Origin of the sequence: Lichenibacterium minor (assembly GCF_004137685.1) — a bacterium.
In the GTDB taxonomy this organism is placed as follows: Bacteria; Pseudomonadota; Alphaproteobacteria; order Rhizobiales; family Beijerinckiaceae; genus Lichenihabitans; species Lichenihabitans minor.
The window spans coordinates 1-55,684 of sequence record NZ_QYBB01000002.1; the positions used below are offsets into that span (position 1 = coordinate 1).

At 72.5% G+C, this 55,684-nt stretch carries 56 protein-coding genes and 2 pseudogenes (1 of these 58 cut by a window edge); 32 read left to right on the forward strand and 26 right to left on the reverse strand.

Translation table 11 applies throughout. From position 1 onward, the window contains the following. The 5 genes from D3273_RS28705 to D3273_RS02140 all read right to left on the reverse strand — a co-directional run. Positions 1–324, reverse strand: a 324-nt coding sequence (locus D3273_RS28705; RefSeq protein ID WP_207210637.1) for a hypothetical protein, incomplete at its 3' end; no start/stop codon positions are given. 262 nt (positions 325–586) lie between these two features. Further along, on the reverse strand, positions 587–718 hold the full coding sequence (locus tag D3273_RS29545; RefSeq protein WP_281011163.1) for a hypothetical protein: 132 nt from the start codon (positions 716–718) through the stop codon (positions 587–589). 119 nt (positions 719–837) lie between these two features. Continuing rightward, positions 838–1,791 carry a LysR substrate-binding domain-containing protein gene (locus D3273_RS02135; protein ID WP_165359341.1) on the reverse strand — a complete coding sequence of 318 codons (954 nt, stop codon included), beginning with the start codon at positions 1,789–1,791 and terminating at the stop codon, positions 838–840. Between the two features lie 74 nt (positions 1,792–1,865). Continuing rightward, entirely contained in the window at positions 1,866–2,009 is a 144-nt protein-coding gene (locus tag D3273_RS28050) for a hypothetical protein (protein ID WP_165359342.1), read from the reverse strand. A 141-nt stretch (positions 2,010–2,150) separates the two neighbouring features. Next, on the reverse strand, positions 2,151–3,791 hold the full coding sequence (locus D3273_RS02140) for an ABC1 kinase family protein (protein WP_129223046.1): 1,641 nt from the start codon (positions 3,789–3,791) through the stop codon (positions 2,151–2,153). A gap of 193 nt (positions 3,792–3,984) precedes the next feature. Between D3273_RS02140 and D3273_RS02145 the strand changes: the two genes are divergently transcribed. Further along, positions 3,985–4,782: an endonuclease/exonuclease/phosphatase family protein gene (locus D3273_RS02145; RefSeq protein WP_129223048.1), complete on the forward strand. Its 798-nt coding sequence runs from the start codon at positions 3,985–3,987 to the stop codon at positions 4,780–4,782. Here D3273_RS02145 and cls read toward each other — a convergent pair. Together cls and D3273_RS02155 are read right to left on the reverse strand one after the other, a co-directional pair. Beyond that, entirely contained in the window at positions 4,673–6,073 is a 1,401-nt protein-coding gene (cls, locus tag D3273_RS02150) for a cardiolipin synthase (RefSeq protein ID WP_245500946.1), read from the reverse strand. The genes D3273_RS02145 and cls overlap by 110 nt on opposite strands. A 231-nt stretch (positions 6,074–6,304) precedes the next feature. Further along, positions 6,305–6,646 (reverse strand): hypothetical protein, encoded by a 342-nt coding sequence (locus D3273_RS02155; RefSeq protein ID WP_129223052.1) that lies wholly within the window; start codon positions 6,644–6,646, stop codon positions 6,305–6,307. Positions 6,647–6,786: 140 nt separating this feature from the next. Here D3273_RS02155 and D3273_RS02160 point away from each other — a divergent pair, with 140 nt between their 5' ends. Both D3273_RS02160 and D3273_RS28055 read left to right on the forward strand, forming a co-directional pair. Next, entirely contained in the window at positions 6,787–7,020 is a 234-nt protein-coding gene (locus D3273_RS02160; RefSeq protein ID WP_129223054.1) for a hypothetical protein, read from the forward strand. 205 nt (positions 7,021–7,225) lie between these two features. After that, complete coding sequence (locus D3273_RS28055) at positions 7,226–7,375, forward strand: hypothetical protein (protein WP_165359343.1); 150 nt, start codon at positions 7,226–7,228, stop codon at positions 7,373–7,375. A 183-nt stretch (positions 7,376–7,558) separates the two neighbouring features. On the opposite strand, the gene D3273_RS02165 is transcribed toward D3273_RS28055, so the two are convergent. Continuing rightward, positions 7,559–8,884: a LysR family transcriptional regulator gene (locus tag D3273_RS02165; RefSeq protein WP_428977749.1), complete on the reverse strand. Its 1,326-nt coding sequence runs from the start codon at positions 8,882–8,884 to the stop codon at positions 7,559–7,561. Between D3273_RS02165 and D3273_RS29900 the strand changes: the two genes are divergently transcribed. The 13 genes from D3273_RS29900 (at position 8,768) to D3273_RS02225 (ending at position 21,407) form a co-directional block, all read left to right on the forward strand. After that, positions 8,768–9,031: a 2OG-Fe dioxygenase family protein gene (locus D3273_RS29900; RefSeq protein ID WP_428977750.1), complete on the forward strand. Its 264-nt coding sequence runs from the start codon at positions 8,768–8,770 to the stop codon at positions 9,029–9,031. The two genes, D3273_RS02165 and D3273_RS29900, sit on opposite strands and share 117 nt — an antisense overlap. Positions 9,032–9,042: 11 nt before the next feature. Further along, on the forward strand, positions 9,043–9,657 hold the full coding sequence (locus D3273_RS02175; RefSeq protein WP_245500948.1) for a LysE family translocator: 615 nt from the start codon (positions 9,043–9,045) through the stop codon (positions 9,655–9,657). Further along, complete coding sequence (gene thrH, locus D3273_RS02180; RefSeq protein WP_129223061.1) at positions 9,654–10,274, forward strand: bifunctional phosphoserine phosphatase/homoserine phosphotransferase ThrH; 621 nt, start codon at positions 9,654–9,656, stop codon at positions 10,272–10,274. The genes D3273_RS02175 and thrH overlap by 4 nt, the downstream gene beginning before the upstream one ends. Positions 10,275–10,534: 260 nt before the next feature. Continuing rightward, positions 10,535–13,177, forward strand: coding sequence for a leucine--tRNA ligase (leuS, locus tag D3273_RS02185; RefSeq protein WP_129223733.1), 2,643 nt, complete (start codon positions 10,535–10,537; stop codon positions 13,175–13,177). Then, positions 13,164–13,694 (forward strand): LPS assembly lipoprotein LptE, encoded by a 531-nt coding sequence (locus tag D3273_RS02190; protein WP_129223063.1) that lies wholly within the window; start codon positions 13,164–13,166, stop codon positions 13,692–13,694. Before leuS ends, D3273_RS02190 begins: the two co-directional genes overlap by 14 nt. Before the next feature lie 80 nt (positions 13,695–13,774). Then, positions 13,775–14,281 (forward strand): DUF5872 domain-containing protein, encoded by a 507-nt coding sequence (locus D3273_RS02195; protein WP_129223065.1) that lies wholly within the window; start codon positions 13,775–13,777, stop codon positions 14,279–14,281. 241 nt (positions 14,282–14,522) lie between these two features. Next, complete coding sequence (gene ytfQ / locus D3273_RS02200; protein ID WP_129223067.1) at positions 14,523–15,488, forward strand: galactofuranose ABC transporter, galactofuranose-binding protein YtfQ; 966 nt, start codon at positions 14,523–14,525, stop codon at positions 15,486–15,488. A 195-nt stretch (positions 15,489–15,683) separates the two neighbouring features. Next, positions 15,684–17,216 carry a sugar ABC transporter ATP-binding protein gene (locus D3273_RS02205; RefSeq protein WP_129223069.1) on the forward strand — a complete coding sequence of 511 codons (1,533 nt, stop codon included), beginning with the start codon at positions 15,684–15,686 and terminating at the stop codon, positions 17,214–17,216. Beyond that, positions 17,213–18,277 (forward strand): ABC transporter permease, encoded by a 1,065-nt coding sequence (locus D3273_RS02210; RefSeq protein WP_129223071.1) that lies wholly within the window; start codon positions 17,213–17,215, stop codon positions 18,275–18,277. The genes D3273_RS02205 and D3273_RS02210 overlap by 4 nt, the downstream gene beginning before the upstream one ends. Next, positions 18,274–19,248 carry a galactofuranose ABC transporter, permease protein YjfF gene (yjfF, locus tag D3273_RS02215; RefSeq protein WP_129223073.1) on the forward strand — a complete coding sequence of 325 codons (975 nt, stop codon included), beginning with the start codon at positions 18,274–18,276 and terminating at the stop codon, positions 19,246–19,248. The genes D3273_RS02210 and yjfF overlap by 4 nt, the downstream gene beginning before the upstream one ends. A gap of 143 nt (positions 19,249–19,391) precedes the next feature. Further along, the gene (locus tag D3273_RS02220) at positions 19,392–20,135 is read left to right on the forward strand and encodes a FadR/GntR family transcriptional regulator (protein ID WP_165359344.1); all 744 of its coding nucleotides are present in this window, start codon (positions 19,392–19,394) and stop codon (positions 20,133–20,135) included. Positions 20,136–20,256: 121 nt separating this feature from the next. Then, positions 20,257–20,424 (forward strand): hypothetical protein, encoded by a 168-nt coding sequence (locus D3273_RS28060; protein ID WP_165359345.1) that lies wholly within the window; start codon positions 20,257–20,259, stop codon positions 20,422–20,424. Between the two features lie 59 nt (positions 20,425–20,483). Continuing rightward, positions 20,484–21,407 (forward strand): tyrosine recombinase, encoded by a 924-nt coding sequence (locus D3273_RS02225; protein WP_129223735.1) that lies wholly within the window; start codon positions 20,484–20,486, stop codon positions 21,405–21,407. Between the two features lie 12 nt (positions 21,408–21,419). Here D3273_RS02225 and D3273_RS02230 read toward each other — a convergent pair whose 3' ends face one another. From D3273_RS02230 to ubiE, 4 genes are all read right to left on the reverse strand, one after another. Beyond that, on the reverse strand, positions 21,420–21,944 hold the full coding sequence (locus D3273_RS02230; RefSeq protein WP_129223077.1) for a PAS domain-containing protein: 525 nt from the start codon (positions 21,942–21,944) through the stop codon (positions 21,420–21,422). A 74-nt stretch (positions 21,945–22,018) separates the two neighbouring features. Next, entirely contained in the window at positions 22,019–22,456 is a 438-nt protein-coding gene (locus D3273_RS02235; RefSeq protein ID WP_129223079.1) for a helix-turn-helix domain-containing protein, read from the reverse strand. 170 nt (positions 22,457–22,626) lie between these two features. Then, positions 22,627–24,195 (reverse strand): 2-polyprenylphenol 6-hydroxylase, encoded by a 1,569-nt coding sequence (gene ubiB, locus D3273_RS02240; protein ID WP_129223081.1) that lies wholly within the window; start codon positions 24,193–24,195, stop codon positions 22,627–22,629. Between the two features lie 5 nt (positions 24,196–24,200). Further along, entirely contained in the window at positions 24,201–24,977 is a 777-nt protein-coding gene (ubiE, locus tag D3273_RS02245; protein ID WP_129223083.1) for a bifunctional demethylmenaquinone methyltransferase/2-methoxy-6-polyprenyl-1,4-benzoquinol methylase UbiE, read from the reverse strand. Between the two features lie 91 nt (positions 24,978–25,068). Here ubiE and mutM point away from each other — a divergent pair, with 91 nt between their 5' ends. After that, positions 25,069–25,983, forward strand: a complete 915-nt coding sequence (gene mutM / locus D3273_RS02250) for a bifunctional DNA-formamidopyrimidine glycosylase/DNA-(apurinic or apyrimidinic site) lyase (protein WP_129223085.1) — start codon at positions 25,069–25,071, stop codon at positions 25,981–25,983. Positions 25,984–26,153: 170 nt separating this feature from the next. Here mutM and D3273_RS29905 read toward each other — a convergent pair. After that, positions 26,154–26,903, reverse strand: a pseudogene (locus tag D3273_RS29905) (sensor histidine kinase); the annotation flags it as partial. A gap of 15 nt (positions 26,904–26,918) precedes the next feature. Continuing rightward, positions 26,919–28,181 (reverse strand): annotated as a pseudogene (locus D3273_RS29910) (PAS domain S-box protein); the annotation flags it as partial. A 112-nt stretch (positions 28,182–28,293) separates the two neighbouring features. Between D3273_RS29910 and D3273_RS02260 the strand changes: the two are divergent. The 4 genes from D3273_RS02260 to D3273_RS02275 all read left to right on the forward strand — a co-directional run bounded on the left by D3273_RS02260 (position 28,294) and on the right by D3273_RS02275 (position 33,557). Beyond that, on the forward strand, positions 28,294–29,043 hold the full coding sequence (locus D3273_RS02260; protein WP_129223089.1) for a dienelactone hydrolase family protein: 750 nt from the start codon (positions 28,294–28,296) through the stop codon (positions 29,041–29,043). Between the two features lie 81 nt (positions 29,044–29,124). Further along, complete coding sequence (argS, locus tag D3273_RS02265) at positions 29,125–30,852, forward strand: arginine--tRNA ligase (protein ID WP_129223091.1); 1,728 nt, start codon at positions 29,125–29,127, stop codon at positions 30,850–30,852. 12 nt (positions 30,853–30,864) lie between these two features. Further along, positions 30,865–32,277, forward strand: a complete 1,413-nt coding sequence (locus tag D3273_RS02270; protein WP_129223093.1) for a phosphohexomutase domain-containing protein — start codon at positions 30,865–30,867, stop codon at positions 32,275–32,277. Positions 32,278–32,558: 281 nt separating this feature from the next. After that, complete coding sequence (locus D3273_RS02275; RefSeq protein ID WP_129223095.1) at positions 32,559–33,557, forward strand: LacI family DNA-binding transcriptional regulator; 999 nt, start codon at positions 32,559–32,561, stop codon at positions 33,555–33,557. 48 nt (positions 33,558–33,605) lie between these two features. Here D3273_RS02275 and D3273_RS02280 read toward each other — a convergent pair whose 3' ends face one another. The 6 genes from D3273_RS02280 to D3273_RS02305 form a co-directional block, all read right to left on the reverse strand. After that, positions 33,606–34,655 carry an ornithine cyclodeaminase gene (locus D3273_RS02280; RefSeq protein WP_129223097.1) on the reverse strand — a complete coding sequence of 350 codons (1,050 nt, stop codon included), beginning with the start codon at positions 34,653–34,655 and terminating at the stop codon, positions 33,606–33,608. Positions 34,656–34,657: 2 nt separating this feature from the next. Continuing rightward, positions 34,658–35,587 (reverse strand): arginase, encoded by a 930-nt coding sequence (gene rocF / locus D3273_RS02285; RefSeq protein WP_129223099.1) that lies wholly within the window; start codon positions 35,585–35,587, stop codon positions 34,658–34,660. A gap of 156 nt (positions 35,588–35,743) precedes the next feature. Further along, positions 35,744–36,049 (reverse strand): hypothetical protein, encoded by a 306-nt coding sequence (locus tag D3273_RS02290; RefSeq protein ID WP_129223101.1) that lies wholly within the window; start codon positions 36,047–36,049, stop codon positions 35,744–35,746. Positions 36,050–36,115: 66 nt separating this feature from the next. Beyond that, on the reverse strand, positions 36,116–36,895 hold the full coding sequence (locus tag D3273_RS02295) for an ABC transporter ATP-binding protein (RefSeq protein WP_129223103.1): 780 nt from the start codon (positions 36,893–36,895) through the stop codon (positions 36,116–36,118). Continuing rightward, positions 36,892–37,896 (reverse strand): FecCD family ABC transporter permease, encoded by a 1,005-nt coding sequence (locus D3273_RS02300; protein ID WP_129223105.1) that lies wholly within the window; start codon positions 37,894–37,896, stop codon positions 36,892–36,894. The genes D3273_RS02295 and D3273_RS02300 overlap by 4 nt, the downstream gene beginning before the upstream one ends. A 58-nt stretch (positions 37,897–37,954) precedes the next feature. Beyond that, positions 37,955–38,998, reverse strand: coding sequence for an iron ABC transporter substrate-binding protein (locus D3273_RS02305; protein ID WP_129223107.1), 1,044 nt, complete (start codon positions 38,996–38,998; stop codon positions 37,955–37,957). Between the two features lie 195 nt (positions 38,999–39,193). Between D3273_RS02305 and D3273_RS02310 the strand changes: the two genes are divergently transcribed. Continuing rightward, positions 39,194–43,333, forward strand: coding sequence for a bifunctional nitrate reductase/sulfite reductase flavoprotein subunit alpha (locus D3273_RS02310; RefSeq protein WP_129223109.1), 4,140 nt, complete (start codon positions 39,194–39,196; stop codon positions 43,331–43,333). 139 nt (positions 43,334–43,472) lie between these two features. Next, positions 43,473–44,711 (forward strand): sensor domain-containing diguanylate cyclase, encoded by a 1,239-nt coding sequence (locus D3273_RS02315; protein ID WP_129223111.1) that lies wholly within the window; start codon positions 43,473–43,475, stop codon positions 44,709–44,711. A gap of 21 nt (positions 44,712–44,732) precedes the next feature. Here D3273_RS02315 and D3273_RS02320 read toward each other — a convergent pair whose 3' ends face one another. Then, on the reverse strand, positions 44,733–45,452 hold the full coding sequence (locus D3273_RS02320) for a cytochrome c biogenesis CcdA family protein (protein WP_129223113.1): 720 nt from the start codon (positions 45,450–45,452) through the stop codon (positions 44,733–44,735). Next, entirely contained in the window at positions 45,449–45,856 is a 408-nt protein-coding gene (locus tag D3273_RS02325) for a thioredoxin family protein (protein WP_129223115.1), read from the reverse strand. The genes D3273_RS02320 and D3273_RS02325 overlap by 4 nt, the downstream gene beginning before the upstream one ends. 80 nt (positions 45,857–45,936) lie before the next feature. Here D3273_RS02325 and D3273_RS02330 point away from each other — a divergent pair, with 80 nt between their 5' ends. Further along, the gene (locus tag D3273_RS02330; protein ID WP_129223117.1) at positions 45,937–46,824 is read left to right on the forward strand and encodes an alpha/beta fold hydrolase; all 888 of its coding nucleotides are present in this window, start codon (positions 45,937–45,939) and stop codon (positions 46,822–46,824) included. 104 nt (positions 46,825–46,928) lie between these two features. Here D3273_RS02330 and D3273_RS02335 read toward each other — a convergent pair whose 3' ends face one another. Continuing rightward, entirely contained in the window at positions 46,929–48,134 is a 1,206-nt protein-coding gene (locus D3273_RS02335; protein WP_129223119.1) for an ABC transporter substrate-binding protein, read from the reverse strand. Positions 48,135–48,305: 171 nt separating this feature from the next. Here D3273_RS02335 and minC point away from each other — a divergent pair, with 171 nt between their 5' ends. The 3 genes from minC to minE are packed head-to-tail and all read left to right on the forward strand — an operon-like array spanning position 48,306 to position 50,149. Continuing rightward, complete coding sequence (minC, locus tag D3273_RS02340; RefSeq protein ID WP_129223121.1) at positions 48,306–49,037, forward strand: septum site-determining protein MinC; 732 nt, start codon at positions 48,306–48,308, stop codon at positions 49,035–49,037. A 27-nt stretch (positions 49,038–49,064) separates the two neighbouring features. Beyond that, complete coding sequence (minD, locus tag D3273_RS02345; protein ID WP_129223123.1) at positions 49,065–49,880, forward strand: septum site-determining protein MinD; 816 nt, start codon at positions 49,065–49,067, stop codon at positions 49,878–49,880. Continuing rightward, positions 49,877–50,149 (forward strand): cell division topological specificity factor MinE, encoded by a 273-nt coding sequence (minE, locus tag D3273_RS02350; protein ID WP_129223125.1) that lies wholly within the window; start codon positions 49,877–49,879, stop codon positions 50,147–50,149. Before minD ends, minE begins: the two co-directional genes overlap by 4 nt. 204 nt (positions 50,150–50,353) lie before the next feature. Here the strand turns inward: minE and D3273_RS28065 are convergent, their stop codons facing one another. Both D3273_RS28065 and D3273_RS02355 read right to left on the reverse strand, forming a co-directional pair. After that, positions 50,354–50,491: a hypothetical protein gene (locus D3273_RS28065; RefSeq protein ID WP_165359347.1), complete on the reverse strand. Its 138-nt coding sequence runs from the start codon at positions 50,489–50,491 to the stop codon at positions 50,354–50,356. Between the two features lie 90 nt (positions 50,492–50,581). After that, positions 50,582–51,670 (reverse strand): acyltransferase family protein, encoded by a 1,089-nt coding sequence (locus tag D3273_RS02355; RefSeq protein WP_165359348.1) that lies wholly within the window; start codon positions 51,668–51,670, stop codon positions 50,582–50,584. 228 nt (positions 51,671–51,898) lie between these two features. Between D3273_RS02355 and D3273_RS29560 the strand changes: the two genes are divergently transcribed. From D3273_RS29560 to D3273_RS02360, 3 genes are all read left to right on the forward strand, one after another. Continuing rightward, a complete protein-coding gene (locus tag D3273_RS29560; protein ID WP_281011167.1) occupies positions 51,899–52,033 on the forward strand; it encodes a hypothetical protein in 135 nt (44 codons plus the stop codon). A gap of 72 nt (positions 52,034–52,105) precedes the next feature. Then, positions 52,106–52,240 (forward strand): hypothetical protein, encoded by a 135-nt coding sequence (locus D3273_RS29565; RefSeq protein ID WP_281011168.1) that lies wholly within the window; start codon positions 52,106–52,108, stop codon positions 52,238–52,240. Between the two features lie 71 nt (positions 52,241–52,311). Further along, entirely contained in the window at positions 52,312–52,743 is a 432-nt protein-coding gene (locus D3273_RS02360; protein WP_129223129.1) for a hypothetical protein, read from the forward strand. Positions 52,744–52,915: 172 nt separating this feature from the next. Here D3273_RS02360 and D3273_RS02365 read toward each other — a convergent pair whose 3' ends face one another. Beyond that, positions 52,916–53,506, reverse strand: a complete 591-nt coding sequence (locus D3273_RS02365) for a TetR/AcrR family transcriptional regulator (protein ID WP_165359349.1) — start codon at positions 53,504–53,506, stop codon at positions 52,916–52,918. A 304-nt stretch (positions 53,507–53,810) separates the two neighbouring features. On the opposite strand from D3273_RS02365, the gene D3273_RS02370 reads away from it, so the two are divergent. Together D3273_RS02370 and D3273_RS02375 are read left to right on the forward strand one after the other, a co-directional pair. Beyond that, positions 53,811–55,274: an HlyD family secretion protein gene (locus D3273_RS02370; protein ID WP_129223133.1), complete on the forward strand. Its 1,464-nt coding sequence runs from the start codon at positions 53,811–53,813 to the stop codon at positions 55,272–55,274. Beyond that, positions 55,271–55,684, forward strand: the 5' portion of a protein-coding gene (locus D3273_RS02375; protein WP_129223135.1) for a DHA2 family efflux MFS transporter permease subunit. Its footprint extends 1,170 nt past the window's final position; the window shows 414 of its 1,584 coding nt (coding positions 1–414); the start codon lies at positions 55,271–55,273; its stop codon lies beyond the right edge, outside the window. The genes D3273_RS02370 and D3273_RS02375 overlap by 4 nt, the downstream gene beginning before the upstream one ends.

The following is a 55,684-nucleotide window of genomic DNA, read 5'->3' on the forward strand; positions in this document are numbered from 1 at the left end:
AAGGACCAGAACGCGATGAATTTGGAAACGTGACCGTCGGAGCAGTTCTCTCGCAGCGCCGAAGCGCCGTGCCCGGCCAAAGCCGGACCGCAAGGACCCCGCCGTCCACGTTTCTCTTTCTTCCGATGAAATTGTCAAACAGCGGCGGGCACGCCCGAAGGCCACCCCAAACGTCAAGGCCAGCGCATAACGCCGGACGAGGGAGACGACGACACGCCCGGCAAACCCTGCCGGGACATGAACTCCTGAGACAAACTCGGAAGCGTCGAAACCCGCGGGCCGCTCATCAGCAGCGCCGCCGTCGATGAACGCTGTATAGGGCACCCCACGGAGACCCGTCAACGCCGAAATTCACAAAACTGCAAAAATCGAAAGCACCCCAGCCGATGCCCGCCCAGGGCCTCCGCAGCCCCCGGCAGACAGCAGGGAATCGGCCCACCTCCCCTGCCCCGACCCGATCGCCCTGCCCCGCGACCCACCGGGGCGACGCCCGCCGGCCCGGAACGAGAAAAGGTGCCGCTCGTCGAGCGACGCCTTCATGGTCGTCCGGCCGGTCGCGGCCCGGCTGCGCCGGATCGGGAAGCGATCAGCCGTTCAGGAAGCAGCGATGGCCGTAGGGGCCGGGGTGGGTGCCGGGGGGGCACAGGCGCGGCGTCGCGCAGCCGCCGAGCGACAGGCAGGTCATGAAAAGGGCGAGCAAGGCGACACAAAGCTTCATGGTGGTCTCGCGAACAGTCGGTCGAGGGCGTCCCGGTCCGTCGATGCCAGGGAAACCATAACGAAAGCGGAATCGAGGTCTCCCCTCCCCCGCAGCCGCGGCGGGACGACGCGCGCCCGTCACGGAGCCGCCCCTCCCCTGCCCTGCCCACCGGCAGCGAAACGGCGGATCAGCCAGGAGCGGAACAGCACGACGGCCTCGTCGAGGTCCTCGGGCGCGGTCACGAGGTAGTAGCCGTAACCCGACGCCAGCCGCGCGCCGAAGGGCGCCACCAGCCGCCCCGCCGACAGGTCGTCGCGGAACAGCATGGGATCGGCCAGCGCCAGGCCTTCGCCCGACAGCGCGTATTGGACGGCGAGCTGCGCCGTGTCGAAGACGAGCCCGCGGTCGACGGCGAGGTCGGGGCGACCGGCGGCGCGCGCCATCAGCTCCCACATGTGCCCGTGCGCCCGGCCGCCGAGGCGCACGTGCAGCGGGTCCTGCCGGGCGACCAACGACGGCAGGTCGACCGGCCCTTCACCCAACGCCGCCGGCGAGCACAGCACCGTCAAGCGCTCCATCCACAGGAGGTCGTTGATGGCGTCCGTGACGCGGGGCTCGGAATACACGATCGACAGCCCGGCCTCGGCGTCGCCGCCGGCGACCGAGCGGGACGCGACCTCGATCGACAGCGCCGGGTGCTCGGCCCTGAAGTCGCGCAGGATGGGGATGGCGAGCTGCGCCGCGAAGGTGGGCGGCATGGCCACGCGCAGCATGCGGCGGGGGGCGCCGCGCTCCTCGATGATGTCGCCGAGCGCGCCGTCGAGCCGGTCGAAGCTGCGCGTGACGACGGGGAGGAGATGGCGGCCGGCCTCGGTCAGCACGAGCTGCTGGTGGCGACGCTCGAACAGCGGCAGGCCGACGAACTTTTCGAGCACGCTGACGTGCCGGCTGACCGCGCTCTGCGCGACGGTGAGCTTCGCCGCCGCGGCGGTGAAGCTGCCGAGCTGGCCGGCGGCCTCGAAGGCGCGGAGCGCGTTCAAAGGCAGCCATTGGCGGTCCATGGTGCGCGGGCTGCCGGGACGCGACTTCAAGGAGGCCTCCGATCCGGGCCTCGGCGGAACGGAACCTGCGGCGGTTCCCGGCCCGGATGCCCGGGACGATTTGATCAGATCGGCGCCACGATGGCGATCATCACGGTCGCGGCCAGGACGACGGCGGTCGCCGCGATGCCGATCCGGTTGCTGGCGAGGGCGAGGTCCCGGGCCGCCGTCCTCAGCGGGGAAGCGCCGGTGTCGTGGATGTTGCGCATCAGGTGGGCTCGGCTGGCGGGATCGGAAGGGCCGCCGACGGCGGGGCTCCTGCACCGAACCGCCATTCCGACGCTTTTGTGCCATGAAACTTAATTTACAAACCAACCGGGCGGCGGCGGCCCGCCGCTCGGCCGCCGTCCTCAGCCGACGCGCTTGCGGCGGCGCAACAGCAGCATCCAGCCGATGCCCACCAGCGCCAGGATCACCGTGGCGGTGATGAACACACCCTGGTCGGCGAGCAGGCGCGGCGCGATGGTGAGGGTGAAGGCCGCCACGACGAGCGCGATGGCGAGGCGGGTCGCCGCCACCTCGATGCCGTGGATCAGCTGGTCCATGCCCTTGATCTCGATCTCCACCGTCATCTTGCCCTGCTTCAGGCGCACCAGCATCAGGTGCACCAGGGCGGGCAGGTCGGACAGGGTGGAGAACAGGCCGGCCCCCATGCCGGCGACCTTCTTCTTGAGGCCCTCGATGGAGAACCGCGCCTTCATGTTCTGCTGCACGGTGGGGCCGGCGGCGGTGAACAGGTCGAACTCGGGGTCGAGCTGGCGCATCACGCCGTCGGCCGACACGAGGCTCTTGAACAGGATGGCGAGGTCGGTCGGCATCGAGAGGTCGTTCTCCCGCGCCATCGTCATGAAGTCGGTCAGCACCTGGGCGAGGTTGAGGCTCGCGCCCGAATGGCGCTGCACGAAGCCGTGGGCGGCGCCGTCGAGCTTGGCGAGGTCGGGTGCGCTGTTGCCGCTCCAGTCGATCAGCACCGCCATCAGCCCGTCGGCGTTCTGCCCCAGCATGGCGCCGATCATCATCAGCAGCTGGTCGCGCCGCTTCTGCGACAGGCGGCCGATCATGCCGAAATCGATGAAGCCGATGCGGTTGCCCGACAGCGCCAGCAGGTTGCCGGGGTGCGGGTCGGCGTGGAACATGCCCTCGATCAGCGCCATCTGCAGGAAGGCGTCGGTGCCCTTCTGGGCGAGGAGCGGCTTGTCGTAATGGCCGGCGTCGAGCCGGGCGTGGTCGGTCAGCGGGATGCCGTGCAGGAATTCCTGCACCAGCACGCGCTCGGTGGTGTGTTCCCAATGAATCTTGGGGAACACGATGTCCTCGCGGTCGGCGAACATGGCCGCCAGCATCTCGCAGTTGCGAGCCTCGTTGACGAGGTCGAGCTCGCCGTTGATGCCGGACGCGAGGTGGCGCATCTGTTCCTGCGGCTTGTAGCGCGCGATCTCGGGCCATTCGCGCTCGACGATGCGGGCGCCGTTGCTCATCAGGCGCAGGTCGGCCTCGATGATCTGGCGCAGGCCCGGGCGCAGCACCTTGACGATGACCTCCTCGCCGGTCTTCAGCCGCGCCCAGTAGACCTGGGCGATGGAGGCCGAGGCGATCGGGGTGTGGTTGAACTCCGCGAAGACGAGGTCGGGCGGGCCGCCGAGGTCCTCCTCGAGCTGCGGGCGGATCTTCTCCCACGGCACGGGCGACACCTGGCTGTGCAGGCGGCCGAGCTCGTCCGTCCATTCGGGTCCGAGGAGGTCCGAGCGGGACGCCAGGATCTGGCCGAGCTTGATGAAGGTGGGGCCCAGCGCCTCGATGGCGCGGCGGGCGCGCTGGGGCGGCGACAGCCGCGCCACGTTGGGGAAGGACGCGTTGCGGGCCGCCATGCGGGCGATGGCCTGCAGCCCCAGCCGGTCCACGACCTTGTTGAAGCCGAAGCCGATGAGCACGCCGGCGATGACGAAGAGGCGGCGGCGATCGCGCGCGGCCACGAATGCGGTCTTGAACATGCGCTCGGACTAGGCCTCGACTGCGGTGAGGGTGTGACGGGTCGGGTGCGGTGCAACACCCCCGCCCGCCGTCGTTACGCGAAGTCGCGGGCGGGGACGATGTTCCATCCCGGCCGCCGTCCCGCGCGCCCGTCGCTTGCCGCCGCGCCGCGCCCGGTGCATGAGCAGCGCTCGGGATCGACCGGGAGCCTCCATGACGCCGCCGCGCAGTTCGGGCCACCACGGCCATCCGGCCGAGGGGGCGCCCCGCGACCCCGGCCTCAAGATCGTGAGCTGGAACCTGCTGCGCACCGTGGGCGCCTCGCTCGACGACGTCGTGGCGCTGATCGGGCGCGAGAAGCCCGACCTCATGCTGATGCAGGAGGCGACGAGCCGCTTCAACGACCTGCCGGAGCGCATCGGCGGCCATTACGCCTGGGCGCCGCTGCCCGGCCGCATCCACGGCCTGGGCATGTGGAGTCCCCTGCCCTGGCACGCCGTGCCGTCAGTCACGCCGCTGCCGCCGGGCTCGCTGGTCCAGCGCGTGTGCCAGATCGTCGAGATCGGCGGGTTCGGCATCGCCAACGTCCACCTGTCGCACGGGCAGCGGCTGAACCGCCGGCAGCTGCGCGCCATCGCGCTGCACCTGCCCGAGCGGGCCGCCGTGCTGGGCGACTTCAACCTGGTGGGGCCCTGCCTGATCCGCGGGTTCCGGGACGTCGGCCCCCGCCGGCCGACCCACATGATGGGCGAGATCGTCCCCGTGCGGCTCGACCGCTGCCTCGCGCGCGGCCTCGCCTGCGCGGAAGCCCGCGTGCTGCCGCGCACGACCTCCGACCACCGCCCCATCGCGGTCCGGCTCGTCCCGGCGGAGGCGGGCGCGGAAGCGCCGCGCCACGTCGTCAGATATAAGGCAGCAGCAGACGGAGTGCGGCGTCGCGCAGCTTCACTGGCAGGCTTCGCGCGGAAAGGTCGCGGTGCTTCAGCTTCGTCTTCTGGTGCGCCGTCATGAAGCCGTCGAGCTCGAGCGCCAGCGCCTCGTCGTAGATCTCGACGTTCATCTCGAAGTTCAGGCGCAGGCTGCGCATGTCCCAGTTGGAGCTGCCCACGAGGCTCCACTGCTTGTCGACCACCATCAGCTTGGAATGGTTGAACGGCGCCGGACCGAGCCAGAAGCGCACCCCGGCCTCGATCAGCGGCGCGATGTGGGCCCGCATGGCGAGGTCGATGAAGCGGTGGTCCGAGCGCTGCGGCACGATGATGTCGACCCGCACGCCCCGCAGCGCCGCCAGCGTCAGGGCCGACACCGTTTCGGCCCCGGGCAGGAAATAGGGCGTCATCACCTTGACCGAGTGCTGCGCGCAGGCGCAGGCCTCCATCAGCACGGAGCGGATCTTTTCCAGGTCCTGGTCGGGGCCCGACGTGATGACGCGGGCGAGGATCTCGCCGGCTTCCGTCTCGTCGGGGTCGGGGAACCAGCGCTCGCCCTCGATGTCCTCGTCCGTCGCGAAGTGCCAGTCGTGCGCGAACACGTCGAGGAGCTGCGTCACCACCGGGCCTTCGAAGCGGAAATGGGTGTCCGCCACGGGGTGCTTCGGGCGCTGGGCGACGAGGTTCTGGTCCGAAATGTTCATGCCGCCGGTGAAGCCGACGGTGCCGTCCACGACCAGCAGCTTCTTGTGGCTGCGCAGGTTGAGGAAGGGCATGCGCCACGGCAGCACCGAATGCATGAACTGGGCGGCGGGCACGCCCATGCGGTCGAGCCGGCGCTTGATGGGCGAAAAATAGCCCGAGCCGATGCCGTCGACCAGCACCCGCACCGCGACGCCGCGGTTCTGCGCGTCGAGGAGCGCGCGCGCGAAGCGGTCGCCGATGCCGTCGTCCCGCATGATGTAGCTCGACAGCGCGATGCTGCTGCGGGCCCCCGCGATGGCGTCCAGCATGGCCGGGTAGCACGCGTCGCCGTCGTGGAAGACCGCCACGGCGTTGCGGCGCTCGGCCTTGCGGTTGGTGATGCGCCGCACGGCGCGCTCCAGCGCCGCGAAGGGGTCGGGGAGCTCGTGGACGGGGTGTTGGTCGGCGGGGGGGCGGCGGGGCGCCCGGGCGGTGCGGGCCTTCTGGGCGCGGCGCACCACGCGGTTGATGCCGAACATGAAGTAGAAGAGCGCCCCCCACACCGGCGCGATGAAGGCGAAGCCGATCCAGGCCGTGGCGGCCGCGACCTCGCGCTTGTGCAGCAGCACGTGGACCGTCACCCCCACGGCGAGGATCAGCCCGACGGGGGTCGCCGCGGGCCCGAGCACGCGGTCGACGTCGGCCAGCAGCCATTCGGCGTCGTCGGGGATCAGCAGCGGCGGAGGTCCTGATGCGATTCGGCGCGGGGACCACCCCCGCGCGCGACGCCTTCTAAGCAGACATTCGTGTGTCGGCCCAAGAATGTCTGCTTCTCCTCACAGGGAAAGATGGCAGGATCGCGTGGGCGAGCCCGCGCGATCCTGCTTGGCACCGCCCGGATGCCGGCGCCGTGGCGGCGCTCAGCCATCGAACGCCTCGTCGCCGTGATCCGGCCCGCGCGACACGTGGGCGTCGTGGAAGCGGTCGCCGCAGTGCTGCAGCAGGGCCTGGAGCATGGCGCCGTGCAGCTCGGCGAAGCAGAATCGCCGATCGCAGCGCTTGTCGATGAAATGCAGGTTCAGCCGCAGCCCGTCCCCCAGCGCGACCGGGTTGAAGAAGGCGGCATAGTGCCAGTGCGGCACGTCGTGGAAATAGTTGCCGAAGCGGTCGACCGTCCAGGAGGCGACCTCCCGGGCGGCGATCAGGCCGTTGAAGCGCGCCGCGAGCGCGTGGGGATCGTCGGTGCGCAGGAAGATCGACATGGGAGCTCCGGGACGGCGGGGATCGCCGCAGCCGTGACGCCCCGCCCCCGCACAAGGTTGCAGGGCGCGCCACGGCACCGGAACCCGCCGCGGGCGTTGGAGGCCGGAGGCCGCCCGGGCGGCGGACAGGAGCGATCACCATGGCACTCGACATCAAGCGCGTCGGCGGGACCAGCCTCCAGGTCGAGAACGCGACGGGCCACTGGATCATCTTCACGCTCGACGAGCTGCGCTCGCATTCCACCCTGCTCCGCGCCGACAGCGTCGAGGGCGAACCCGCCCTGCCCGGCCAGGACGCGGAGCTCTTCGTCTGGGCGGCCTTCGCGGCGGCGCGCGGCTACGCGGTCGAGCACGGCCTCATCGCAGCAAGCTGAACAAGAACTGAACAGTACCGACGGACCGCCTCGAAGCAGATCCGGATATTTGTGACGGAGAGACCGCGCTCTGCCGAACTAAACCACCGCGGCGGAGGTTGCATGTGCAGAGCTTTCACGACAGGATGCGTTCGGCCCCGACGACCGACCGGCGTCCTGCGCCGTCGCACCTCCCCCGCGGCGCTGACCCGGACGCCTCGACGCCATGACCCTCGCAGCCCCCCTCGGTCTCCTCCTGTCCCTCGCGCTGACCTCGGCGGCCCTGGCGGGTGCGAACGACGTCAGCCCGGAGCTGCGCCAGCGCGCCCTCGACACCTGTTCGGGGGATGCGATGCGGCTGTGCCCCTGTCGATGAGCGACGAGGCTTCGGCGGTGTCCTGCCTGGCGAGCAAGCGCCCGCAGCTCACCCCGTCCTGTCGTGTCGTCTACGACCAGGTGGCGCGCGTCCTCAAGCGGTGAGGCTCGTCCCGCGGCACCGGAAACCCGCCTCGCCGAGCGGCTCCCCTCGCCGCGGCACGACGGGCCTGGTCCATGCCGCTCAGTCGACGAGATGGTCGGACAGGTGGACCTCCATCCTGGCGGCCAGCCAATCCAGAAAGCGGGACTTCCTCGGATCTTCCTGAAAGGGCCGCCTCGACAGCCCCACATACCGGGTCCCGTCCCGCCTGAAGGGGCGGACGACGGCCAGCCGCCCCGACGCGAGATCGGCCTCCAGCATGTGGATCGACGCGACCGCGATGCCCTGACCGGCCGCGGCTGCCTCCAGGGCCAGATAGAAGTGTTCGTAGACGACATCGGTCGATCCGGACACTTCGGGCACCTCCGGCTTCCAACGGTCCCAGGCATCCGGGCGCGATGCCGTGTGGAGGGCCGAGACGCAGGCATCGAGCCGGAGGCGGGGTGAGCAGACGAGGCCCACGGCTTCCTCTGCGAGGAGCCTGGAATGGATCCCCGGCGCCAGCTGGAAATCGTCGCGCCGCACCGCGAGGTCGACGTGGTGCCGGCGGAAGTCGATCCTGCCACCCGCCGCCAGGAGGCAGATGTCGAGGCCGGTCTCCCGCTTCAGTTCGGCGATGTTCGGGATGAGGAGCTTGAGGCAGAGCGTCGGCTCGCAGGACACGACGAGGGGCGGCGCGATCTCGCTTCTCCTGAAATCCAAGATCGCGTCCTCGATCTCCGCGAAGATCGACGATAGCCGCCCGGCGAGCCATCGCCCTTTCTGGGTCAGCACCACGGTCCTGTTGCGCCGATGGAACAGCTGCTCTCGGAGATCCGCTTCCAGGTTTTTGATCTGCTTGCTCACGGCTCCCTGGGTGACGTTGAGTTCCTGTGCGGCTCGGATGAAGCTTTCGTGACGAGCCGCGGCCTCGAAGACCCGCAAAGTGCTCAATTGCGGCAAGCGCGCGGTTGTCCTTTCCGGTCGGCTCATCGTTGAGTTCCCCTCATCCCTATCGATGAGTTTTTTTGACTTATGATGTCGGCATTTCTCATCCGCTGATAGCACGCCGCCTATGGGCGGCAATGAGAGATTTCGAGAGCAGCGAACATGACGATCAACGATCTCACCGACGTGGGCGCTCCTTCGTCGTCCAATGACGCCATGAAGACTGGACGACACCTGGCGAATCAGTATTTCGCCTTCATCGGCCCATCGGAGTTTTTCGACCTGATCGACGATGGCGGAGCCGATGACAAGGCCATCGAACACTTCATAGGATCTCGGAACGACCTGAAGCCGGACACCGACATGGCCGATGGAGGAACCGGCCGCCTTCGTCGCCGTGCTATCCTCACCGCGGAAGCGAGCGGCGGCGCGGTCCGTCTGGAGCCGCACGGGCCTCATCACCAGACGGCGACCTGTCATCGCCTGAACGGCGGCATCGAGCGTCACGTCGCCCCGATCGCGGGCGGGCCATCGCGACATCCTCGTCGTGACCTTTCGCTGCAACTGACCCCGAGGCCGGTCCCCCGGCCGACCGCTACACCCCTCCGGAAGGCCGCGACGCCGTGAACCAGATCGCCATGATCGCCGCCGTGACGTGGCTGGCGGTGCTCAGTCCCGGCGCCGATTTCGCCGTCGTCTCCAGGAACAGCTGCCTGTATGGCCGCCGCGCGGGCCTGGCATCGTCGGTCTGCATCTCGATCGCCTGCTGGTTCCACGTCGCCTACGCGGTGTTCGGCATCGCGGTCCTGCAACGCATCGCCCCTGACGCGCTCGGGATGATCCGCTTCGCCGGCGCGGGCTACCTCGCCTATGTCGGCGTCTCGACCGCGCTTCGCCCGGCGCAGGCCTTCGACGCGGGAAGCGGCGTCGCGTCGCGTTCGATCGGGCGCGACCTGGCGAACGGCATCCTGACCAACGGGCTCAATCCCAAGACCTCGATCTTCGTGGTCAGCCTCTACAGTCAGTTCATCGGCCGCGACAGTTCGCTCGCGTATCAGCTGGCTTGGGGCCTGTTCATCTCGCTGTCCCATCTCGGGTGGTTCAGCGTCGTCGCGGTGTTCCTGTCCCGGCCGGGCGTCCGCCGAGCGGTGATGCGGCGCCAGGGCCTGTTCAACGGCATCATCGGTGTCATCCTGGTCGCGCTCGGCCTGTCCCTCCTCGTCCTGGACCTCGGTGGGAGACACGGCTCGTGACGGGCAAGCCCCATGCCTGCGTGGACCTCGAAGGGGTTCCGGCCCCCGGGATATGGCCGTTCCTGGCGGATCGTCTCGGCATCGCGGCACTGCGGCCGACCACGCGGGAGGTGGGTGACGATCGCGCCCTCATGGAGCAGCGGATCGCCGCGTTGCGGCGGCTCGGGATCACGCTCGCGCGCGTGCTCGCGATCGTTTCCGATCTCCATCCATTCCCGGGGGCGGTCGATGTCCTGAAACACCTCGCGAGCGTCGCCCGGGTGGTGATCGTCACGGACTCGTTCGATCCCATGAACCGAGCGCTGCTGGATCGACTGCCGTCCGACGCCGTGCTCTGCCACAGCTTCACCCACGACGAGGCGGGGCTGGTCCGAGGCATGGCGTTCTGGAACGCGCTCGAAGGCAAGCATCTTTGCTTCGACCGGTTCGCGACCGACGGGTCGCGGACGCTGGCCGTGGGCGATGCCTTGAACGACCTGTCGATGATCCGCCGGGCCAGCGTCGGGGTGCTGTTCAGGCCACCCGCCGTCACACTGGAGAAGGCAGGTGATGTCGCGGTCGCCCACGACGATGCCGACATCCTGTCGCGCTTCCGCCCGCGGCCGGCCGCGGGCTGAGGTGGCCTCCGGCAGATGCGGCGGGCCGCCGCCCGAGCCGCCGAGCGCGCGGACGGGCGGGCGGGCCCGCGCGCCTCCGCTTCGCGGCACCGCGCAGGCCGTGGAGCGTCCGAAGGCGGGGAAGGCATCCTTAACCGCCGTGCTGTTCCCTGCGCGGGGCGAAGCGCCGTCCATGCGCCGGGACAAGTCGGCCGACCTGATGTAAACCGCGAAACAGCGCCCATCGGGCGATCTCGTTCGGTTCCATTCGACGGCTGATGATGTTCAACGACCGCTACCACGCAGGCGAATCCGAGGCCCATTGGCAGGCCGTGTGGGCGGAGCGCCGCTGCTTCGAGGCCTCGAACGCCGACCCGCGGCCGAAATATTACGTGCTGGAGATGTTCCCCTACCCGTCGGGGCGCATCCACATGGGCCATGTGCGCAACTACGCCATGGGCGACGCGGTGGCGCGCTTCCGCCGCGCCAAGGGCTTCAACGTCATCCATCCCATGGGATGGGACGCCTTCGGCCTGCCGGCCGAGAACGCCGCGATGCAGAACAAGCGGCACCCGGCGGAGTGGACCCACAAGAACATCGACACGATGCGGGCGCAGCTGAAGAGCATGGGCCTGTCGATCGACTGGGCGCGCGAGGTCGCGACCTGCGACCCCTCCTATTACAAGCAGCAGCAGCGCATCTTCCTGGCCTTCCTGGAGGCCGGCCTGGCGCAACGCAAGACGTCCAAGGTCAACTGGGACCCGGTCGACAACACCGTGCTGGCCAACGAGCAGGTGGTGGACGGGCGCGGCTGGCGCTCGGGCGCCGTCGTCGAGCAGCGCGAGCTGACCCAGTGGTTCCTCAAGATCACCGACTACGCGCAGGAGCTCTACGACGGGCTCGACACCCTCACCGAGTGGCCCGACAAGGTGCGCCTGATGCAGCGCAACTGGATCGGCCGCTCCGAAGGCCTGACGATCCGCTGGCAGCTCGACCCCGCGACCGTGCCCGCCGGCGAAACCGAACTCAGCGCCTACACCACCCGGCCCGACACGCTGTTCGGCGCGAGCTTCCTCGCGGTCGCGGCCGACCACCCGCTGGCCAGGGCCGCGGCCGCGAAGGACGCGGACCTCGCCGCCTTCATCGACGATTGCCGCAAGCTCGGCACCTCCGTGGCGGCGCTGGAGACGGCCGAGAAGAAGGGCTACGACACCGGAATCCGGGCGCGCCACCCCTTCGACCCCGCCTGGGAGCTGCCCGTCTACGTCGCCAATTTCGTGCTGATGGACTACGGCACCGGCGCGATCTTCGGCTGCCCGGCGCATGACGGGCGCGACCTCGACTTCGCGCGGCTGAAGGGCCTGCCGGTGACGCCCGTGGTGTGCCCGCCCGGCACCGACCCCGCCGCGCTGGAGATCGGCGACACGCCCTTCACCGAGGACGGCCGCCTCGTCAACTCGCGCTTCCTCGACGGGCTGACGGTGCCGGACGCCAAGGACGAGGTGGCGCGCCGGCTCGAAGCGGTCGACATCGGGGGCGCCCCACAGGCCACCCGCCAGGTGAACTTCCGCCTGCGCGACTGGGGCATCTCGCGCCAGCGCTACTGGGGCTGCCCCATCCCCGTGGTGCACTGCCCGTCCTGCGGCGCCGTGCCGGTGCCGACCGCCGACCTGCCGGTGACGCTGCCCGAGGACGTCGACTTCGACGCGCCCGGCAACATGCTGGACCGCCACCCGACCTGGAAGAACGTCCCCTGCCCGGCCTGCGGCGCCGCGGCCCGGCGCGAAACCGACACGATGGACACGTTCGTCGATTCGTCCTGGTACTTCGCCCGCTTCACCGACCCGTGGAACGACGCGGCCCCGACGACGCCGGGGGTCGCCGACCGCCTGCTGCCGGTCGACCAGTATATCGGCGGCGTCGAGCACGCGATCCTGCACTTGCTGTATTCGCGCTTCTTCACCCGCGCGATGAGCCGGGTGGGCCTGCTCAACCTCGACGAGCCGTTCCGCGGGCTCTTCACCCAGGGCATGGTGGTGCACGAGACCTACAAGGGGCCGGACGGCGCCTGGGTCAGCCCGGAGGAGATCCGCATCGAGGGCGCGGGCGGCGAGCGCCGCGCCGCGCTGCTGTCCTCGGGCGCCCCCGTCGCCATCGGGGCGATCGAGAAGATGTCGAAGTCCAAGCGCAACGTCGTCGACCCCGACGACATCATCGGCTCCTACGGGGCCGACACGGCGCGCTGGTTCATGCTGTCCGACAGCCCGCCGGACCGCGACGTCATCTGGACCGAGGAAGGCGTGCAGGGCTCGGCCAAGTTCGTCCAGCGCCTGTGGCGGCTGGTGGGCGAGCTGAAGCGCGCCGCCGCGGGCGAGCCGGGCGCCGCGACGGCCCAGACGCCGGACGACGAGGCGCGGGCGCTCGACGTGCGGAAGAGCGCCCACCGGGCGCTGATCCGCGTCGAGGAGGACCTGGAGCGGCTGCGCTTCAACCGCTGCGTCGCCCACGTCTACGAGCTGGCCAACGCGCTGTCGGCGTCCATCGCGTCGACCGAGGCGCCGGTGGCCCCGGGTTCGGCGCTGGCCCGCGCCTTCGGCGAAGCGGCCGGGTTCCTCGTGCAGGCGATCGGCCCCTTCATGCCGCATCTCGCGGAAGCCTGCTGGGCGGAGCTGGGCCACGCCACGCCCGTGGCCGAAACGCCCTGGCCCGCGGCCGACCGCGCGCTGGTGGTCGAGAACACGATCGTGCTGCCGGTGCAGATCAACGGCAAGCGCCGCGCCGAGGTGACGGTGCCGCGCGACGCCGACGCGAAGGCGGTCGAGGCCGCGGCGCTCGGCTCCGACACGATCGTGCAGGCGCTCGACGGGCGCACGCCCAAGAAGGTCATCGTGGTCCCGGGAAGGATCGTCAATGTCGTGGTCTGAGCGCCTGCCGTCCCGCCTTCTGGCCTCCGTCCTGCTCGCCGGTGCGGCGGCCGGGCTGGCGGGATGCGTGACGCCCCTCTACGCCAGCCGCGGGGGCGCGCTCGGCGCGGACCTCCGCGCCGTCGCGGTCGACCCCGTGCCGGACAAGCTCGGCCACTACCTGCGCGACGAGCTCATCACCGACCTGAACGGCACGGGGGCGAAGCCCGCGCCGCGCTTCCGCCTGCAGCTCGCCACCACCGAGCGCGTGCAGACGGCGCTGATCGACATCACCACCCAGCGCGCCCAGGACGCCAGCGTGGTGACGGACGTGACCTGGACGCTGCTGCCCATCGAGGGCGGCCCCCCGCTCGCCACGGGCAAGACGACGAGCTTCGCCACCTACGACCGCTCGTCGCAGCGCTTCGCCAACATCCGCGCGGCGCGCGACGCCGAGATCCGCGACGCCAAGACCCTGGCCGACCAGATCACCACGCAGGTGGCCGCCAAGATCGGCACGCTCCCGCCCGCGCGGTGACGGCTGCGGCATGAGCGCGCCGCCGTTCAACCGGCGGCGGGCTCGCCGCGTTCCCCGCGCGGAAGCCCGAGGAGCCCGCCATGTCGACCACCACCAAGAAGACCGACCCCGAACTCTGGGAAAAGGTGAAGGAGGAGGTCACGGAAGGCGACAAGGGCGGCCAGCCCGGCCAATGGTCCGCCCGCAAGGCCCAGATGGCCGTGCAGGAATACAAGCACGAAGGCGGCGGCTACGAGGGGAAGAAGTCGGAGGACAACCACCTCGTGCAGTGGGAGCGCGAGGACTGGGGCACGAAATCCGGCCACCCCAGCGGCGAAACCGGCGAGCGCTACCTGCCGGAGGAAGCGCGAAACCACCTGACGGCGGAGGAATACCGCCGCACCTCCGACAAGAAGCGGCGCGACACGAAGAAGGGCCGGCAGCATTCCGCCCAGCCGAAGGACGTGGCCGAGAAGACCGCCGCGGCGCGCCACCACGACGGCGGGGACGAGAGCAAGGCGGACCTCTACAGGCGGGCCCAGGAGAAGAACATCCCCGGCCGCTCCAAGATGAACAAGCAGCAGCTCCGGGACGCCTTGAAGGGCTGAAGGGCGATCGCCCGCCGCGGCGGCCGGACCCGCGGGGATCCCGGGGCGCGCTCCCCCGCCTCCGGGCCCGTCGACGGAGCGCATCCCGCCCCGTCGCGCGCCGGCCCCCGAACCGTGGGCCCGCCGCTGGAGTCCGAGAAAAACCTATTTTATGGTCTGCGCAGACCTGCTATGCATCGGTGAAAGAGAGGGTCGGCGAACGACCTCCACGCGCATCGAAAACGCCCAGGGGAGGGTCACCATGAACACCAAACTGTTGCTGTCGACCGCGGTCGCCAGCGTCGCGCTGCTCGGCGCTTCCGCCCACGCCGCCGACAAGATGACGGTCGGCTTCTCGCAGATCGGTTCGGAATCCGGCTGGCGTGCCGCCGAAACCTCGGTCACCAAGCTCGATGCCAAGAAGCTCGGCGTCGACCTCAAGTTCTCCGACGCCCAGCAGAAGCAGGAGAACCAGATCAAGGCCGTCCGTTCCTTCATCGCCCAGGGCGTCGACGCGATCTTCATGGCGCCCGTGGTGGCGACGGGCTGGGACCCGGTGCTGAAGGAAGCCAAGGAGGCCAACATCCCGGTCATCCTGCTCGACCGCACCATCGACACCCAGGACCCGAGCCTCTACCTCACCGCCGTCGGCTCGGACACGGTCCACGAGGGTGCCGTCGCGGGCGACTGGCTGGTGAAGACCGCCGCCGGCAAGGCGTGCAACGTGGTCGAGATCGAGGGCACCGTCGGCTCCTCGCCCGCCACGAACCGCAAGAAGGGCTTCGCCGACGCCCTCGCGGGCCACGACAACGTCAAGGTCATCCGCTCCCAGACCGGCGACTTCGTCCGCGCCAAGGGCAAGGAGGTGATGGAAAGCTTCCTCAAGGCGGAGAACGGCGGCAAGGCCATCTGCGCCGTCTACGCCCACAACGACGACATGGCGGTCGGCGCCATCCAGGCCATCAAGGACGCGGGGCTCAAGCCCGGCAAGGACATCCTGGTCGTGTCGATCGACGGCGTGCCGGACATCTTCAAGGCCCAGATGGCGGGCGAGTCCAACGCGTCCGTCGAGCTGACGCCCGACATGGCCGGCCCGGCCTTCGCGGCCCTCGCCGCCTTCAAGAAGGACGGCACGAAGCCGCCCCACTTCATCCAGACCGAGTCGAAGCTGCTTCTGCCCGACACGGCGAAGGCCGAATACGAGAAGAAGAAGGACCTCGGCTACTGATCGGCGGTCCGGCCCGACGGGCCGGGTCGATCGGCCGACGCGGCCCCGCGCCGCACGGGCGGCGCGGCGGCGAGGGGGTCGCCGGCATCCCCGCCGCCCGGCACGGGATGTCGGGCCGGCCCCGCGGGGCCGGCGCTTCCGCGATCCGACGGCGACGCAGTCCCGCGCCGCCGTCCCGCGTCCGGGTGGGTGGCGATGACGGATGACACGCGAAGCGCGGGGGCCGCGCCGGTGCTGCTGGTGCGCGGGCTGTGCAAGGACTTCCCGGGCGTGAAGGCGCTCGACGGGGTGGATTTCACCCTGCGGGCCGGCGAGGTCCACGCCCTGCTCGGCGAGAACGGCGCCGGCAAGTCGACCCTGATCAAGACCGTGACGGGCGTGCTGCAGCGGGACGGGGGCTCGGTCAGCGTCGCGGGCCGCGAGATCCACCCGAAGGGCCCGGCCGACGCGCTGGCGGCGGGCATCGGCACCGTGTACCAGGAGGTCAACCTCCTGCCCAACCTGTCGGTGGCCGAAAACCTGTTCATCGGCCGCCAGCCGCGCCGCTTCGGCCTGGTCGACACGGGCGGCATCCGGCGCCGCGCGACCGGCATCATGCGCCGCTACGGCGTCGACATCGACGTGCGGCGCTCCCTGTCCGACTTCTCCGTCGCGATCCAGCAGATCGTCGCCATCGCCCGCGCCGTCGACCTGTCGGCGGGCGTGCTGATCCTCGACGAGCCCACCGCGAGTCTCGACGCCCGCGAAGTCGACCAGCTCTTCGAAACCATGCGGGGGTTGACGGCGCGCGGCATCGGCATCGTCTTCGTCACCCACTTCCTCGACCAGGTCTACGCCGTCGCCGACCGAATCACGGTCCTGCGCAACGGCCGCCTCGTGGGCACGCGGGACGCGGCCGACCTGCCCCGCCTCGACCTCGTGTCGATGATGCTCGGGCGCGAGCTCGAGCGGGCCACCCACCTCGCCCGGCCGGAGCGCCCGGCCGCCGAAGGGCGCGCGCCCTTCGTGTCCTTTCGCCGCTACGGCCGCCGGGGCCAGGTCGAACCCTTCGACCTCGACGTCGCGCGCGGCGAGATCGTCGGGGTCGCGGGCCTGCTCGGCTCGGGCCGCAGCGAGACCGCCAAGCTGGCCTTCGGCGCCGAACGGGCCGACAGCGGCGAGGTCCGGGTGGACGGCGCGCCCGTGCGCCTCGCCAGCCCCCGCGACGCCGTGGCGCTGAGGTTCGGCTTCTGCCCGGAGGAGCGCAAGACCGAGGGCATCGTCGGCGACCTGTCGGTGCGCGAGAACATCGTGCTGGCGCTTCAAGCGCAGCGGGGCTGGCTGAGCCGCCTCACGCGCGCCGAAGGGGACCGCATCGCCGACGAGTTCATCCGGCGGCTCGACATCCGCACGCGTGACGCCGAAACCCCCATCCGCCTCCTGTCCGGCGGCAACCAGCAGAAGGCCGTGCTGGCCCGCTGGCTCGCCACGGCGCCGGAGTTCCTGATCCTCGACGAGCCCACCCGCGGCATCGACATCGGCGCCCACGCCGAGATCGTCCGCCTGATCGAGGACCTGTGCCGGGCCGGCATGGCGCTCCTCGTGGTGTCGTCGGAGCTCGAGGAGGTCGTCGCCTACAGCGACCGCATCCGGGTGCTCCGCGACTGCCGCCACGTCGGCGACCTCGTCGGCGACCGGGTCAGCGTGGGCGGCATCATCGAGACCATCGCGTCCGAGGCCCGCCCATGACCATCCCAGCCCGCTCCCCCACGCAGCCCGGCGCGGCCGGGCCGTCCCGCGCGCCGACCGGCGGCGGTCGCCGCCGCGCCCGGGCCTGGACCTCCGCGCTGCCGCAGCTCGTGGCCCTCGGCCTCGTCTTCGCCGCGTGCCGCCTCGCGTCGCCGCAGTTCTTCGACGTCCGGCTGCAGGACGGCCGCCTGTTCGGCAGCCTCGTCGACGTGTTCTACCGGGGCGCGCCCGTGGCGCTGCTGTCGATCGGCATGTGCGTCGTGGTGGCGGCGCGCGGCATCGACCTGTCGGTCGGCACCATCATGGCGATCGCGGGCGCGGTGGCGGCGACGCTGGTCAACGGCGGCCTCGCCTGGCCGCTCTGCGTGCTGGCGGCGCTCGGCGTGGGGGTCGCCTGCGGGCTGTGGAACGGCGTCCTGGTGTCGGTGCTGCGCATCCAGCCCATCGTGGCGACGCTGATCCTCATGGTGGCGGGGCGCGGCCTGGCGCAGCTCGTCACCGGCGGGCAGATCGTCACCTTCGACGACCGCGGGCTCATCGGCATCTCCGCCGGCACGGTGCTCGGGCTCCCGCTGCCCGTCGCCATCACGGCGGCGGTGCTGCTCGGCGCGCTGCTGCTGCTGCGCGGCACCGCCCTCGGCATGTTCCTCGAAGCGACGGGCGCCAACGCGCGCGCCAGCCACTATGCCGGCGTGGACACGCGGCTCGTGACGGTGTCGACCTACGTGGCGTCCGGCCTGTGCGCCGCCGTGGCGGGGCTGATCGCGGCCGGCGACATCCGGGGCGCCGACGCCAACAACGCCGGCCTGTGGCTCGAGCTCAACGCCATCCTGGCCGTGGTGGTGGGGGGCGGGTCGCTGCTCGGCGGGCGCTTCAGCCTGACGCGCAGCGTCCTCGGCGCGCTCATCATCCAGGCCATGGGGACCGGCATCCTGCTGTCCGGCTTCCAGCCCGAGTTCAACCTCATCGTCGAGGCCGTGGTGGTCATGGCCGTGCTGCTGGCGCAGTCGCCGCCCGCCGCCCGCCTGGCGAACTTCCTGCGCCCCCGGAGGACAGCATGAACGCGCGCCTTCTGCCGCTGACCGCGACCCTCGTCATCTTCGCGGCCGCCTACGCGCTCTGCATCCTGCAGTTCCCGGCCTTCGGGACCACGCGCGTGATGGGCAACCTGCTCACCGACAACGCCTTCCTGGGCATCGCCGCGGTGGGGATGACCTTTGTGATCGTTTCGGGGGGCATCGACCTGTCCGTCGGCGCCGTCATCGCCTTCGTGGGCGTGTTCCTGGCGGTGGGCATCGGGCGGCTCGGCATCCCGCCCGCCCTCGCCTTCGCGCTGGCGCTCCTCGTGGCGTCGCTGTTCGGCGCCGCCATGGGGGCCGTCATCCACGTCTTCGAGATCCCGCCCTTCATCGTGACGCTCGCCGGCATGTTCCTGGCCCGCGGCGCCAGCTCGGTCATCACCACCGAATCCGTGCCGATCGATGCCCCGCTCTACGCCCGGCTGAACGACGTCGTCGTGATGCTGCCCGGCAAGGGCCGCCTGACGCTGGTCGCCATGGTGATGCTGGCGGTCTTCGCCGCGGCGAGCCTCGTCGCCCACCGCACCCGCTTCGGCCGCAACGTCTACGCGATCGGCGGCAACCGCACCTCGGCCGAGCTGATGGGCATCCCGGTGGGCACCACGACGGTGCTGATCTACGCCTTCTCGGGGCTGTGCGCCGGCATCGCCGGCATCGTGTTCTCGCTCTACACCTCGGCGGGCTATTCGCTGGCCGCGGTGGGCGTCGAGCTCGACACGATCGCCGCCGTGGTGATCGGCGGCACGCTGCTCACCGGCGGCTCGGGCTTCGTGATGGGCACCTTCGTGGGCGTGCTCATCCAGGGCATGATCCAAACCTACATCACCTTCGACGGCACGCTGTCGAGCTGGTGGACCAAGATCGTCATCGGCCTCCTGCTGTTCGGCTTCATCCTGCTCCAACGCGGCCTCCTCGCGCTCGGCGGCCGGGGGCAGGCGCGGACCGCGCATTGACCGCCCCGCTCCTCCCCCCGGACCCCGGCCGCCGGCGCGCGTGACGCGCGATCCCGCGATCTGGTAGGTTGAATGAGGACCGTCGAAGTGTGCGGGGTGCGATGAACCAGATACAGCGTCCTCGACTGGGCCCGGCGGGGGCCGTGCGCCGGAGCCGCTCCGCGCACGACACGGCGCTGAACGCGATCGGCCGGGCCATCGTCGACGGCCGGCTGCCGATCGACTCCATCCTGCCCTCCAAGGAGGAGCTGATGGCGCAGATCGACGTGTCCCACACGACGCTGCGCGAAGCCCTCCAGACCCTCACGGCGAAGGGCATGGTGGCCGCCAAGGCGAGGGTCGGCACCCGGGTGCTGCCGGAAGCGCATTGGAGCATGTTCGATGCCGACATCCTGGCCTGGCGCCTGGAGATCGGGATGCCGACCGCCTTCATCGCGTCGCTGTTCGAGATCCGCCAAAGCCTGGAGCCGGTCGCCGCCGCGCTGGCGGCGGGGCGGCGGAGCGAGGAGGACGTCGCCAACCTCCGCCAGCTCGTCGACGTGCTCGACACCGACACGAGCGACCGCGAAACCTTCGTGGAGGCGGACGTCGCCTTCCACCAGCTCATCCTGCGCGCGTCGGGCAACCCGTTCATGCATTCCATCGCGGCGCTGATCAGCACGGCGCTTTCGGCATCCTTCGCGCTCAGCGCCCCCGCGCCGCGATCGTCGGCCGTGTCGCTCGTGAAGGGCCAGCACCTCGCGATCGTGGACGCCATCGCGGCCCAGGACCCGCAGGGCGCCAGCGACGCGATGATGACCGTCATCCGCAGGGGCTGGACGACCTATTCGGGGTTCGGCTCGACGGAACTGTCCCGCCTCACCGTGCTGTCGTTCGACCAGACCTGACGGGATCCCGCCGCCGCGGGGGACGGGCCGGCGGAACAGGCTCCGAGCCATCATGCTTAATGGACGGTTCAGCGGCGGGACCTAAGGTGACGGTGCCGGGCCGTCACCTGCCGTGGAGTCCATGCCGAGCCTCGTCCGTTTCCTGATCGTGGTGGCTGTGCTGGCAGCGTTGGCCTACGGGGCCATGCTGTCGCTCGTGTTCTTCGTGGCGCCGGTCCCGCGCCCCATGGAGCAGGCGGTCCCGGCCGCCAAGCTCAACCCGCCGAAAGCCGGGACGGCGGCGCCGTGAGCGCCCCTCCCCTCGTGCAGGTCCCCTCCCCCGGCGCGCTGCGCGACCTGTTCCTCGACATGATCGCGGCCGAGCGGGGCGCGGCCCGGAACACGCTCGACGCCTACGGCCGCGACCTCGCCGACTACCTCGGCTTCCTCGCCGAGCAGGCCGACCACCCGGTGCGGGCCGAAACCCCGCGCCTGCGGGACTACCTGCTGAAGCTCGACCGCGACGGCCTGAAGCCGTCCTCGGCGGCGCGGCGGCTGTCCGCGGTGCGGCAGTTCCACAGGTTCCTGTTCGCCGAAGGGCACCGGCCCACCGACCCCACCACGGTGCTGGAGGGCCCGAAGCGCGGCCGGCCGCTGCCGAAGGTGCTCAGCCCCGCGGAAGTCGAGCGCCTGCTCGCCGCCGCCCGCGGCGGCCTCGACGACCCGGATGCGTCGCCGATCCTGCGCTGGCGCTCGGCCCGCATGGTGTGCCTGCTGGAGCTGCTCTACGCCACGGGGCTGCGCGTGTCCGAGCTGATGGCCCTGCCCCGTTCGGCGGCCCGCGCCGCGGCGGGCAGGGTCGAGACCCTGACGGTGCGGGGCAAGAGCGGGCGCGAGCGGCTCGTCCCGCTGTCCGACCCCGCCCGTCGCGCCGTGGCGCTCTACGGCGACGCCGCCAAGGCCTTGAATGCGACGGCGGGGGCCGGGGCGTCGCTCGACGCCGGGCCCTGGCTGTTCCCGGCCGACAGCGAGCAGGGCTTCATGACGCGCCAGGCCTTCGCGCGCGACCTCAAGGCCGTGGCGGCGGCGGCCGGCATCGCCGAGGAGCGGGTAAGCCCCCACGTGCTGCGCCACGCCTTCGCGAGCCACCTGCTGCAGAACGGCGCCGACCTGCGCGTCGTGCAGGAGCTGCTCGGCCACGCCGACATCTCGACCACGCAGATCTACACCCACGTGCTCGACGAGCGCATGAAGGCCATGGTGCGCGACCTCCACCCGCTCAACGGGGGCTGACCGCCGACACCCTCAATGCGCGGTCCGCTCCAGGCGCCGGCGGACCAGGTAGAGGGCGAAGTCCAGCGCTTCCAGGATGGCGCGGTCGCCGTCCTGCTCGGCCAGCGACCGCGCCAGCAGGAGGTGGTCGGCGAGGAGGTCGCGCGGCACCGACGTCAGGGTCGAGGGCATCGGCGGCGGCGGATGGAACTCGCCCACCCGCCCTTCCGCGGCGAGGGGCGCGCGGTCGGCCGGAATCTCGGTGATCGAGCCGAGCAGGCCCAGGAAGGTGCGGTCTTCCGGGGAAAAGGACGCGACGGCGTCGTCGCTGACCCACACGCCGGCACCGCTGCGGTGGAGCAGGCGGAACCGCAGCGAACAGCCGCGGCGCGCGCGCGACGCTTCCTCGAGCGTGCGGTCCACCGTCGGGCGGTCCTCGGCGTGGACGGCGTCGAGCCAGCCCCGCCCCCTCGAACTGGCGATGTCGCGACCGGTGAAATCGGCCCATTCGGGGCTCAGATGGAGGACGTTCATCGACGCGTCCTTCACGCAGATCATGCCGATCCCTCCCGGCCATCGCGCCCGCGACCTCGCCCCGATGATCGGCGCCCGCCGCCGGGCGGGCGCCGGGGTCACGCCGCGTGGACGTTCCGCGCCGGCAGGCCCGCGTCGCTCGGGAAGACGAGGTCGTCGGCGTCCTCCGTGACGGCGAGGATGAGGCCCATGATGCGGCGGCGCACCTCGGGATCGCCGATGTTGGAGAAAGCCCGGATCAGCCGGATGTTGTCCTTGGTCAGCAGGTCGGGCCAGTCCGTGGCGTCGGTCGCATGGAGCTCGATCGATTCGAAGAAGCTCTGCACCGGCAGCGACAGGGCTTCGGCGATGAGGAGCAGGGTGCTCACCGCGATCCGGTTCTTGCCCTTCTCGTATTTCTGCAGCTGCTGGAACGTGATGCCGAGCTCGGCGGCGAGCTTGGACTGGCTCAGGCCGGCCTTGACGCGTGCCGCGCGCACGCAGGCGCCCACCCGCTTGTCGGCTTCGGCGGTTCGCTTGGACAGCTGTTCGTTCATGGGGTCGTCTCGCCCGCGGGTGGAGCACCGCCATACCCGCGACGGATCACCGCGAAATTGCCCGCGATGCGCCCGACTGTCTACCTGAGGTCACACTTGGCCGAAAAAAATCGAAGGAAATTGTTCGACAATTGGGCTTTGGGCGCCGAAGGCCCGCGGCCCGGGCCTTTTCAGCCCATGACCACCTTCCACGCGACGCCGATCGCGATGATCCAGAGCGCCACGCCGAGCAGGGTCAAACGCCCTGATTCGGCTGCGGCCGTCCGCTCCAGCGTGGCGGGGGCAAGCGGCCCGCCGTCCTCCACCGCCGTCTCCATCTTGCCCAGGATCTTCTCGGCCCGGAGCAGGAGGTCGGGCAGCGCCAGGGCGCCGCGGACCAGGCCGCCGACCGTGGCGGCGACGTCCTCGACCTTGCCGGCGGGGCCGAGGTTGCCCTCGATCCAGGTCCGCACAACGGGTTCGGCCGTGGCCCACATGTCGAGCCGGGGATCCAGCGTGCGGGCCACGCCCTCCACCACCACCATGGTCTTCTGCAGCATGACGAGTTCGACGCGGGTGCGCATGTCGAACAAGGCCGTGATCTCGAACAGCAGCGTCAACAGCTTCGCCATGGAGATCTCGTCGGCGCGGCGCGCGTGGATCGGCTCGCCGATGGCGCGGATGGCCTGGGCGAAATCCTCGACGCGGTGCTTGTCGGGCACGTAGCCGGCCTGGAAATGGACCTCGGCGACGCGCAGGTAGTCGCGCCGGATGAAGCCGTACAGGATTTCGGCCAGGAAGCGCCGCTCGCGCCGCCCGAGCCGCCCCATGATGCCGAAATCCACGGCGGTCAGCCGGCCCTCGGCGTCCATGAACAGGTTGCCCTGGTGCATGTCGGCGTGGAACAGCCCGTCCCGCATGGCGTGGCGCAGGAAGGACTGCAGCACGGTGCGGCCGAGCGCCGGCAGGTCGTAGCCGCGCTCGCGCAGCAGCGCCACGTCGGTCAGCGAGGTGCCGTCGACCCATTCCAGGGTCAGCACGTCCTTGGCGGTCAGCGTCCAGTCGATGGCGGGGATGCGGAAGTCGGGGTCGTCCCTGACGTTCTCCGCGAACTCGCTCGCCGCCGCCGCCTCGATGCGGAAATCCATCTCCATGGTGACGGAGCGGGCCAGGGCGTCGATGACCTCGACGATCTTCAGGCGCCGGGCGTCGGGCGCGAGGCGTTCGGCCGTGCGGGCCGCGAAATACAAGTCGCCGAGGTCGCGCTTGAAGCGGCGGTCGACGCCCGGGCGCATCACCTTGACGGCGACCTCGCCCCCGCCCCGCTCCGCCGTGAGCCGCGCCTTGTGGACCTGCGCCACCGAGGCGGCCGCGACCGGCTCGCCGAAATGCGAGAAGGTTTGGGCGAGCGGCCGGTCGAAGGCCGCTTCCACGATCGCCACCGCGACCTCGCGCGGGAAGGGCGGCACGCGGTCCTGCAGCCCTTCGAGGTCGCGCACCGCCGCGGGGCCGACGACGTCGGGGCGGGTGGCGAGGAACTGGCCGAGCTTGACGTAGGACGGGCCGAGCCGGCCCATGGCGACGCCGAGGCGGGCGCCCTGGGCGGCGGTGCGGCGGCGGGCCACCATCCGGGCCAAGGCCAGCGGCGGCCGGGCCGCCACGGGCACGACCGCGGGATCGATCCCCGAGAACACGCCCTCGCGGGCGAGCACGAAAGCGGCCCGGCCCAATCGGCCGATGTGCCCGAGGCTCGCCAACATCGGAGCTAGAGCTTCCAGGCCGAGTGGATGGTGACCACGCCGCCGGTGAGCCGCGTCGCCTTCACGCGGCGAAACCCCGCGTCGGCGATCATGTCCGAGAAGGTGTCGACGCCGGGAAAGCGGCGGATGGATTCCACGAGGTAGCGGTAGGGCTCGCCGTCGCCGGCGATCATCTTGCCCATGCGGGGGATGACCTGGAACGAGAACAGGTCGTAGGCGTGGTCGAGCACCGGCACGTCGACGGCCGAGAACTCCAGGCACAGGAAGTGGCCGCCGCGCTTCAGCACGCGATACGCCTCGGCCAGCGCCAGCGGGATGCGGGGCACGTTGCGGATGCCGAAGGCGATCGTGTAGCAGTCGAAGCGGCTCCCCGGCAGCGGCAGGCTTTCGGCGTTGCCCGCCACGTAGCGGAAGGCGCGGGCCTTGTCGGCCAGGCGGTCCCGGCCGACCCGCAGCATGTCGTGGTTGATGTCGAGCACCGTGACCTCGGTCGACGGCCCGCCCGCCTTGGCGACGCGCTTCGCCACGTCCCCGGTGCCGCCCGCGACGTCGAGGTGGCGGAACGGGGCCTCGCGCGACGGCTTCACCATGGACACGAGCACGTCCTTCCACACGCGGTGGAGGCCGCCCGACATGGCGTCGTTCATGACGTCGTAGCGCTCGGCCACCTTGTGGAACACGTCGTCGACCAGGCCCTGCTTGCGGTCGAGCGCCACGTCGGTGAAGCCGAAATGCGTCGTGGGCGCGGAAGCGTCGGGCCGGGGCTTGGTCTGGTCGGTCATCGTGGCCTTCTGGACGGGAAGATGTCCGAGGTGGCGCCGAAGCCGCGCCACACCCATCTCCCGGGGCGAGAGAGGCCTTCGCTTTAGCACCATGCCAGAACTTCCCGAAGTCGAAACCGTCCGCCGCGGCCTGGCGCAGGCCATGACGGGCGCGACGTTCACCTCCGTCGAGCAGCGGCGCGCCGGGCTGCGCTTCCCTTTCCCCGAGCGCTTCGCCGAGCGCCTCGCGGGGCGGCGGGTCGAGCATGTCGGGCGGCGCGCCAAATACCTCGTCATCGGGCTCGACGACGGCGGCGTGCTGGCGGCGCACCTCGGCATGACGGGGTCCTTCCGCGTCGCCGCCGGCGGCGCGCAGGATCGCGCCGCCGAAACCGCGCCGGGCTCGTTCTACTACGGGCGGGGGAAGGCGACGGAGCCCGGCGGCACGAGCCCGCACGACCACGTGCGCTTCGTCTTCGATTCCGGAACGGCCATCACCTACAACGACCCGCGGCGCTTCGGCTTCATGGTGCTGGTGGAGCCCGGCGGCTTCGACGCCCATCCCTTGTTCCGCGACATCGGGGTCGAGCCGCTGGGCGACGGGTTCGACGCGCGCGTGCTGGCGCGGCTGATGGCCGGCAAGGCGGCGCCGCTGAAGGCCGCGCTGCTCGACCAGAAGCTCATCGCGGGGCTGGGCAACATCTACGTCTGCGAAGCGCTGCACCGCGCCAAGCTGTCGCCCCTGCGCCCGGCCGGCACGCTGGCCCGGCCCGACGGGGCGCCCACGCCCGGGGCGAAGCGCCTCGCCGCCGCGGTCCGGGCCGTGCTCGACGAGGCGGTGGCGGCCGGCGGCTCGACCCTGAAGGACTTCCGCCACGCCGACGGCGAACTCGGCACCTTCCAGCACGGCTTCCGCGCCTACGACCGCGAGGACGAGGCCTGCCCCAACCCGACATGCCGGGGCGTCATCGGCCGCATCGTGCAGGGGGGCCGGTCGACGTTCTTCTGCGCGGAATGCCAGAAGTAGGGCGTGGTTTCGAAAGGCCTCGGCCTTTTGCGCGCTTCAAGGCGGAGCCCATAACGCTCTCCCGGGCTCAGTCGACGCGGCTTCGCTCGACAGCGGGACGGCCCGGCAGAGCGGCGGCCGCCGACGTCCGGTCCCGGCGTCTGCGGAGGCTCCTACCTCGCCCCCGCCATCTCGGCCGGCAGCACCACCGTGAAGGTGCTGCCCCGGCCGTAGTCGCTCGACACGGCGATGTCGCCGCCCAGCATGGTGGCGAAAGCGCGGCTGATCGACAGGCCGAGACCCGTGCCGCCGAACCTGCTCGTGGTGGAAGCGTCGGCCTGCTGGAAGCGCCCGAACAGCTTGCCCACCTGCTCGGGCGTCATGCCGATCCCGGAATCGTGCACCGCGAAGGTGAGGAGGTTTCCGGCCCGCGACGCCGACAGCGTGATGGTGCCGCCTTCGGTGAACTTCGCTGCGTTCGACAGCAGGTTCAGCAGCATCTGCCGCAGCTTGGTGAGGTCCGACCGCATGCCGCCGAGGTTTGGCGCGAGGTCGAGCGACAGGGCGTTGTCCTTCTTCTGGACCAGCGCCGTCACGGTCGACGCCACGTCGCGCACGACCGCCTCCACGTCGAAGCTTTCGACGAAGATCTCCATCTTGCCGCTCTCGATCTTCGACAGGTCGAGCACGTCGTTGATCAGGCCGAGCAGGTGGCGGGCGTTGGACTCGATCTTCTGCATGTCGGGGGCGAGGCCGGCCGCGTCGGCGCCGTCCTCCATCTCCTCCTGCAGCATCTCGGAATAGCCGATGATGGCGGACAGCGGCGTGCGCAGCTCGTGGCTCATGTTGGCGAGGAACTGGCTCTTGGCCTTGTTGGCCTCCTCGGCGGCGTCGCGCGCCGCGGCGAGCTCGTGCTCGGCCGCCTTGCGCTCCGTGATGTCGCGCAGGTAGGCGGTGAACAGGGCTTCCCCGCCGACCTTGATCGGCGTCACCGACAGCTCGACCGGGAAGCGTTCCCCGTTGGCCCGCTCGGCCTCGCATTCCACGTAGCGGTTGACCGCCGACGTTTCGCCCTCGTCGAGGAAATGGGCGAACTTCTTGAGGTGCCCGACGAGGAAGTCGGCGGGCAGGATCAGGGCGCCGAGTTCCCGGCCCAGCGACGCCGCGCGCGACCGCCCGAAGGTGCGCTCGGCCGCCGGGTTGAACTCGCGGATGCGGGTGTCCTCGTCGACCACGATGACGCCGTCGAGCGCGGTGTCCAGGATCGCCACCTTCAGTGCCTGGCTGTCGCGCAGCTCGGCCTCGACCTGGCGGCGCTTGAGGAACTGCCCGACCTGGTGGCCCAGCGTCGCCAGGGCGTCGCGGCCCTCGTCGGCGGCCTCGGACGCGCCGGCGCCCGCGAAGGCGAGCACGCCCAGGACCTCGCCCCCCGTGCCGACCGGGAAGGCGACCTCGCCGGCCGCGGCGAGCGGCGCGGCGTCCGCGAAGGCCCGGCCCGGCAGGCCTTCGCCGGGGGCGAGGCGCGCGGGCCCGTCGGGGCGCTCCCCCACATCGGCGGCGCGCCAGGTCGCGGCGCGCTCGAGCCCACCGCCCGCGGCGGCGAGCCACAAGGCGCCGGCGGTCCAGCCGAAGCCCGACCCGATGGCGGCGAGCAGCCGCGCCTCGGCTTCGCCGGTCTCGGCCTCGCTCGCCAGCACCCGGGACACGGCATGCTGCGCGGCGAGCCGCCGCCGCCCGTCGCGCCGCACCGACAGGTCGGCGAAGGTGATGACGCTCCCCGTCGGGAGCCCGTCGGCCATCACGGGAAAGGAGGAATATTCGGCGAAGAAGGAGGTGCCGTCGCGCCGCCACAGCAGCTCGTTGTCGAGCCGCACGGGGCGGCCCGTGGACAGGGTGTGGAGCAGCGGGCAGTCGGCCACCGGGAAGGGCGAGCCGTCCGGGCGCGTGTGGTGGATCGCCACGTGCATGTTGCGGCCGAGCAGGTCCTCGGCCGAGCCGTAGCCGAGGATGTCGAGCGCGGCCCGGTTGACGAAGGTGCAGCGGCCCTCGGCGTCCACGCCGTAGATGCCGTCCCCCAGCGCGTCGAGGAAGAGCGCGTCGTCGCGGCGGGGCGCGTCCGGCGGCTGCACGTCGGTCAAGGCGGGCCTCCGGGGGCGGACGGGCTCACGCCGAGCCGGGCAAAGACGGGGGCGCCGCCGGGCGACGCAGGGTTGCCGCATTCCCACATGCGCCCGGGCCTGTCAACGACGGCGGGCGGGGCCGCCGTGGTGCCGCCGCCCGCCTTCCGCTCCCCGCGCCCGGATGGCATACCGGCGCCCGGGAGGCGCGCCGATGATCATCCGCAGCGACGAGTTCGAGGACGTGCCGGTCGCGGGATCGGGGCCCATGAGGGTGCACCTGTTCCGGCCGGCCGGGCCGGGCCGCTTCCCCGGCGTGCTGTTCTTCTCGGAGATCTACCAGGTGACGGACCCGATCCGCCGCCTCGCCGCCCTGCTGGCGGGCCAGGGCTACGTGGTGGGCGTGCCCGAGGTGTACCACGAGCACGAGCCGCCCGGCACGGTGCTGCGCTACGACGCCCCCGGCACGGACCGCGGCAACGCGCTGAAGTTCGGCAAGGCGCTCGCGGGCTTCGACGCCGACGCGGCGGCCGGCCTGGCCTTCCTCCGCGCCCACCCGGCCTCGACGGGCCGGCTCGCCACCTTCGGCGTGTGCCTCGGCGGCCACCTGGCCTTCCGCGCCGCGCTCCATCCCGGGGTTTCGGCCGCGGCCTGCTTCTATCCCACCGACATCCATTCGGGCACGCTGGGCCTCGGCAGGGCCGACGACACCCTGGCGCGCATGGGCGAGCTCGAGGCCGAAACGCTGTTCGTGTTCGGCCGGCGGGACCCGCACGTGCCCTTCGCCGGGCGCGAGGTCATCCGGGCGCGGCTCGAGGAGGTCGGCGCCCGCTACGAGTGGCACGAGGTGGAAGCCGCCCACGCCTTCCTGCGCGACGAGGGCCCCCGCTTCGACCCGGCGCTGTTCCTGCAGGCCGTCGGCTGGACGCTGGCCCTGTTCGGCCGCACGCTGCACGCCGCCTGAACGGATTTGATCGCGCCCGCCGCTGCTCTTAAAGATCCCCGCTCCGGGCCGGCAGGCCGCGGCCCGGGGCGGAGAGCGGCGATGGTGGATCTGGTGGGACGCGTGGACGACAAGCTGCGGCGGGCCTTCGCGGCGGCGTCGCTGCCGGTCGAGGGCGTCAGGTCCGTGCCCGCCACCCGCCCCGAGTTCGGCGATTTCCAGTGCAACGCCGCCATGGCGCTCGGCAAGGCGGCGAAGCGCAACCCGCGCGACCTCGCCGCCGCGGTGGCCGAAACGCTCCGCCGGGACCCCGATTTCGCGTCCGTCGAGGTCGCGGGGCCGGGCTTCCTCAACCTGCGCCTGGCGGACGCCGTCGTGGCCGGGCTGGCGCGGGAACAGGCCGCGTCGCCGACGCTGGGCATCGCGCAGCGCGACAGCGCCCCCGTGCTGCTCGACTTCGGCGGCTCCAACGTCGCGAAGCCGCTCCACGTCGGCCACCTGCGCTCGCTGGTGATCGGCGAGTCCCTGTCGCGCCTGTTCCAGGCGCAGGGCATCGCGGTCGTGACCGACGTCCATTTCGGCGACTGGGGCCTGCAGATGGGCATGCTGATCGCCGCGATCCGCAGGGCCCACCCCGGCCGCGCCCCGGGGACCGTCGGGGCGGGGATCGCGATCGACGAGATGGAGCGGCTCTATCCGGAAGCCGCCGCGGCCTGCAAGGCCGACCCCGAGCGCATGGCCGAAGCGCGGGCGCTGACGGCCGCGCTCCAAGCCGGCGACGCCGACGCCCGCGCCGACTGGGGCGCGCTGCGGGACACCTCGCTGGCCGACCAGAAGCGCGACTTCGACCTCGTGGGGGCGCGGTTCGACCTGTTCCTCGGGGAAAGCGACACCCAGGCGACCGTGGAACGGATCGTGCCGGACCTTCTCGCGCGGGGCATCGCGGAGCGGGACGAGGGCGCCGTGGTGATCGCGGTGGCCGAACCGTCCGACACGCGGCCCGTCCCGCCGATGATGCTGGAAAAGTCGGACGGCGCCGCCACCTACGCGACGACCGACCTCGCCACGATCGCCGACCGCGCCGCGAGCCCGGCCACGGCCCGCTGCGGCCGCTACGTGTACGTGGTGGACGAGCGCCAGTCGCTGCACTTCACCCAGGTGTTCCGCGCCGCCCGCAAGGCCGGGCTGGCGCCGGCGGACGGGCTGGTCCACGTCGGCTTCGGCACCGTCAACGGGGTCGACGGGAAACCCTACAAGACCCGCGAGGGCGGCGTGGCGCGGCTGCGCGACCTGATCGGCGACGCCGTCGCCAAGGCGCGCGAGCGCGTCGACGCGTCCGACCCGGCGGTGGACGCCGAAGCCCTGGCGCGGCAGGTGGGGCTGGCGGCGGTGAAATGGGCCGACCTGTCGACCGGCCGGCTCGGCGGCTACGTGTTCAACCTCGAGCGCATGGTGTCCTTCGAGGGCAACACCGGCCCCTACGTGCAATATGCCTGCGTGCGCATCGGCGCCATCGCGGCCAGGGCCGTGGCGGCGGGCGCCCGGGCGTCGGAAATCTCGCTCGGCCACCCGGCCGAGCGGGCGCTCGCCATGGCGTGCCTGCGGCTGCCGGCCGCCGTCGAGGCCGCGGCGGCCGGCTATGCGCCGAACGAGATCGCCGACTTCGCCTTCGCGGTGGCGCAGAGCTTCAGCCGCTTCTACACGGAATGCCCCGTCCTGGCCGCCGGGGACGCGGAGCGCGCGGCGCGCCTCGCGCTGTGCGACCTCGCCTTCGCGGTGCTGTCGCGGGCCCTGTGGATGCTGGGCATCGCGGTGCCGCAGCGCATGTAGGATCTTTCGCGGATGAGCAGCCTCAAATTCGGCACCAGCGGCCTGCGCGGGCTCGTGGTCGACCTCCTCGGCCGCCCGAGCTACGACCACGTGCGCGCGTTCCTCGACGCCCTCCGGGCGGAGCTCGCGCCGGGCTCGCCGGTGCTGATCGGCCGCGACCTGCGCGGCAGCAGCGCCGCCATCGCGGCGACGGCCGCCGCCGCCGTTGCGGCCTCGGGCTTCCGGCCGCTCGACTGCGGCGCGCTGCCGACCCCCGCCCTGGCGTTGGAAGGGCTGCGGCTCGGCTGCCCCGCCGTGATGGTGACGGGCAGCCACATCCCGGACGACCGCAACGGCCTGAAGTTCTACACGGCGCGGGGCGAGATCACCAAGGGCGAGGAGGGCGCCATCCTGCGCGCCCTGGCGGGCGGCGACGCGGCGGCGGGCGACGGCGAATCCGGCGCGGCCGAGCCCCACCCCGAAGCCGCGGCGCGATTCCTCGCGCGCTCCACGGCGTTCTTCCCGGGCGACGCCCTGTCGGGCCTGCGGGTCGGCGTGTACCAGCACAGCACGGTGGCGCGCGACGTCCTGGCCGAGCTCGTGGCGGCGCTCGGCGGCACGCCGGTGCCCTTCGGCCGCTCCTCCGCCTTCGTGCCGGTCGACACCGAGGCCCACCGGCCGGAAGACCTCGAAGCCTTGAAGGCCGCCGCGGCCGGCACCGCCCTCGACGCGATCGTCAGCGCGGACGGCGACGCCGACCGCCCCCTGCTGGCCGACGCCGGGGGCGCGGTGCTGCCCGGCGACGTGGTCGGCACCATCGCGGCCCGCCACCTCGGTGCCGACGCCGTGGTGGTGCCCGTCACGGCCAATTCCGCCATTGAGGCCGCGGGCGGCTTCGCCCGGGTGGTCCGCACCCGCATCGGCTCGCCCTTCGTGGTGGCGGGCATGGAGGACGCGCGCCGGGACGGCGCCGGGCGGATCGCCGGCTTCGAAGCCAACGGCGGCTTCCTGCTCGGGTCGGACGTCGCGCTCGGGGGCCGGCACCTCGCCGCGCTGCCGACGCGCGACGCGGTCCTGCCGCTCCTCGCCGCCCTCGTGGCGGCCCGCTCGGCCGGGACCACGCTGGCGGCGCTGGCGGCCTCCCTCCAGTTCAAGGCCACGGCCAGCCACCGCCTGCAGGAGGTGGCGCCGGCCCGCTCGGCCCCGTTCCTCGACCGGCTGCGCGACCCCGGCGCCCGCGCCGCCTTCCTGGCCCCGCTCGGCCGCGTGGCGGCCGTGGACGAGACCGACGGCATCCGCGTCACCCTCGACGGCGGCTCCGTGGTTCATTTCCGCGTGTCGGGCAACGCGCCGGAGCTGCGCTGCTACGCCGAAGCCGGCACGGAAGCCGAGGCCGGGCGGATCCTGCGCTGGGGGCTCGACGCCGCCGACGCCGCCATGGGGTGACGCTGGAGGGCGCCTGATCGCGGACCTGTCGGGGACCGGGGCGCGCTCGCGATCGCGGTAGTGCCTGTCGAGGGAGTGTGGTGGCAGCCTGTCAGCGGTTCCCGCTGCCACCGGCGCCTCCGGCTCCGCCGCCTGGAGCCCCAGCCCCTCCACCGCCTCCAGCCCCGGAAGCGGTGCCGCCGGACCCTCCGGCCGCAGACCGTCCTCCGACGCCCGCCCGGGAGTGCCGTGACAAGCCGGCGACGGGGGGCTACAGCCGGAGGGGAGCGGGAGGGCGGACGGTGGCGACGATCGCGGATGTGGCGCGCCGCGCCGGGGTGGCGACGTCCACGGTCTCGCACGTGCTCAACCGCACGCGCGTCGTCAGCCCGGAAACCACGCGCGCCGTCGAGGACGCCGTGGCGGCGGTCGGCTACACGCCCAACGTCCTGGCCCGCGCCCTCGCCCGCTCGGTCACCAACACCGTGGGCCTGGCGATCTCGACGAGCCGCAACCGCTTCTTCGGCGACATCGCCAACGCGGTCGAGGGCGAATGCGCCAAGCTCGGCATGATGGTGCTGCTGGCCAACACGCGCGACGACCCCGACGAGGAGCTGCGCGTCGTGGAAGAACTCCACCGCCGCCGCGTCGACGGCATCATCCTCACCCCCAGCGCCGGCCCGGACGCCGCCGCGCTGGCCTACCTGCGCGACAACGCGATCCCGGCCGTGCTGCTCGACCGCCTGCCCGACGCGGGCTTCGACGGCATCGGGGTCGAGAACACGGCGTCGATGGCCGCCCTCGTCGACGAACTCGCCGACCGGGGCCATTCCCGCATCGGCCTCGTGGCCGGGCAGGCGGGCTTCACGACCACGCGGGAGCGGGTCGCGGGGGCCGCGGCGGCGCTGCGGCGGCGCGGCCTCGGCGTCGACCCGGCCCTCGTGTCCGACGGCCACGTCGCCGTCGCGACAGCTCGCGCGGCGACGGCGCGCATGCTGGCGCTGACGGCCCCGCCGACGGCCCTCATCGGCGGCAACAACCTCGCCACGGTCGGGATCCTCGCGGCCCTGCGCGACGCCGGGCTGGCGGTGCCGCGCGACATGGCCGTGGTGGGCTTCGACGATTTCGAGTGGAGCGACAGCTTCGAGCCGGGCCTCACCGTGCTGGCGCAGCCCTGCGACGAGATCGGCCGCCGCGCGGCGGCGATGCTGCGGGCGCGGATCGCCAAGGCGGCGGGCGCGCCCGCCCTCCACCGCGTGGCGCCCACCCTCATCCGGCGGTCGTCGAGCGGCGGGGCATAGTTGCCGCGGCGACGTCGGGCCCCGCCCCGTCGCCGCGCGCCGGGAAGGTCAGGCCGCCGCCGCCCGCCGGGCTTCGGCGCGGAGCAGCATGCCGAACAGGTCGCGCGGCTCGTCGGGGTCGGCCAGGAGGTCCAGGTCGCGGCCGATGCCCGTCCCGGCGACCTTGGCCCGCACGTAGCGCAGGGCGGAAAAATCCTCGATCGCGAAGCCGACGGAGTCGAACAGGGTGACCTGCCGCGCGTCCCGGCGGCCGGGCGCCTCGCCCGCCACCACGCGCCACAGCTCGACGACGGGGTGGTCCGGGGCGAGCTGCTGGATCTCGCCCTCCACCCGCGTCTGCGGCGGGTATTCGACGAAGATGTCGGCGCGGCGCAGCACGCCGGCGTGGACCTCCGTCTTGCCCGGGCAGTCGCCCCCGACCGCGTTGACGTGGACGCCGGCGCCGACGTGGTTGTCGCCCAGCACGGTGGCGTTGCGCTTGTCGGCCGTGACCGTGGTCACGACCTCGGCCCCTTCCACCGCTTCCGCCACGCTGGCCGACGCGTGCACGTCGAAGCCCAGCCCCTGCAGGTTGGCGGCGCATTTGCGCGTCGCGGCGGGGTCGACGTCGTAGAGGCGGAGCCGGTCGATGCCGACGAGCGCCTTGAAGGCCAGCGCCTGGAACTCCGCCTGGGCGCCGTTGCCGATCAGCGCCATGGTGCGGGCACCCTTCGGCGCGAGGAACTTCGCCGCCACGGCCGACGTCGCCGCCGTGCGCAGCGCCGTCAGGATGGTCATCTCGCACAGCAGCAGCGGGTAGCCCGTGGCGACGTCGGCCAGCATGCCGAAGGCCGCCACGGTTTGCCGGCCGGTGCTGCCGTTCTTCGGGTGGCCGGTGACGTATTTGAAGCTGTAAAGCGCCCCGTCGCTGGCGGGCATCAGCTCGATCACCCCGTCGGGGCTGTGGGACGCCAGGCGGGGCACCTTGTCGAAGCTGTCCCAGCGCCGGAAGTCCTCCTCGATGGTCCCCGCCAGCTCGACGAGGAAGCGCTCGACCCCGACGTCGAGCACGAGCCTCATCATGTCGTCCACGCTGACGAAGGGGACGAGGTTCAGCATGGTCACGAGCTCCGGGTCGGGCGGTCGAGGATGCGCCGGCCCATGAGGCTCGCGGCGAGGTCGACCATCAGCAGCGCGGTGCGGCCCCGCTCGTCGAGGAACGGGTTGAGCTCGACGAGGTCCAGGCTGCGGACGAGGCCGCTGTCGCGCAGCATCTCCATGGCGAGATGGGCTTCCCGGAAGGTCGCTCCCCCCGGCACCGTGGTGCCGACGCCGGGCGCGATGCCGGGATCGAGGAAGTCCACGTCGAGGCTGACATGCAGCATGGCCCCCGCATGCGCGGCCCGCTCCAGGAAGGCGGCGAGCGGGGCGGCGATGCCGCGCTCGTCGATGGAGCGCATGTCGTGCACCTCGACGTGGCCGGCCGCGAGCGCCCGCCGCTCGACGGGGTCGACGCTGCGCAGGCCGATCATGCAGACGTGCTCGGGCTTGAGCGGGACGTCGGGCCCCGGCATGTAGCCGGCGAAGCCCGGCCGGCCGGTGAGGTAGGCCATGGGAGTGCCGTGCAGGTTGCCGCTTTCGGTCGAATCCAGCGTGTGCAGGTCGGGGTGGGCGTCGAGCCACACGACCCACAGCGCGCGCCCTTCAGCGGCGGCCCGCCGGCTCATCCCCGCGATCGTGCCGGCCGATAGGCTGTGATCGCCGCCGAGAAAGATCGGGAAGCCGTCGCGGCTCGCCGCGAAGGCGGCCTCGTCGAGCGCGGCCGTCCAGGCCGCCACCTCGGCGAGGTTGCGGATGGCGGGGTTCGGGTGGTCCACGGTCCGCAGCGGCCCCGGCACGACGTCGCCGCGGTGCTCGACGGCGAAGCCCAGCTCCGCCAGCGCTTCGCCGAGCCCGGCCGCCGCATAGGCGGCGGGCCCCATGCCGCAGCCGCGGCGGCCCGCCCCGGCCTCGACCGGCGCGCCGATCAGCACGCAGCACCTGTCATCCATGCGGTAGCCCTTTCGATGCAGCGTCAGGGTAGCCGGACGGTTCGGCGGAGGGAACGGGGCAGACCGGTGGACGGGACGGGGCGCTTCAACGCTCCGGCCGTCGAGCCCCGACGGGACGAGCGCCGCGGCGTCGCCGGCGCGTTCGGCCCGCAGGCGTCACGGCGCGGCGGTCCTGCGCGCCTTCTCCTCCGTGTCGCGGACGTCCCCGTCCATGGCGGTGTGGACGCGGGGCGCGGCGGCGTTCGAGGCCGGCGGCCCCGACGGGTCGGTGCGGCTGCCGCTCGGCTCCGCCCCGCCCCCGCCCCGCTGGCCGCCCGACGCATAGGCGTCGCCGCCCTTCGCGGGCTCGCCCGCCACGGGGCCGCCCGCCTGCACGAGGTCCTCGTTCTGCGCCGCCACCGGGTCGGCGCGCTGCCCGGCGATCTCCGCGTCGCCGTTTCGCTCGGAATGCCCGTTCGCCATTGCGTCCTCCCCCAACCGTCCGTCACCGGTGCAACGTGGCGCCGGCGGCGAAGGTTCGGGGACGCATCAGCGCGGGCGGGCGGGGCGCCCCACCACGCGCCGGCCGGACGGCGTCGCTTCCACCACGACCTCGACGCTGTAGAGGCGCGACAGGCGCTCGGCGGTGAGGAGCGGCGTCACCGGCCCCGCTTCGAAACGGCCGCCGGCCTCGATCACGGCGGCCCGGTCCGCCACCGCGAAGGCCTGCTCGGGCTCGTGCGTCGACACCAGCACGGCGAGCCCGCCGTCGGCGAGGCGCCGCACGACGTCGAGGACGCGGATGCGGTTGCCCAGGTCGAGGCTGGCGGTGGGCTCGTCCATGACGATCACCCCGGCCTTCTGCGCCAGCGCGCGGGCGATCAGGGCGAGCTGGAGCTGGCCGCCGGACAGGCGCGTCGCGTCGCGCTCCGCCAGGTGGGCGATGCCCATCTCGGCCAGCGCGTCGCGGGCGGCGGCGAGGTCGGCGCGGCCGGGGGACGCGAAGGCGCCGAGCGTCGCCGTGCGGCCCATCACGGCGAGGTCCAGCACCGTGTGGGCGAAGGCGCCCGCGTGGGCCTGGGGCACGTAGGCGAGGCGGCGGGCGATGGCGGCGCGGGACAGGCGCGCGATGTCCTCGCCGCCGAGCAGCACCCGCCCGGCCTGGGGCGGCAGCAGGCCGAGCAGGGTGCGGAACAGCGTCGTCTTGCCGACGCCGTTGGGGCCGAGCAGGCAGGTGACGGAGCCGGGCTCCAGCGCGAGGTCGATGCCCGACGCGACCCGCGCGGCGCCGTGGCCCACCGCTAGGTTCTCGGCCGCGAGGGCGCTCACGCCGCCGCCCGCCGCCGCCCGCGCGCCAGCAGGACCACGAAGACCGGGCCGCCGATCAGGGCGGTGAGCACGCCGAGCGGGATCTCGATGCGGGCCGCCGAGCGCGCCAGCGTGTCCACCGCCACCATGAAGGCGGCGCCGAGCAACACGGACGCCGGCAGCAGCCGGTCGAAGCGCGGGCCGACCAGCAGGCGTGCCATGTGGGGCACCATCAGCCCGACCCAGCCGATGACGCCCGAGATCGCCACCACCGCCGAGGTGGCGAGCGTGGCGGCGCCGATCACCACGAGCCGCAGCCGCGCGACGTCGACGCCGAGCGCGCGGGCCTCGTCGTCGCCGAGCGACAGCACGCCGATCCGCCAGCGATAGAGCACCAGGGGGGCGAGGCCGGCCAGGACGGCCGGCAGCGTCGCGGCGACGTCGCCCGCCTTCACGCCGGACAGGCTCCCCAGGAGCCAGAAGGTGATGGCGGGGAGCTGGTCGTAGGGGTCCGCCAGCACCTTGGCGAGCGAGATGGAGGCCCCCGCCAGCGCCCCAATAACGATGCCGGCCAGCACCAGCACCAGCACGTCCCCGCCCCCGCGCAGCGCCCGCGCCAACCCGGCCACGGTCGCGACCGTGAGCAGGCCGCCGGCGAAGCCGAGGAGCTGGACGGCGGCCACCGGCAGGCCGAGCAGGATGCCCAGCACCGCCCCGAGCCCCGCACCGGTCGAGACGCCCAGGATGTCGGGCGACACGAGCGGGTTGCGGAACAGGCTCTGGTAGGCGGCGCCGGCGGCGGCCAGGGCCGCGCCCACGAGCGCGGCCGCGAGGACGCGCGGCAGGCGGATGGAGAACAGCACGGTGTCGACCGGGCCTTCGGCGGGGCGGCCGAGGATCCGGCGCAGCATCGCGGCCGCGACGTCGGGTGGCGCGATCCGGTAGGGACCGACGCCGGCCGCCACCACGACGGCGGCGAGCAGCAGCAGCGCCAGCAGGACGAGCGCCGTCGCGGTCCTCACCCTCCCCTTCTCCGGCCGTCCCCGCGCCGCGGGGATGAGCCGCCCACGGCAGGGCCCCTCACTTCGCCGCGCCGCCGAGCAGGGCGTCGAGCTCGGCGTCGGTGGGGTCCGACTGGTAGAACAGGTGGAAGAAGTCCCGCACCTGCCCTTTCAGGTCGCCGCGCGCCTCGGCGGGGTAGAGCCTGTGCACGAGCCAGGCGAGGCCGACGAGGCGGTTGACCGAAGGCGGCGCGTCGACGAAGCCGAAGGGCAGGCCGGGCGCGAGATACACGCGCCCGTCGGCCACGGCCGGCACCGGCGCCCAGGCAGGCATGGCCTTCACGCCGTCGCGGAAGGCGCGGTCGAGGGTGATCACCGTGTCGGGCGCCCAGGCGATGACCTGCTCGGGCGACACGTGGACGAGCCCGCCCTTCTCGCGCAGCCCGTCCACCACGTTGTCGGCGCCCGCGCGCTCGATGATCTCCGTGTTGATGGAGCCGCGCGAGCCGGTTTCCAGCCCTTCGGGGCCGCGGGCGAGGTAGACGCGCGGGCGCTTGGCCGCCGGCACGGCGGCGAGCACGCGGTCGACCTCGGCGAAGGTGGCCTCGGCCGAAGCCGCCAGCGCTTCGCCGCGCGCCGGCACGCCGAGGATCGAGCCCAGGAGCCGCAGCGCCGCGGGCGCGTTGGCGAAGCGCCCGTCGATCAGGATGGTGGGGATGCCGGTCTGGGCCTGCACGCGGTCGGCCAGGGAGCGGTGGGTGTCGTCGACGGTGCCGTAATCGACGATGAGGTCGGGCTTCGCGGCGACCAGCGCTTCGAGGTTCACCGTGTCGCCGCGGCCGGTGAGGCGGCCGAGCTCGGGCAGCGCGCGCACGGCGGGGAGCAGGAAGGGCAGTTCGGCCGGGCGAGGGCTTCGGTTCCAGCCGATCATGTCCTCGGGCGCCAGCGCGTAGAGCAGCGTCGAGGCCGGCGGTCCGGCGGCGAAGACGCGGGTGACGCGGTCCGGCACCTCGACGGTGCGCCCGGCGGAATCCGTGACGCTGCGGGCGGAAGCGGGAGCGCAGAAGGCCAGCAGCGCCGGAAAGGCCAGCGCGGCGAGGAGCGGGCGTCGTGTGGGCGGCATCGTCGTCCTCGGTCGGCGTCGGCGGGACGCTATCGCGGGGCGGCGGCGCGCGCCAGCGGCGGGCGACGAGGGGCGCGGCGGGCCGCCCGGGCCGCCCGTGGCACACCCCTTGCTGCACCTGCGAAGGGGCGCCCGGCGCGCGCCCGAGGGCCCGAATGCCCGGCCGCCGCGCAGCGCACAGGACCATCCGCCCGAATGACGAGCAGCCCCACCCCAGCGGTCGTGAAGACGGTGTGTCCCTACTGCGGGGTGGGGTGCGGCATGAAGCTCCACGTCGCGGACGACCGCGTCGTCAAGGTCGAGGGCGACAAGGACCACCCGACCAACTTCGGCCGCCTGTGCACCAAGGGGGCCACGGCGGCCGGCGCGATCCGGGCACAGGGCCGGCTCGACGCGGCCTACCTTTACGACAAGCGGGCGCGCGACCAGGTGCGGGTGCCGCTCGACCACGCCATCGCCGAAACGGCGCGGCGCCTCTGCGCCATCCGGGACGCCCACGGGCCGGACGCGCTGAGCTTCTACATCTCGGGGCAGATGTCGCTCGAAGCCCAGTACCTGGTGAACAAGCTCGCCAAGGGATGCATCGGCACCAACAACGTCGATTCGAACTCGCGCCTGTGCATGTCGAGCGCGGCTTCGGGCTACAAGCTGTCGCTCGGCGCCGACGGGCCGCCCGGCGCGTATCCCGACATGGACCGGGCGGACCTGTTCCTCATCGCCGGCGCCAACATGGCGGACTGCCACCCGATCCTGTTCCTGCGGGTGCTGGACCGGGTGAAGGCGGGGGCGCGGATGATCGTCGTCGACCCGCGGCGCTCGCCCACCGCCGCCAAGGCCCACCTCCACCTGCAGATCCGCCCCGGCACCGACATCGCGCTGCTGAACGGGCTCCTGCACCTGCTGCGCGAAGCGGGGCACATCGATCGCGACTTCATCGCCGCCCACACGGAAGGGTGGGACGCGCTGTCGGGGTTCCTCGACGACTTCACCCCCGCATCCGTCGCCGCCACGACCGGCCTGCCGGAAGCGGACGTGCGCCGCGCCGCCCGCATGATCGGCGAGGCCGGCGAATGGATGACGCTGTGGACCATGGGGCTGAACCAGAGCGTGTTCGGCACCTGGAACACCAACGCGGTCTGCAACCTCCACCTCGCCACCGGCAAGATCTGCCGCCCCGGCTCGGGCCCCTTCTCGCTCACGGGCCAGCCCAACGCCATGGGCGGGCGCGACATGGGCTACATGAGCCACAGCCTGCCGGGCCACCGCGTCATCGCGGAGCCGGCCGACCGCGCCTTCGTGGAAGGGCTGTGGGGGGTGCCGGCGGGCCGCATCGCGTCCGAGCCCGGCCCCGACGCCGTGACGATGTTCAAGCGCATGGCGGAAGGCCGCATCAAGGCGGTGTGGATCGTCTGCACCAACCCGGTCGCCACCGTGCCGAACCGGGCCAGCGTGCTCGAGGGCCTGGAAGCGGCCGAGCTCGTCATCGCCCAGGACGTGTTCCTCGACAGCGAAACCAACCGGCACGCCGACATCCTGCTGCCCGGCGCCCTGTGGGCCGAGGCCGACGGGGTGATGATCAACTCCGAGCGCAACATGACGCTGATGCGCCGCGCCGTGAGCCCCCCCGGCGACGCCCTGCCGGATTGGGAGATCGTGGCCCGCGTGGCCCGCGCCATGGGCTACGCCGACGCCTTCGCCTACGCGTCGGCGGCGGACGTGTTCGACGAGCTCGCCGGCGCCTGGAACCCGAAGACCGGCTACGACATCCGCGGCGCTTCGCACGCGCGGCTGGCCGAAACGCCGCTGCAGTGGCCCTGCCCGCCCGGCGACGCGGCGGACCGCCACCCGATCCGCTACCTCAACGACGGCGTGAGCCAGGCGCTGTTCACGGCGCCCGGCGGCCTCGTGCCGCGCATCGCCTTCCCCACCCCCACCGGCCGCGCCCGCTTCCACACGCGCCCCTGCCTGCCGGCGCCCGAGCTGCCCGACGACGACTTCCCCTTCGCGTTCAACACGGGCCGGCTGCCGCACCAGTGGCACACCATGACCAAGACCGGGAAGATCCCGGCCCTGAACAAGCTGAACCCGGGCCCCTTCGTCGAGATCCACCCGGAGGACGCCGGCCGGCTCGGCATCCGCGACAAGGACCGCGTGGAGATCCGCTCGCGCCGCGGGCTCGCCGTGGTCCCCGCCAGCGTCACGGACCGGGTGATGCCGGGGTCCTGCTTCACGCCGTTCCATTGGGCCGACGTCTTCGCCGAGGACGCGGCGGTGAACGCCGTCACGGCCGACGACGCCGATCCCGTGTCGCACCAGCCGGGGCCGAAATATTGCGCGGTGGCGCTGACCCGGGTGCAGGCCGCGGCCGGGGCCGGCGACCCCGCCGCCGGGGCCGAGCCCGTGTCGCCCGGCCCGTCCTTCCTCCAGATGCCGGAGCCGGAGATCGCCATGTCCCAGATCCAGGCGCTGACGGGGCTGCTCGGCGTGGAGCCGGCCCCGGCGCCGGCGCCCAGCGAGGCCGAGCGGACCTACCTCGGCGGCTTCCTCAGCGGCCTGCGGGCGGCGGAGGGCGGCCCCGCGCGCGGGGCGCCCGTGCTGCCCCCGGACGCGCCCCTGCGGCCCGCCACGCGGCTGTGGCTCGACGGCGTGCTGGCCGGGATGTTCAGCCGCGCGGGCGGCGGGGGCGAAGCCGGGACGGCGGCCCCGGCCGCGGAAGCGCGACAGGCCGTGGCGGTGCTGTGGGCGTCGCAGACCGGGCGCGCCGAGGAGCTGGCCGGCCGGATGGGGGCGAGGCTCGGCGAGCTCGGCCACGCCGTGCGGGTTTCCGCCATGGCCGACTACGCCTTCGCCGACATCGGGCGCGAGCGCACGATGCTGCTGATCTCGTCGACCACCGGCGACGGCGACCCGCCCGACAACGGCGCCGCCTTCTGGGACGCCCTGAAGGCCGAAGCGGCGCCGCGGCTGGACGGGCTGCGCTTCGCCGTGCTGGCGCTGGGCGACCCGAGCTACGACCAGTTCTGCGCCCACGGCCGCGCGCTCGACGCGCGCTTGGCCGAGCTCGGCGCCACCCGCATCCTCGACCGCGTCGACTGCGACCCGGAGTTCGAGGACGCGGCCCGGAGCTGGCTCGGCGACCTCGAAGGCCGGCTCGCCGTGCCGGGCTCGCCGTCCACCGTCACCGGCCAGCCGAACGCGGCCGACGCGATGCTGCCGGTGGCGGGCGCGAAGCAGCCGAGCCGCTCCGACCCCTACCCGGCGCGGCTGATCGAGGCGCGGCGGCTCAACCCCGGCAGCCCCACCAAGGACACGCGCCACGTGGCGCTCGGCTTCGACGCCGGCGCGCTGTCCTACGAGGCGGGCGACTCGCTCGGGCTCTGGCCCGTCAACGACCCCGCGCTGGTCGACGAGATCCTGGAGCTCGTCGGCCTGTCGGGCACCGAGGAGGCGGACGGGGACGCGCTGCGCGACGTGCTGCTCCGCGGGCGCGAGATCGCCAAGCCGTCGGCCGAAACGCTGGCCCTGGTGGCCGACCGGGCGCGGGACGGCGCATTGCGCGCGCTGCTGCAGCCCGAGCGCCGCGACGCCTTGAAGGAATGGCTGTGGGGCCGCCAGCTCGCCGACGTGCTCGGGGCCTACCCGGTCGAGCTGTCGGCCTCCGACCTCCTGTCCGGGCTGAAGAAGCTGCAGCCGCGCTCCTATTCCATCTCGTCGAGCCCCAAGGCGACGCCCCGCGAGGTCCACCTCACCGTGTCGGCCGTGCGCTGGATGCGGGACGGGCGGGCGCGCGGCGGCGTGTCCTCGTGCTTCCTGGCCGACCGCGCCGCCGGCGCGCCCGTGCCGGTCTTCGTGCAGCGCTCCGCGGCCTTCAAGCCGCCGGCCGACCCCGACGCCGGCATGATCATGGTGGGCCCCGGCACGGGCGTGGCGCCGTTCCGCGCCTTCCTGCAGGAGCGCGCCGCCACGGGCGCGCGGGGCCGGAACTGGCTGTTCTTCGGCGACCAGCACGCCGCGAGCGACTTCTACTACCGCGACGAGCTCGAGGGCATGCGGGATTCGGGCGTGCTGACCCGGCTCGACCTCGCCTTCTCGCGCGACCAGGCCGAACGCATCTACGTCCAGGACCGCATGGAGCAGCACGGCCGCGAACTGTTCGACTGGCTGGAAAACGGCGCCTCCTTCTACGTCTGCGGCGACGCGAGCCGCATGGCCAAGGACGTGGAAGCGGCACTGCGCGCCATCGTCGAGCGCCACGGCGGCCTGTCGAGCGAGGCCGCGGTGGCCTACGTGCGCCGGCTCGGCGCCGACAAGCGCTACGTGCGGGACGTGTACTGACCCGCGCGCCCCGCAGTTAACGCCGCGTTCAGCACGACCGCCGAAACCGCCGCCGCCGCCCGCGTGCGGGGGAAACAGTCAAGCCGCCGCGCCGTAGTCTCGCGCGGGTCGGGGCGCTGGCGCCGCTGGGGGACACGGCATGATCGACGTCAATCTCATCGGTGCACCGGCTTTCTCGGTGAGGAAGATGGGGGACGACTTCGCCTATACCGGCATCAACCGGCGCATGACGGAACTGACCGGCCTGTGCGGACAGCGCATGGTGGGTTTGAGCCCGTCGCTCTGCCTGCCCGCCGCCATGGCGGAGGCCGTGACGGCGCGCTACCGGCGCTGCCTGGAGGAGCGGCAGGCGATCGAATCCGAGGCCTTCAACGACCTGCCCGGCGGCGGGCGCTGGTGGCACATCACGCTGACGCCGGAGCTCGACGCGTCCGGCCGGGCCTCTTCCCTGCTCGGCGTCATCACCGACATCACGGACCGCAAGATCGCCGAGCGCGACCAGCGCGAAGCGGAAACCCGCATGGCGCTCGCCATGGACGTGCTCGACGGCGGCTTCTGGCACCTCGACATCGCGACGGGCGAGATGGAAGTGACGCCGAAGCTCGCCGGGCTGGTGGCGGCCCAAGCCGTCGACCGCATGAGCTGGGCCGCGTTCACCGCCGGCATCCACGCCGACGATGCCGCCGTGCTCGACCTCGGCCCCCTGCTGCGCGGCGAACTCGACGGCGCCACGGTGGAATATCGCGTGGAGAACCCGCGGGGCGGCACGCGCTGGTTCCGCTCCCGCCGGCGGCTGCTGCGGAGCGCCGCGGGCGTGCCGGAGCGCGTCATGGGGGCCGTGCTCGACATCACCGAGCAGCGGCGGCTCGAGGAAGGCTTCGCGCGCGAGGCTCGGACCGACGCCCTGACGGGGCTGGCCAACCGTCGCGGCTTCGAAGCCAGCGCGGACGGTTTCCTCTCCGAGGCCGGCGCCGGCGGGCGCGGCTTCGGGCTGATCGTGCTCGACCTCGACCGCTTCAAGGCGATCAACGACCTCCACGGCCATGCCGCGGGCGACCTCGTGCTGCGCGAACTCGCCGCTCGGCTCCGCCGCGTGGTTCGGCCGGACGACGTGGTGGCGCGCCTCGGCGGCGACGAATTCGCCATCCTGGTGGCCGACGTGGCGGGCGGCGCCCTGCCCTACCTGGCGCAGCGGCTCGTGCTGGCCGCCCAGCTCCCGGTGGCGACGCCGGACGGCGAGCTGTCGGTCGGGGTGAGCATCGGGGTGGCGCGCTCGGTCGCGGGCGACGGCGCCATCTCCGACATCGCGGCCCGCGCCGACCGCGCCCTCTACGACGTCAAGCTCGCCGGCCGCGGCGCCTGGAAGCTCGCCGCCTGAGGGCGGAAGGGCGCGTCGATCTCAGAACCGCGTGGTCGCGTCCGTCAGCCAGCCCGGCGAGGCGTCGACCAGGGCGGCCTCGACGCGGCGGTCGAGCCCGGTGACGACCAGCACGCCACCGGCGACCAGGAGGGCGCCGAGCGCCGCCTTCAAGCCCGCGGCGGTCGACAGCATGCGGCCGCGCCAGCGCAGGACGGCGTCGCGCGACAGGGCGCCGAGGGCGAGGAGCGGCAGGGCGGCACCGATCCCGAACACCAGCATCGTCAGCGCCACCTGCCCGAGGTTTCGCCCTTCGGCGGCGAGCGCCGAGGCGGCCCCCAGCGTCGGGCCCGCGCAGGGGCTCCACACGGCGCCGAGCAGCAGGCCGAGCCCGAACTGGCCGCCGACCCCGTCCCCGGCGACGCCGCCGAAGCGTCCGTCCGCCCATCGCGCGACGGGGCCGGCCGCGGTGGCGACGCGGGCCTGCAGGGGCGGCAGCACCAGCACGAGGCCGATGACGACCATCACGGCGGCGGCGGGCCGCCGGAGCGCGCCCGCATCGATCCCGAGCGCGAAGGCGGCCGTGGCGAAGACCAGCCCGATTGCCACGAAGGACAGCGCGAGGCCGCCCGCCAGCGCGGCCGGCCCCAGCCGCGACCGCGCCGCCGCGGCGGCGAGCACGACGGGCAGGATCGGCAGCACGCAGGGCGACAGGACGGACAGGATCCCCGCCAGGAGGGCGAGGCCGAGGCCCGCCGTCACAGCGCGCTGTCGAGCAGCGCCGCGATGGGGGCGGGGCGGGTTTCGCCGGTCGACCGCGCCGTCTCGCGGTCGCCCTTGAAGGCGATCATCGTGCTCTGCATCCGCACGCCGAAGCGGCGCAACACGTCCTTCTGCGAATCGAAGTCGACGTCGAGCACCAGGAGGTCCTTGAACTTCGCCTGGGCTTCGAGGTTCGACAGGATGGGGCGCTGCGCCTTGCAGGTGGGGCACCAGGGGGCCGACACGTCGACGAGGATCGGCCTGCCGGCCGCCCTGGCGGCGTCGAAGGCCGCGGAGGTGAAGGGCGCCACCTCGGCCGCCGCGGCGGCGAGCGGCAGGATCAGCGCCGAGGCGAGGCCGAGGGCGGCGGCCAGGGGATGGGCGAGGCGGCGGGGAGCGGTCATGCGGGCGGGCCTTCCGGTCGGGCGCCCGCGGGCCGGGCACCTCCCGTCTACGCCGGTTCGATGCGGAGGTTACGGGGGCTATGGCGGCATCGGCGGGGATCGGCAGCGCGGTCGTGTGGCACTGGCGGGGGCGCGACGTCGTGGTGGGGACGACCCGGCTGGGCTCGGGCCCGCGCGCCCTGCTGCTGCCGGCGCTGAGCTCCATCTCCACGCGGGCCGAGATGGCGCCGCTGGCGGCGCGGCTGGAAGGGCGCTTCACGGCGCTGACGGTGGATTGGCCGGGTTTCGGCGCGGCGCCGAAGCCGCCCGTCGCGTGGAGCCCGGAAGCGCTCGGCGACTTCCTGCGCTTCGCCCTCGACGCGGTGGCGCCCGAGCCGGCGCTGGTGGTGGCGGCGGGCCACGCGGCGGGCTACCTCCTGGCCGAGGCGGCGGCGCGGCCCGTGCCGGGGCGGCGGCTGGTGCTCCTGGCGCCCACCTGGCGGGGCCCGCTGCCGACGATGCTGAAGCGGCGCCCGGCCTGGCTCGGCCGGCTCGCCCGCGCCGCCGACGTCCCGGGGCTCGGCGCGGCGCTGTACCGGCTCAACGTCAACCCCGCCATGGTGCGGGCGATGGCGCGCGCCCACGTGTATTCGGACCCGGCGTGGCTGACGCCCGAGCGCGCGGCCGGCAAGCGCGGCGTGACCGGGGCGAAGGGCGCGCGGCACGCCGCGGTGCGCTTCGTGACGGGGCAGCTCGACCCCTTCGCGGACCGGGCCGGCTTCATCGCAGCCGCGGAAGCGCTGCGCGAGCCCGCGCTGGTGATCTACGGCGCCGATGCGCCGCCGAAGTCCCGCGCCGAGATGGAAGCGCTGTCGGCCGTGCCGGGGATCGCGACGCGGGTGCTGCCCCGCGGCAAGCTGAGCCTCCACGAGGAATTCCCCGACGCGGTCGCGGCGGCGATCCTGGAAGGGACGGCGGAGCCCGCGTGAAAGGTCGCGAACCCAGGCCCCGCTCCCCGGAAACGTCCCCGACATTTCCGGGGGGCTTCAGGCACGGGTTCGACGCATCCCCGGACTCCGGGGAGTTCCGCGTCTCACTTCACCAGCGGGCAGCCGCCGTCGGCGAGGGGCCTGAACGCCCCATCGGCCGGGATGGTGGCTATGGGGGCGTAGACGTCCCACTCCGACGTCGACTCGCCCGGCGCCTTCACCCGGTAGGCGTACATGGCATGCACGGCGCGCCCGTCCGGCCGCACCGTCACGGTGCCGAACAGCGCGTCCTCGATGGGCTTGGCCTTCATCTCGGCCACCACGGCTTCGCCGTCGATCGTGTCGGCCTTCTTCACGGCACGGAGGTAGGCCAGCACGGACGAGTAGACGCCGGCCTGGTTCTCGGTCGGCACGCGGCCGGGCATCTTCTCGGCGAAGCGCTTGGCGAAGGCGCGGCTCGCGTCGTCGCGGTCCCAATAATAGGCCTCGGTGAGCAGCAGGCCCTGCGCGAGCGGCAGGCCGATGGCGTGGACGTCCGTGACCTGGGTGAAGAGCCCCGTCAGCTTCTGGGCGGGGGCGACGCCGAACTCGGCCGCCTGCTTGACGCCGTCGACCAGCGCCGTTCCGGTGTCGGCGAAGGCCACCGCATCGGCGCCCGACCCTTGCGCCTGGAGGAGGTAGGACGAAAAATCCGTGGTGCCGAGCGGGTGCTTGACCGAGCCCGCCACCGTGCCGCCCATCGCCTTGAAGGCCGCGGCCGTGTCGCGTTCGAGCGCGGCGCCGAGCGCGTAGTCGAAGGAGATGAAGTAGACGGACCTGGCCCCCACGCCCGTCAGGGCGCGGGCGGCGGCGTTGCCCATCGCCCAGGTGTCGAAGGTCCATTGCACCGTGGTGGGCTTGCAGAACTTGCCCGTGAGGTCGGAGGTGCCGACGTTGGCGGCGAGGAAGGTGCGGTGCTTGTCGGCGATGACGCCGTTGATCGCCAGGGCGACGCCGGAGTTCACCGCATCCGTCACGGCCGCGACGCCGTCCCGGTCGAGCCATTCGCGCACGATGGCGCTGCCGACGTCGGGCTTGTTGCCGTGGTCGCCGTAGAGGATCTGGACCTTGAGGCCGGGCGCTTCGCGGGCGAAATCGTCGGCGGCGAGCTGCGCCGCCACCACCGATCCCTTGCCCGACTGGTCGGCGAAGGGTCCGGAAGCGTCGTTGAGCACGCCGACCTTGATCGTGCCGTCCGGGATGTCGGCCAGGGCGGGCGCCGCCAGAAGGGCCACGGGGAAGGCGAAGGCGAGGCGGGCGGCGTGGCGCAAGGGCGTTCTCCCGATCTGTCGTTGTGTTCCCTCCTAGCCCGGCCGCCGGCGGCGCGCCAGCCGGCCGGCGCTGTGAAAATCCGCGCCGCTGCGATAGACCGTTAACCATCTTTAACGGTCTGTTAACCGTCCGGGCGTCAGATCGTGCGTGTTAAAGGAACCTTAAGCGGCATGTCGGCTGAAGCCTCCCCCTCCACCCCCGTCCGGTTCCGCGGCCGCTCGCTGATGGCGCTGGTGCTGCGGCCCGAGCCGCCGATCGACGCCTGGCTGCTGGGCCTCGACGACCTGCTCGGCCGCTCGCCCGGCTATTTCACCAGCCGCCCCGTGGTGGCCGACCTCAGCGCCATGGCGGGCGAGAGCGACCAGCTGATCCGGCTAATGGACAAGCTGCAGGGCCGCAACATCCGCGTCATGGCGATCGAGGGCGCGGATCCCGAGCGGCTCGGCGCCGACGCGATCCGGCTGCCCCCCATGGTCGAGGGCGGCCGTCCGGCGTCCGCGCCGGCCATCCCCGACCCGGCGCAGCCCGACGCGGCCGCGCTGTCGGCCGCGCTGGCCGCGCAGCCGTCCCGGAGCGTGCCCTCGCTGATGATCGACAAGCCGGTGCGGTCCGGCCAGTCGATCACCTTCGCGGAAGGCGACGTGACGATCCTGGGATCGGTGGCGTCGGGCGCCGAGGTGATGGCGGGCGGGTCCATCCACATCTACGGCACGCTGCGGGGCCGCGCCATGGCGGGCTTCGCCCACAAGGACGGCCGCATCTTCTGCTCGAAGCTCCACGCGGAGCTGCTGGCGATCGACGGCGTCTACAAGACCGCGGACGAGATGGACGCGGCGCTGCGCGGCAAGGCCATCCAGGCCTGGACCAGCGGCGACACGCTCGTCATCGCGGGTCTCGACTGAATCATGGATATCGAAGGAGGCAGGGGCATGTCGCAGGTCGTCGTGGTGACATCGGGCAAGGGTGGCGTCGGCAAGACCACGTCGACGGCCGCCATTGGGGCCGCGCTGGCGCAGTCGGGCCAGAACGTGGTGGTGGTCGACTTCGACGTCGGGCTGCGCAACCTCGACCTCATCCTGGGGGCCGAGCGGCGGGTGGTCTACGACCTCGTCAACGTGATCCAGGGTCACGCCAACCTCAGCCAGGCGCTGATCCGCGACAAGCGCTGCGAAACCCTCTACCTGCTCCCCGCCTCGCAGACGCGCGACAAGGACGCGCTGACCGAGGAAGGCGTCGAGCGCGTCATCGCCGAGCTGCGCACCCGCTTCGACTGGGTGATCTGCGACAGCCCGGCCGGCATCGAGCGCGGCGCCCAGCTCGCCATGCGCCACGCCGACCTCGCCATCATCGTGACCAACCCCGAAGTGTCGTCGGTGCGCGACAGCGACCGCATCATCGGCCTGCTCGATTCCAAGACCGTGAAGGCCGAGCGCGGCGAGTGGATGGAGAAGCTGCTGCTGCTCACCCGCTACGACCACGCCCGCGCCCAGCGCGGCGACATGCTGAAGACCGAGGACGTGCTGGAGATCCTGTCGATCCCGCTGCTCGGCATCATCCCGGAATCGCAGGACGTGCTGCGCGCGTCCAACGTCGGCGCCCCCGTGACGCTGAACAACCCCACCAGCGTGCCCGCCAAGGCCTACATGGACGCGGCGCGGCGCCTGCGCGGCGAAGCGCTCGACGTGACGATCCCCCGCGACAAGAAGGGGATCATGGGCATGCTGTTCGGAAGGAAGGCCGCATGAAGCTCCTGAAGTTCCTCGGCGTCCGCGACAGCGCGCCGGTGGCGCGCGAGCGGCTGCAGATCCTGCTCGCCCACGAGCGCTCGCTCGTCGGCCGCTCCGACCTCGTGGCGATCCTGCGCGAGGAGATCCTGCAGGTCATCGCCAAGCACTGCGCCATCGACCGCGACAAGGTGCGGGTGAAGATGGCCAAGGGCGACACGCTGTCCACCCTCGAGGTCGACCTCGAGATCCGCGCCCCCGCCAGCGGGACGATCGCGCTGGCGTCGTGACGGGTCGGACGGAGTCGGATTCCAGCGGGCGGCGGGGCGAAAGCCTGCGCCGCCCGGTCGCGAGCCCGGGCGGCTTCGCTCCGAAGCCGCCCGGGCTCGCGACCGGCTCGCCCTTCGGCGGGGTTCGGGGCGGCACCCCCGAGGGATCACGGCCCCCGCGCGGGCCGGTGACCCGCGGCCGGGCCTGAGCGCCCCACCGGCCCTTCACCACACGGACAGGTCGTCGACGTCCGGTGCATCGCGGGAACCCGCGTCCCGGCCGGCGCCGACGGGGTTCGGCCTCCTCGCCCTGGCCAGCAGGGCCCGCAGGACCGTCAAGCAGGCATCGAGCAACCGCCTCATGACAATCTCGCCCAGCGATGGCGCCGGGAGATCGCGGCGCGTCGCGGGACGGATTATCAGCTTTCGATGCTTGTGGGAATATTTCCCACATCACGGCGCCGCGTCGCGGTCCCGCCTCGGCCCGCCGCTGCGCGCGGGCGACGGGGCGACCATGGCCTGCAGCCGCCGCGTGACGGGCGCCTCGAAGAACCGGAACAGCGCCAGGGCGGCGGCCACGGAGGCGGCGACGAGGAGCACCGCATAGGCGACCGGGTCGAAGCGATGCGGGTCCGTGACCCGGGACACGACGTCGTGGATCGCGATGAACAGGGCCGAGTGGACGAGGTAGAGCGAGAACGAGGCATCCCCGAGCCGCGTGAGGGCGCGGGCCGGCCAGCTGGTCCCCGACGCCCCCATCCCGAGCGCCGAGGCGACCAGCGCCGCGGCCGGCACACCCCAGGCGAGGCCGCGCCAGGCCTGGGCGGAATCGATGGACGGGACGTAGGCGGCCACGCCGGCGAGGGCGGCGAGCGACAAGGCCACCCCGGCCCGGACGGGCACGCGCCACCCCGCCCGGTGGGCGAGGCCGAGCCACAGCCCGAACATGAACTCGAGCACGATGGGGTCCGCCCAGTAGAACAGCGGCCAGGGAAGCGCCACCAGGCGGCCGACCGACACCAGCCCGATCAGGGCTGCGGACAGGGCCGCCACCGCACGGGCGCGGGCCAACCGGAGCGTCAGCGCGAAGCAGACGTAGAAGAACATCTCGTAGTTGAGCGTCCAGCCCAGCGAGTACACGGGGACATATGCGCCGTCTTCCGGCCGGAGCGCGGGCAGGAAGAGAAAGGAAGCGACGATGTGGGCCAGGGACGCGCGGGGCTGCCCGGGGAGGTGACCGAGCCGAAGCGCGATCAGGGCGAAGGCCGCGGTGAAGGCCCAATACAGCGGGGCGATGCGGAGCACACGCCGCGCCAAGAAAGGCCCGGCCGCGCCGGGACGGCCGAACAGGCGCTCGGACGCGACCACCATGATGAAGCCGGACACGACGAAGAACAGATCCACGCCGAAGGCACCGATGGTGAGGTCAGGGAAGGGATCGGCGAACCCGCGGTGGTTCAGCTCGTTGCGGGCATGGAACACGACGACGATCAGGGCCGCCACGGCTCTGACGATCTGAAGCTGGAATATGGACCTGCCCATCGATGGCTCTGCGCGTTTCATCCCCGCAGGTGCCTACCCGCGTTGTTTCGCACTGACCAGGACCGGGTGGCGTGCCGACGGCGGTGAGGCGGCCGGGCCGGGACATCCGGGAGATCGCCGTTTCGCCCCGTATGTCGGCGCCGCGATGAGCCCGCACCGCATCGGGCGCGGCCGCAACCCGGGGGGCCGCCGCCGCGTTCCCGTCGCACTGCCACCGGGGAGATCGTCATGACCGCCATCGACCGTCGCATCTGGTGGGTCGTGGGGCTCGTCGTCCTCGCGCTCATGCTGTGGCTCCTGCTCGACCACCTGCTGTTTCCCACCCTGCCGGTGCCGGCGGGCGCCCCGTCCATCGCGCGCTGACGGGGCCCCGCAACTCCCGACCGCGCCGCGCGTTGGCCGCCACTGGATCGACGGCCAACGGCGGGGGATGGGATGTTCGGCAAAATCGGCGGCGGCGCGGGCTATGCCGTCATCATCCTGATCGTGGCGATCGCGGCCCTGCTCTTCGCCAGCCACGAATTCTTCCCCGCCTTCAACCCTGCGGGCGGGACCTCGGCGGCGAAGTAAACCCCCTCCCCCGCGCCACGCCGCGAGCCAACGCGACGTCGACGCCCCCCCTCTGCACCTGGAGCATCGACGTGGACGACGCCACCAAGTTCATCCGCATCTTCGGCGACCACCAGAAGCGCGCCACCTACGCGGGCCGCCTCCACATCCGCGACGCCAACTTCATCGCGGACCTCAAGGCGCGCCTGTCGGGCTTCGCGGCGCGCGACAACGGCGCCCGGAACAGCGGCTGGCTGATCGACTTCTCGCCGACCCAGACCGACGACCTGACCGAGCGCTCGATGTTCCACGCCACCCTGACGTCGGCCAGCCAGGGCGAGCGACGGCTCGCCTTCCAGATCGGCCGCGATTGGGTCGAGATCGGCGACGGCGCGATGGAAAGCTCGGTCCGCACGGACGGCGCCAACATCGACGCGGCGCTGCAGAGCGCCTTCCGCCGGGTGGTGCTGCGCTGGCCCTACGGCACGATGGATCCCGCCAAGGTCAGGATGGCCGACGCCTGATCCAGGCCGGCCCGCCGCGCCCCTGCCTCGCCGCGGCTCCGGTTCGCCCGCCCGCGGGTGTCGCCCCCGCCCGACGAGGACGCCGACGGGCCGGAGCAGGCGACGGCGCCCGTCTCGTCGGGGACGGGTTCTTCGGGGGACGGGGTCGGAGGTGACGGCCGGGGAGCGGCACCTATGACGACCGTTCGGCGTCCGCCCGCCCGTAGCGCAGCGTGAACATCGCCACGACCTCGTCGACCCGCTCCTCGATCTCGGCCCGGCCCATCGGCGGCGGGTCCTGCAGCACGAGGCGCGCCGTGTGGCATTGGGACGTCACGGCGCCGAGGAAGAGGCTGGCCGCGAGCTCCGCGTTCGCGCCCGTGAACTCGCCCCGGGCCCGCGCCGCTTCCAGGTACTCGGTCAGGCGACCCCGCGTCCGCTCCGGCCCCAGGGCGTAGAAGATGCGCCCGATGGCGGGGTCGCGCGGCGCTTCCGCCACGACGAGGCGCAGCAGCGACGTCACCTCGGGGCTCGTCATGGCCTCGAGCAGGTTGATCCCGAGGTCGCGGAGGATCTCGCCCATCGCGTTCGGCCGCTCGAAATCGGCGTCGAGCCGCCCGCGCAGCAGCCGCGCGCGGTTGCTCACCACCTCGGCGAAGAGCCCCTCCTTGCTGCTAAAGTGGCGGTACAGCGTTTCCTTCGACGCGCCGGCCCGCGCCGCGACGTCGCGCATCGTGGTCTCGGCGAAGCCCTGGGCCAGGAACACGGCCTCGGCGACGGCCACGATCTCCTCGCGACGCCGTGCCCCGCGGGGCACAGGCCCTGGATCATTGTGGGACAGTTCCGTGGAGCCGCTTGACTTCGCACCCATCCGCTCGCCTTATATCCGAACCCACCGGTTCGGTTACGCGCCTTCCCAACCTACAAGCCGCCGACGGCGCCGCATAGGGCCCGTCAGGCCATCGTCGGGGCGAAGCTCCGACGCGGACGCGTGAACGGGCCCCCGCTTTCGATCCGGCATGTGTCAGCTGGAACATGACACACGCCGGCCCCGACCCAACGACGAACCAGCCCCGGAAGACCCCACGATGACCCCGAGCGACGCCGACGAGGCCCACGCGCAGGACGACGACCGCGCCCCGCCCCGCCGCCGCGCCCGCCGCGACGTGCTGGAGATCGGCAAGGGAGAGCGCAGGGGCGGCGGCCGCGGCGCCGAGCACGCCCGGGATCTCGACGACGACGACGACGACCGGGACGCCCCCCGCGCGCGCCGGGACGACCGGGACGAGCGCCGCGACGACGACCGCAAGCGCGACGACCGGCGCAAGCGCGACGACGACGACCGCCAGGACGACGACCGCAAGAACGACGGGTCCAAGGACCGGAAGGACGACGACCGCAAGGGCGAAGGTCGCAAGGGCCAAGACCAGAAGGACGAAGGCCGGAAGGGCCAGGACGACAAGAAGGACGGCAAGGACGGCGAAGGCGACGACAAGGAAGCGCAGGACCGCCGCAAGAGCCGCCGCCCGCTGATCATCACCATCGCGGTGATCGTCGCGCTGCTGCTCGTCGCCTTCTTCGTCTACTACTACCTGTCGAACAGGGGGAAGGCCGAAACCGACGACGCGTATACGGACGGCTACGTGGTGGCGGTGGCACCGCGCGTGTCCGGGCAGATCGTGTCGCTCGACGTCGTCGACAACCAGTTCGTCCACAAGGGCGACCCGCTGGTCCACATCGACCCGCGCCCCTTCACCTTCTCGCGCGACCAGGCCAAGGGCAACCTCGACGCCCTGAAGGCGCAGATCCAGAACCAGAAGCTCGGCGTCGAAATTTCCAAGAAGAACTTCCCGGCGGCGCTGCAGCTCGCCCAGGCGAATCTGCTGTCCGCCAAGGCCAACCTGACGTTGCAGGAATCGAACAACAAGCGCCAGCAGAACCTGCCCAGGCAGGCCACCACGCAGCAGGAGGTCGACACCACCTCCTCGGGCCAGCAGCAGGCCGAGGCGCAGGTGGCGCAGGCCCAGGCCCGCGTGACCCAGGCCGAGCCGGTGCAGCAGAACATCGCCCAATCGCAGCAGCAGGTCGACCAGCTCCAGGGCCAGGCCGAGCAGGCCCAGGCGCAGCTCGACAACGCCGAGCTCAACCTCGAATTCACGACCGTGCGCGCCGCCCAGGACGGCTGGGTGACCCGCCGCAACGTCGACGCCGGCAACTACGTCACCGCCGGCACGCAGATCATGTCGCTGGTGACGCCCGACGTGTGGGTGACGGCGAACTACAAGGAAACGGAGCTCGACGGCATGGTGCCGGGCCAGCCCGCCACCATCTCGGTCGACGCCTACCCGAACCTGAAGCTCACCGGCCACGTGGACTCGATCCAGCACGGCTCGGGCTCGAAGTTCTCGGCCTTCCCGGCCGAGAACGCCACCGGCAACTTCGTCAAGATCGTGCAGCGCGTGCCGGTCAAGATCGTCATCGACTCGGGGCTGAAGCGCGACGAGCCGCTGCCGCTCGGCGTCAGTGTCGAGCCCACGGTGATGCTGAAATGAGCGGCGTCGGCGCCGTCGATGGCTGGAAGCCGAAGTTCAACCCGTGGTTCATCGCCCTCGCGGTGACGCTGGCGGCCTTCATGGAGATCCTCGACACCACCATCGTCAACGTAGCGCTGCCCTACATCGCCGGCACGCTGGCGGCCTCCTCCGACGAGGCCACCTACGCGCTGACCGCCTACCTGGTCGCCAACGGCATCGTGCTCACCATCGCGGGCTGGCTGTCGGACACGATCGGCCGCAAGCGCTACTTCCTGATCTGCCTGTTCATGTTCACGGTCTTCTCGTTCCTGTGCGGCATCTCGCAGAGCCTCGGGCAGCTCGTCGCGTTCCGTGCCTTCCAGGGCTTCTTCGGCGGGGGGCTGCAACCGAACCAGCAGGCCATCATCCTCGACACGTTCCCGCCGGCC

Coding starts and splice junctions, on each gene's coding strand:
- D3273_RS29545 (WP_281011163.1), bottom strand. CDS start 718: ATGAAGCTTTGTGTCGCCTTGCTCGCCCTTTTCATGACCTGCCTGTCG.
- D3273_RS28050 (WP_165359342.1), bottom strand. CDS start 2,009: ATGCGCAACATCCACGACACCGGCGCTTCCCCGCTGAGGACGGCGGCC.
- D3273_RS02140 (WP_129223046.1), bottom strand. CDS start 3,791: ATGTTCAAGACCGCATTCGTGGCCGCGCGCGATCGCCGCCGCCTCTTC.
- D3273_RS02145 (WP_129223048.1), top strand. CDS start 3,985: ATGACGCCGCCGCGCAGTTCGGGCCACCACGGCCATCCGGCCGAGGGG.
- D3273_RS02155 (WP_129223052.1), bottom strand. CDS start 6,646: ATGTCGATCTTCCTGCGCACCGACGATCCCCACGCGCTCGCGGCGCGC.
- D3273_RS02160 (WP_129223054.1), top strand. CDS start 6,787: ATGGCACTCGACATCAAGCGCGTCGGCGGGACCAGCCTCCAGGTCGAG.
- D3273_RS28055 (WP_165359343.1), top strand. CDS start 7,226: ATGACCCTCGCAGCCCCCCTCGGTCTCCTCCTGTCCCTCGCGCTGACC.
- D3273_RS29900 (WP_428977750.1), top strand. CDS start 8,768: ATGGCCGATGGAGGAACCGGCCGCCTTCGTCGCCGTGCTATCCTCACC.
- D3273_RS02165 (WP_428977749.1), bottom strand. CDS start 8,884: ATGACAGGTCGCCGTCTGGTGATGAGGCCCGTGCGGCTCCAGACGGAC.
- D3273_RS02175 (WP_245500948.1), top strand. CDS start 9,043: ATGATCGCCGCCGTGACGTGGCTGGCGGTGCTCAGTCCCGGCGCCGAT.
- leuS (WP_129223733.1), top strand. CDS start 10,535: ATGTTCAACGACCGCTACCACGCAGGCGAATCCGAGGCCCATTGGCAG.
- D3273_RS02190 (WP_129223063.1), top strand. CDS start 13,164: ATGTCGTGGTCTGAGCGCCTGCCGTCCCGCCTTCTGGCCTCCGTCCTG.
- D3273_RS02195 (WP_129223065.1), top strand. CDS start 13,775: ATGTCGACCACCACCAAGAAGACCGACCCCGAACTCTGGGAAAAGGTG.
- ytfQ (WP_129223067.1), top strand. CDS start 14,523: ATGAACACCAAACTGTTGCTGTCGACCGCGGTCGCCAGCGTCGCGCTG.
- D3273_RS02205 (WP_129223069.1), top strand. CDS start 15,684: ATGACGGATGACACGCGAAGCGCGGGGGCCGCGCCGGTGCTGCTGGTG.
- D3273_RS02210 (WP_129223071.1), top strand. CDS start 17,213: ATGACCATCCCAGCCCGCTCCCCCACGCAGCCCGGCGCGGCCGGGCCG.
- yjfF (WP_129223073.1), top strand. CDS start 18,274: ATGAACGCGCGCCTTCTGCCGCTGACCGCGACCCTCGTCATCTTCGCG.
- D3273_RS28060 (WP_165359345.1), top strand. CDS start 20,257: ATGCCGAGCCTCGTCCGTTTCCTGATCGTGGTGGCTGTGCTGGCAGCG.
- D3273_RS02225 (WP_129223735.1), top strand. CDS start 20,484: ATGATCGCGGCCGAGCGGGGCGCGGCCCGGAACACGCTCGACGCCTAC.
- D3273_RS02230 (WP_129223077.1), bottom strand. CDS start 21,944: ATGATCTGCGTGAAGGACGCGTCGATGAACGTCCTCCATCTGAGCCCC.
- D3273_RS02235 (WP_129223079.1), bottom strand. CDS start 22,456: ATGAACGAACAGCTGTCCAAGCGAACCGCCGAAGCCGACAAGCGGGTG.
- ubiB (WP_129223081.1), bottom strand. CDS start 24,195: ATGTTGGCGAGCCTCGGGCACATCGGCCGATTGGGCCGGGCCGCTTTC.
- ubiE (WP_129223083.1), bottom strand. CDS start 24,977: ATGACCGACCAGACCAAGCCCCGGCCCGACGCTTCCGCGCCCACGACG.
- mutM (WP_129223085.1), top strand. CDS start 25,069: ATGCCAGAACTTCCCGAAGTCGAAACCGTCCGCCGCGGCCTGGCGCAG.
- D3273_RS02260 (WP_129223089.1), top strand. CDS start 28,294: ATGATCATCCGCAGCGACGAGTTCGAGGACGTGCCGGTCGCGGGATCG.
- argS (WP_129223091.1), top strand. CDS start 29,125: ATGGTGGATCTGGTGGGACGCGTGGACGACAAGCTGCGGCGGGCCTTC.
- D3273_RS02270 (WP_129223093.1), top strand. CDS start 30,865: ATGAGCAGCCTCAAATTCGGCACCAGCGGCCTGCGCGGGCTCGTGGTC.
- D3273_RS02280 (WP_129223097.1), bottom strand. CDS start 34,655: ATGCTGAACCTCGTCCCCTTCGTCAGCGTGGACGACATGATGAGGCTC.
- rocF (WP_129223099.1), bottom strand. CDS start 35,587: ATGGATGACAGGTGCTGCGTGCTGATCGGCGCGCCGGTCGAGGCCGGG.
- D3273_RS02290 (WP_129223101.1), bottom strand. CDS start 36,049: ATGGCGAACGGGCATTCCGAGCGAAACGGCGACGCGGAGATCGCCGGG.
- D3273_RS02305 (WP_129223107.1), bottom strand. CDS start 38,998: ATGCCGCCCACACGACGCCCGCTCCTCGCCGCGCTGGCCTTTCCGGCG.
- D3273_RS02310 (WP_129223109.1), top strand. CDS start 39,194: ATGACGAGCAGCCCCACCCCAGCGGTCGTGAAGACGGTGTGTCCCTAC.
- D3273_RS02315 (WP_129223111.1), top strand. CDS start 43,473: ATGATCGACGTCAATCTCATCGGTGCACCGGCTTTCTCGGTGAGGAAG.
- D3273_RS02325 (WP_129223115.1), bottom strand. CDS start 45,856: ATGACCGCTCCCCGCCGCCTCGCCCATCCCCTGGCCGCCGCCCTCGGC.
- D3273_RS02330 (WP_129223117.1), top strand. CDS start 45,937: ATGGCGGCATCGGCGGGGATCGGCAGCGCGGTCGTGTGGCACTGGCGG.
- minC (WP_129223121.1), top strand. CDS start 48,306: ATGTCGGCTGAAGCCTCCCCCTCCACCCCCGTCCGGTTCCGCGGCCGC.
- minD (WP_129223123.1), top strand. CDS start 49,065: ATGTCGCAGGTCGTCGTGGTGACATCGGGCAAGGGTGGCGTCGGCAAG.
- minE (WP_129223125.1), top strand. CDS start 49,877: ATGAAGCTCCTGAAGTTCCTCGGCGTCCGCGACAGCGCGCCGGTGGCG.
- D3273_RS28065 (WP_165359347.1), bottom strand. CDS start 50,491: ATGAGGCGGTTGCTCGATGCCTGCTTGACGGTCCTGCGGGCCCTGCTG.
- D3273_RS02355 (WP_165359348.1), bottom strand. CDS start 51,670: ATGGGCAGGTCCATATTCCAGCTTCAGATCGTCAGAGCCGTGGCGGCC.
- D3273_RS29560 (WP_281011167.1), top strand. CDS start 51,899: ATGACCGCCATCGACCGTCGCATCTGGTGGGTCGTGGGGCTCGTCGTC.
- D3273_RS29565 (WP_281011168.1), top strand. CDS start 52,106: ATGTTCGGCAAAATCGGCGGCGGCGCGGGCTATGCCGTCATCATCCTG.
- D3273_RS02370 (WP_129223133.1), top strand. CDS start 53,811: ATGACCCCGAGCGACGCCGACGAGGCCCACGCGCAGGACGACGACCGC.